Annotated in this window: 56 protein-coding genes and 1 tRNA gene (2 of these 57 cut by a window edge); 28 read left to right on the plus strand and 29 right to left on the minus strand. The window is 56.7% G+C overall.

Features of this window, described 5'->3' with window-relative positions; genetic code table 11:
* The 3 genes from ybaK to copA form a co-directional block, all read right to left on the minus strand.
* Positions 1 to 344, minus strand: partial view of a Cys-tRNA(Pro)/Cys-tRNA(Cys) deacylase YbaK gene (gene ybaK / locus BFV65_RS05060; RefSeq protein ID WP_010428207.1) — the 5' portion only. The gene continues 136 nt to the left of window position 1, outside the view; only the first 344 of its 480 coding nucleotides appear in the window; its start codon is at positions 342 to 344; its stop codon lies off the left edge, out of view.
* A 198-nt stretch (positions 345 to 542) separates the two neighbouring features.
* Entirely contained in the window at positions 543 to 1,337 is a 795-nt protein-coding gene (locus tag BFV65_RS05065) for a TraB/GumN family protein (protein WP_023299471.1), read from the minus strand.
* Positions 1,338 to 1,440: 103 nt separating this feature from the next.
* Positions 1,441 to 3,939, minus strand: a complete 2,499-nt coding sequence (gene copA, locus BFV65_RS05070; RefSeq protein WP_069596311.1) for a copper-exporting P-type ATPase CopA — start codon at positions 3,937 to 3,939, stop codon at positions 1,441 to 1,443.
* A 108-nt stretch (positions 3,940 to 4,047) separates the two neighbouring features.
* Between copA and cueR the strand changes: the two genes are divergently transcribed.
* Entirely contained in the window at positions 4,048 to 4,458 is a 411-nt protein-coding gene (gene cueR, locus BFV65_RS05075) for a Cu(I)-responsive transcriptional regulator (RefSeq protein WP_017383222.1), read from the plus strand.
* Here cueR and BFV65_RS05080 read toward each other — a convergent pair.
* The 3 genes from BFV65_RS05080 to BFV65_RS05090 form a co-directional block, all read right to left on the minus strand.
* Entirely contained in the window at positions 4,455 to 4,907 is a 453-nt protein-coding gene (locus BFV65_RS05080) for an NfeD family protein (RefSeq protein WP_023305604.1), read from the minus strand. The two genes, cueR and BFV65_RS05080, sit on opposite strands and share 4 nt — an antisense overlap.
* The gene (locus BFV65_RS05085) at positions 4,904 to 5,818 is read right to left on the minus strand and encodes an SPFH domain-containing protein (protein WP_003858941.1); all 915 of its coding nucleotides are present in this window, start codon (positions 5,816 to 5,818) and stop codon (positions 4,904 to 4,906) included. The genes BFV65_RS05080 and BFV65_RS05085 overlap by 4 nt, the downstream gene beginning before the upstream one ends.
* Before the next feature lie 154 nt (positions 5,819 to 5,972).
* Complete coding sequence (locus tag BFV65_RS05090; RefSeq protein ID WP_058646023.1) at positions 5,973 to 6,827, minus strand: hypothetical protein; 855 nt, start codon at positions 6,825 to 6,827, stop codon at positions 5,973 to 5,975.
* Positions 6,828 to 6,969: 142 nt separating this feature from the next.
* Between BFV65_RS05090 and fetA the strand changes: the two genes are divergently transcribed.
* Complete coding sequence (gene fetA, locus BFV65_RS05095) at positions 6,970 to 7,641, plus strand: iron efflux ABC transporter ATP-binding subunit FetA (protein WP_023305606.1); 672 nt, start codon at positions 6,970 to 6,972, stop codon at positions 7,639 to 7,641.
* Entirely contained in the window at positions 7,634 to 8,416 is a 783-nt protein-coding gene (gene fetB, locus BFV65_RS05100; protein ID WP_022647290.1) for an iron efflux ABC transporter permease subunit FetB, read from the plus strand. The genes fetA and fetB overlap by 8 nt, the downstream gene beginning before the upstream one ends.
* A gap of 49 nt (positions 8,417 to 8,465) precedes the next feature.
* Here fetB and BFV65_RS05105 read toward each other — a convergent pair whose 3' ends face one another.
* The 3 genes from BFV65_RS05105 to tesA are packed head-to-tail and all read right to left on the minus strand — an operon-like array spanning position 8,466 to position 10,801.
* Positions 8,466 to 9,320 (minus strand): co-chaperone YbbN, encoded by an 855-nt coding sequence (locus BFV65_RS05105; RefSeq protein ID WP_022647291.1) that lies wholly within the window; start codon positions 9,318 to 9,320, stop codon positions 8,466 to 8,468.
* 58 nt (positions 9,321 to 9,378) lie between these two features.
* On the minus strand, positions 9,379 to 10,188 hold the full coding sequence (locus tag BFV65_RS05110; RefSeq protein ID WP_087878403.1) for an SDR family oxidoreductase: 810 nt from the start codon (positions 10,186 to 10,188) through the stop codon (positions 9,379 to 9,381).
* Entirely contained in the window at positions 10,169 to 10,801 is a 633-nt protein-coding gene (tesA, locus tag BFV65_RS05115) for a multifunctional acyl-CoA thioesterase I/protease I/lysophospholipase L1 (RefSeq protein ID WP_003858933.1), read from the minus strand. Before tesA ends, BFV65_RS05110 begins: the two co-directional genes overlap by 20 nt.
* On the opposite strand from tesA, the gene ybbA reads away from it, so the two are divergent.
* The 3 genes from ybbA to BFV65_RS05130 all read left to right on the plus strand — a co-directional run bounded on the left by ybbA (position 10,772) and on the right by BFV65_RS05130 (position 15,197).
* On the plus strand, positions 10,772 to 11,458 hold the full coding sequence (ybbA, locus tag BFV65_RS05120) for a putative ABC transporter ATP-binding protein YbbA (protein WP_006809828.1): 687 nt from the start codon (positions 10,772 to 10,774) through the stop codon (positions 11,456 to 11,458). The genes tesA and ybbA overlap by 30 nt on opposite strands.
* Positions 11,455 to 13,869 carry a putative ABC transporter permease subunit YbbP gene (ybbP, locus tag BFV65_RS05125; protein ID WP_069596312.1) on the plus strand — a complete coding sequence of 805 codons (2,415 nt, stop codon included), beginning with the start codon at positions 11,455 to 11,457 and terminating at the stop codon, positions 13,867 to 13,869. Before ybbA ends, ybbP begins: the two co-directional genes overlap by 4 nt.
* A 182-nt stretch (positions 13,870 to 14,051) precedes the next feature.
* Positions 14,052 to 15,197 carry a porin gene (locus BFV65_RS05130; RefSeq protein WP_022647296.1) on the plus strand — a complete coding sequence of 382 codons (1,146 nt, stop codon included), beginning with the start codon at positions 14,052 to 14,054 and terminating at the stop codon, positions 15,195 to 15,197.
* A 125-nt stretch (positions 15,198 to 15,322) separates the two neighbouring features.
* Here the strand turns inward: BFV65_RS05130 and mnmH are convergent, their stop codons facing one another.
* From mnmH to ppiB, 5 genes are all read right to left on the minus strand, one after another.
* Positions 15,323 to 16,393 carry a tRNA 2-selenouridine(34) synthase MnmH gene (gene mnmH / locus BFV65_RS05135; protein ID WP_069596313.1) on the minus strand — a complete coding sequence of 357 codons (1,071 nt, stop codon included), beginning with the start codon at positions 16,391 to 16,393 and terminating at the stop codon, positions 15,323 to 15,325.
* A gap of 84 nt (positions 16,394 to 16,477) precedes the next feature.
* A complete protein-coding gene (gene purK / locus BFV65_RS05140; protein ID WP_063841917.1) occupies positions 16,478 to 17,545 on the minus strand; it encodes a 5-(carboxyamino)imidazole ribonucleotide synthase in 1,068 nt (355 codons plus the stop codon).
* Entirely contained in the window at positions 17,542 to 18,051 is a 510-nt protein-coding gene (gene purE / locus BFV65_RS05145) for a 5-(carboxyamino)imidazole ribonucleotide mutase (RefSeq protein ID WP_023299481.1), read from the minus strand. The genes purK and purE overlap by 4 nt, the downstream gene beginning before the upstream one ends.
* A gap of 119 nt (positions 18,052 to 18,170) precedes the next feature.
* The gene (lpxH, locus tag BFV65_RS05150) at positions 18,171 to 18,893 is read right to left on the minus strand and encodes a UDP-2,3-diacylglucosamine diphosphatase (RefSeq protein WP_022647299.1); all 723 of its coding nucleotides are present in this window, start codon (positions 18,891 to 18,893) and stop codon (positions 18,171 to 18,173) included.
* A gap of 3 nt (positions 18,894 to 18,896) precedes the next feature.
* Positions 18,897 to 19,391 (minus strand): peptidylprolyl isomerase B, encoded by a 495-nt coding sequence (ppiB, locus tag BFV65_RS05155; protein WP_000256009.1) that lies wholly within the window; start codon positions 19,389 to 19,391, stop codon positions 18,897 to 18,899.
* Positions 19,392 to 19,566: 175 nt separating this feature from the next.
* On the opposite strand from ppiB, the gene cysS reads away from it, so the two are divergent.
* Positions 19,567 to 20,952, plus strand: coding sequence for a cysteine--tRNA ligase (cysS, locus tag BFV65_RS05160; protein ID WP_058676938.1), 1,386 nt, complete (start codon positions 19,567 to 19,569; stop codon positions 20,950 to 20,952).
* Between the two features lie 85 nt (positions 20,953 to 21,037).
* On the opposite strand, the gene BFV65_RS05165 is transcribed toward cysS, so the two are convergent.
* From BFV65_RS05165 to folD, 5 genes are all read right to left on the minus strand, one after another.
* Positions 21,038 to 21,562 carry a metal-dependent hydrolase gene (locus BFV65_RS05165; RefSeq protein WP_069596314.1) on the minus strand — a complete coding sequence of 175 codons (525 nt, stop codon included), beginning with the start codon at positions 21,560 to 21,562 and terminating at the stop codon, positions 21,038 to 21,040.
* A gap of 73 nt (positions 21,563 to 21,635) precedes the next feature.
* Positions 21,636 to 22,652: a Mal regulon transcriptional regulator MalI gene (gene malI / locus BFV65_RS05170; RefSeq protein ID WP_023299483.1), complete on the minus strand. Its 1,017-nt coding sequence runs from the start codon at positions 22,650 to 22,652 to the stop codon at positions 21,636 to 21,638.
* 83 nt (positions 22,653 to 22,735) lie between these two features.
* On the minus strand, positions 22,736 to 24,235 hold the full coding sequence (locus BFV65_RS05175) for a PTS transporter subunit EIIC (RefSeq protein ID WP_003858916.1): 1,500 nt from the start codon (positions 24,233 to 24,235) through the stop codon (positions 22,736 to 22,738).
* Between the two features lie 283 nt (positions 24,236 to 24,518).
* Entirely contained in the window at positions 24,519 to 24,731 is a 213-nt protein-coding gene (gene ybcJ / locus BFV65_RS05180; protein WP_017694378.1) for a ribosome-associated protein YbcJ, read from the minus strand.
* A 2-nt stretch (positions 24,732 to 24,733) separates the two neighbouring features.
* The gene (gene folD, locus BFV65_RS05185) at positions 24,734 to 25,600 is read right to left on the minus strand and encodes a bifunctional methylenetetrahydrofolate dehydrogenase/methenyltetrahydrofolate cyclohydrolase FolD (RefSeq protein ID WP_022647304.1); all 867 of its coding nucleotides are present in this window, start codon (positions 25,598 to 25,600) and stop codon (positions 24,734 to 24,736) included.
* Positions 25,601 to 25,910: 310 nt separating this feature from the next.
* On the opposite strand from folD, the gene fimA reads away from it, so the two are divergent.
* The 6 genes from fimA (at position 25,911) to sfmF (ending at position 31,917) form a co-directional block, all read left to right on the plus strand.
* Positions 25,911 to 26,474, plus strand: coding sequence for a type 1 fimbrial major subunit FimA (fimA, locus tag BFV65_RS05190; protein WP_022647305.1), 564 nt, complete (start codon positions 25,911 to 25,913; stop codon positions 26,472 to 26,474).
* A gap of 69 nt (positions 26,475 to 26,543) precedes the next feature.
* Entirely contained in the window at positions 26,544 to 27,086 is a 543-nt protein-coding gene (gene fimI, locus BFV65_RS05195) for a type 1 fimbrial protein subunit FimI (RefSeq protein WP_023305613.1), read from the plus strand.
* A 34-nt stretch (positions 27,087 to 27,120) separates the two neighbouring features.
* Entirely contained in the window at positions 27,121 to 27,813 is a 693-nt protein-coding gene (gene fimC, locus BFV65_RS05200) for a type 1 fimbria chaperone FimC (protein ID WP_022647307.1), read from the plus strand.
* A 14-nt stretch (positions 27,814 to 27,827) separates the two neighbouring features.
* Complete coding sequence (locus BFV65_RS05205; RefSeq protein WP_069596315.1) at positions 27,828 to 30,386, plus strand: fimbrial biogenesis usher protein; 2,559 nt, start codon at positions 27,828 to 27,830, stop codon at positions 30,384 to 30,386.
* The gene (gene fimH / locus BFV65_RS05210) at positions 30,379 to 31,386 is read left to right on the plus strand and encodes a type 1 fimbria D-mannose specific adhesin FimH (protein ID WP_022647309.1); all 1,008 of its coding nucleotides are present in this window, start codon (positions 30,379 to 30,381) and stop codon (positions 31,384 to 31,386) included. Before BFV65_RS05205 ends, fimH begins: the two co-directional genes overlap by 8 nt.
* Before the next feature lie 9 nt (positions 31,387 to 31,395).
* Positions 31,396 to 31,917, plus strand: coding sequence for a fimbria assembly protein (gene sfmF, locus BFV65_RS05215; RefSeq protein WP_023299488.1), 522 nt, complete (start codon positions 31,396 to 31,398; stop codon positions 31,915 to 31,917).
* Positions 31,918 to 31,967: 50 nt separating this feature from the next.
* Here the strand turns inward: sfmF and fimZ are convergent, their stop codons facing one another.
* The 3 genes from fimZ to BFV65_RS05230 form a co-directional block, all read right to left on the minus strand.
* A complete protein-coding gene (fimZ, locus tag BFV65_RS05220) occupies positions 31,968 to 32,600 on the minus strand; it encodes a fimbria biosynthesis transcriptional regulator FimZ (RefSeq protein WP_022647311.1) in 633 nt (210 codons plus the stop codon).
* Positions 32,601 to 33,406: 806 nt separating this feature from the next.
* Entirely contained in the window at positions 33,407 to 34,123 is a 717-nt protein-coding gene (locus BFV65_RS05225) for a helix-turn-helix domain-containing protein (RefSeq protein WP_022647312.1), read from the minus strand.
* A gap of 24 nt (positions 34,124 to 34,147) precedes the next feature.
* Positions 34,148 to 34,810 (minus strand): EAL domain-containing protein, encoded by a 663-nt coding sequence (locus BFV65_RS05230; protein ID WP_063146568.1) that lies wholly within the window; start codon positions 34,808 to 34,810, stop codon positions 34,148 to 34,150.
* Between the two features lie 303 nt (positions 34,811 to 35,113).
* Between BFV65_RS05230 and BFV65_RS05235 the strand changes: the two genes are divergently transcribed.
* Positions 35,114 to 35,190: transfer RNA gene (locus tag BFV65_RS05235), tRNA-Arg, on the plus strand.
* 129 nt (positions 35,191 to 35,319) lie between these two features.
* Here the strand turns inward: BFV65_RS05235 and BFV65_RS05240 are convergent.
* Positions 35,320 to 35,610: a hypothetical protein gene (locus BFV65_RS05240; protein WP_022647314.1), complete on the minus strand. Its 291-nt coding sequence runs from the start codon at positions 35,608 to 35,610 to the stop codon at positions 35,320 to 35,322.
* Between the two features lie 308 nt (positions 35,611 to 35,918).
* Between BFV65_RS05240 and BFV65_RS05245 the strand changes: the two genes are divergently transcribed.
* The 10 genes from BFV65_RS05245 to BFV65_RS05290 all read left to right on the plus strand — a co-directional run bounded on the left by BFV65_RS05245 (position 35,919) and on the right by BFV65_RS05290 (position 48,249).
* Positions 35,919 to 36,347 (plus strand): glycine zipper 2TM domain-containing protein, encoded by a 429-nt coding sequence (locus BFV65_RS05245; RefSeq protein ID WP_022647316.1) that lies wholly within the window; start codon positions 35,919 to 35,921, stop codon positions 36,345 to 36,347.
* Positions 36,348 to 36,357: 10 nt separating this feature from the next.
* Positions 36,358 to 37,077, plus strand: a complete 720-nt coding sequence (locus BFV65_RS05250) for a lipopolysaccharide core heptose(II) kinase RfaY (RefSeq protein ID WP_063146567.1) — start codon at positions 36,358 to 36,360, stop codon at positions 37,075 to 37,077.
* A gap of 149 nt (positions 37,078 to 37,226) precedes the next feature.
* Positions 37,227 to 37,502 (plus strand): DUF1471 family periplasmic protein YahO, encoded by a 276-nt coding sequence (yahO, locus tag BFV65_RS05255; RefSeq protein ID WP_022647318.1) that lies wholly within the window; start codon positions 37,227 to 37,229, stop codon positions 37,500 to 37,502.
* Between the two features lie 199 nt (positions 37,503 to 37,701).
* Positions 37,702 to 39,885, plus strand: a complete 2,184-nt coding sequence (locus tag BFV65_RS05260; RefSeq protein ID WP_069596316.1) for a TonB-dependent receptor — start codon at positions 37,702 to 37,704, stop codon at positions 39,883 to 39,885.
* Positions 39,886 to 40,012: 127 nt separating this feature from the next.
* A complete protein-coding gene (locus tag BFV65_RS05265; protein ID WP_069596317.1) occupies positions 40,013 to 41,986 on the plus strand; it encodes a PhoX family protein in 1,974 nt (657 codons plus the stop codon).
* Between the two features lie 102 nt (positions 41,987 to 42,088).
* The gene (pheP, locus tag BFV65_RS05270; RefSeq protein ID WP_023305623.1) at positions 42,089 to 43,474 is read left to right on the plus strand and encodes a phenylalanine transporter; all 1,386 of its coding nucleotides are present in this window, start codon (positions 42,089 to 42,091) and stop codon (positions 43,472 to 43,474) included.
* A 316-nt stretch (positions 43,475 to 43,790) separates the two neighbouring features.
* The gene (locus BFV65_RS05275) at positions 43,791 to 45,026 is read left to right on the plus strand and encodes an MFS transporter (protein ID WP_023299501.1); all 1,236 of its coding nucleotides are present in this window, start codon (positions 43,791 to 43,793) and stop codon (positions 45,024 to 45,026) included.
* Between the two features lie 15 nt (positions 45,027 to 45,041).
* Positions 45,042 to 46,067 carry a sugar phosphate isomerase/epimerase family protein gene (locus BFV65_RS05280; protein ID WP_069596318.1) on the plus strand — a complete coding sequence of 342 codons (1,026 nt, stop codon included), beginning with the start codon at positions 45,042 to 45,044 and terminating at the stop codon, positions 46,065 to 46,067.
* Positions 46,060 to 47,202 carry a Gfo/Idh/MocA family protein gene (locus BFV65_RS05285; RefSeq protein ID WP_069596319.1) on the plus strand — a complete coding sequence of 381 codons (1,143 nt, stop codon included), beginning with the start codon at positions 46,060 to 46,062 and terminating at the stop codon, positions 47,200 to 47,202. Before BFV65_RS05280 ends, BFV65_RS05285 begins: the two co-directional genes overlap by 8 nt.
* 75 nt (positions 47,203 to 47,277) lie before the next feature.
* Entirely contained in the window at positions 47,278 to 48,249 is a 972-nt protein-coding gene (locus BFV65_RS05290; RefSeq protein ID WP_045621287.1) for a LacI family DNA-binding transcriptional regulator, read from the plus strand.
* On the opposite strand, the gene BFV65_RS05295 is transcribed toward BFV65_RS05290, so the two are convergent.
* Both BFV65_RS05295 and BFV65_RS05300 read right to left on the minus strand, forming a co-directional pair.
* Entirely contained in the window at positions 48,250 to 49,494 is a 1,245-nt protein-coding gene (locus tag BFV65_RS05295; protein WP_022647326.1) for a mechanosensitive ion channel family protein, read from the minus strand.
* A gap of 67 nt (positions 49,495 to 49,561) precedes the next feature.
* Positions 49,562 to 50,998 carry an MFS transporter gene (locus BFV65_RS05300; protein ID WP_069596320.1) on the minus strand — a complete coding sequence of 479 codons (1,437 nt, stop codon included), beginning with the start codon at positions 50,996 to 50,998 and terminating at the stop codon, positions 49,562 to 49,564.
* A gap of 107 nt (positions 50,999 to 51,105) precedes the next feature.
* Here BFV65_RS05300 and BFV65_RS05305 point away from each other — a divergent pair, with 107 nt between their 5' ends.
* The gene (locus tag BFV65_RS05305; RefSeq protein ID WP_023299507.1) at positions 51,106 to 51,975 is read left to right on the plus strand and encodes a helix-turn-helix transcriptional regulator; all 870 of its coding nucleotides are present in this window, start codon (positions 51,106 to 51,108) and stop codon (positions 51,973 to 51,975) included.
* 152 nt (positions 51,976 to 52,127) lie between these two features.
* A complete protein-coding gene (locus BFV65_RS05310; protein ID WP_023299508.1) occupies positions 52,128 to 52,730 on the plus strand; it encodes a hypothetical protein in 603 nt (200 codons plus the stop codon).
* Positions 52,731 to 52,757: 27 nt separating this feature from the next.
* On the opposite strand, the gene nfsB is transcribed toward BFV65_RS05310, so the two are convergent.
* The 3 genes from nfsB to BFV65_RS05325 form a co-directional block, all read right to left on the minus strand.
* Complete coding sequence (gene nfsB / locus BFV65_RS05315) at positions 52,758 to 53,411, minus strand: oxygen-insensitive NAD(P)H nitroreductase (protein WP_069596321.1); 654 nt, start codon at positions 53,409 to 53,411, stop codon at positions 52,758 to 52,760.
* 120 nt (positions 53,412 to 53,531) lie between these two features.
* Positions 53,532 to 53,900, minus strand: a complete 369-nt coding sequence (locus BFV65_RS05320) for an MmcQ/YjbR family DNA-binding protein (protein ID WP_022647330.1) — start codon at positions 53,898 to 53,900, stop codon at positions 53,532 to 53,534.
* Positions 53,890 to 54,480, minus strand: a complete 591-nt coding sequence (locus BFV65_RS05325; RefSeq protein WP_023299509.1) for a TetR/AcrR family transcriptional regulator — start codon at positions 54,478 to 54,480, stop codon at positions 53,890 to 53,892. Before BFV65_RS05325 ends, BFV65_RS05320 begins: the two co-directional genes overlap by 11 nt.
* A 192-nt stretch (positions 54,481 to 54,672) precedes the next feature.
* Between BFV65_RS05325 and BFV65_RS05330 the strand changes: the two genes are divergently transcribed.
* Both BFV65_RS05330 and BFV65_RS05335 read left to right on the plus strand, forming a co-directional pair.
* Positions 54,673 to 55,776, plus strand: a complete 1,104-nt coding sequence (locus tag BFV65_RS05330) for a RomA family MBL fold metallo-hydrolase (protein ID WP_058677234.1) — start codon at positions 54,673 to 54,675, stop codon at positions 55,774 to 55,776.
* A gap of 32 nt (positions 55,777 to 55,808) precedes the next feature.
* Complete coding sequence (locus tag BFV65_RS05335; protein WP_017694370.1) at positions 55,809 to 56,150, plus strand: RamA family antibiotic efflux transcriptional regulator; 342 nt, start codon at positions 55,809 to 55,811, stop codon at positions 56,148 to 56,150.
* Positions 56,151 to 56,256: 106 nt separating this feature from the next.
* On the opposite strand, the gene BFV65_RS05340 is transcribed toward BFV65_RS05335, so the two are convergent.
* Positions 56,257 to 56,637: the final stretch of a TonB-dependent siderophore receptor gene (locus BFV65_RS05340; protein WP_069596322.1), read on the minus strand. 1,764 nt of this gene lie beyond the right edge of the window; only the last 381 of its 2,145 coding nucleotides appear in the window; its start codon lies off the right edge, out of view; it ends in the stop codon at positions 56,257 to 56,259.

A 56,637-nucleotide genomic window follows, 5' to 3' on the forward strand; every position in this document is an offset into this window, starting at 1 on the left:
AGGGTCGGCAGACGCTTTTTCTGGCCGAGCGGGCTGATCCCGCCGACCAGATAACCCGTAGTGCGTTGCGCAACCATCGGGTCTGCCATATCGACCTTTTTCGCTCCCAGCGCTTTGGCCACTTTCTTCAGATCAAGCTGTCCGGCGACGGGCGTCACTGCCACGGCGAGGTGCTTCATATCGCCATTCACCGCGACCAGCAGCGTTTTGTATACCTGGTCCGCGTTCAGCCCCAGCTTGCGCACCACTTCATCACCAAAGTTGGTTTCGTTCGGATCGTGATCGTAGGTGTGGATCCGGAAAGAAATTTTGTTTTTTTCGAGTAATTTAACGGCGGGAGTCATGGCTATCCTTCTTACGACAGACGGTTCATGCCAGCAGCATACGCCTGACGTTTGTCTAAAAAATAGCACCATCTTGCGCAATAGTATTGGCAGTGATGGTTACTTTGAGCGACAATCGGCGTAGCCGAAGGTCACTTCGGTATAATAAAAACGATGAAATTCCTCTTTGACGGGCCAATAGAAATATTGGCCATTTTTTTATTTCAGCAGCGACGGCAAATTCCCTTCTCCGTACAAATGCAACGCGCCAACCGCGACAACATAACGACCGGCAGGCAGGGCATACAGCGTCTCCCGCCACGCCTGGTTGCGCGCGTTCATCAGCACATCATACAACGATTCACTGAACGTCGACGGTAACGCCAGCTTACCGTCTGCGGGCGGCGCATCCAGCCACCAGCCAATCATCGTTTGCAGCAGACGCGCGTTGGTGTGCCAGTGGGTCAGGGTATCATCCAGCAGCATCTTGCCGTCATCAGGAAGCTGGCGAAGAAGCGCAATCTGGCTGTCCGTGCCTTCCAGTTCAATGACGGACAGGTTGCACGCCCTTGCCGCATTCAGCAGTTGATAATCGATACCGTAATCGCCGCGCAGCCCCAGGCGCTGCGCCTGGGTTGCCTGTAGCACCATGGCAATTTGCCACAGGGGCAGGGTGTCGAGCATTGAGAGCGAGACGCCGGACTCATCCGCAAGACGGGTAAGCTCAGCCAGCTGCGTCTCGTTAAGACGTTCAGCCAGGGGGCGGTCGCTTTCCAGCCCGGCAAACGGCGATTCATGGCCGGAGATGTCGGCTTCGACGATCAGCGCGTCGGCGCGCTTCAGTAGTTTAATCAGGCCGGAGGGCAGGGGGGACATATCCTGCGTGCCCATATGAATGCTTCCCACCAGGTGCAGTTGCTGCCCACCCGGAAGCGAAATATCCATACCGGGCCAGGCATAACGGCGGGGAAAAAGGGCGCGAAACGATGTTTTTATACGATTAAACAGACCCATACGCGCTCCATAAACGGAAAGGTTCATGCTAGCGCGTGGGGAAGGGGGGCGCAATAGGCGAAAGCCGGGCGGCGCTGCGCTTACCCGGCCTGCTTCCGGGATTCTACGCTTTCGGTTTAAACCGCAGCAGACGGTTAGCGTTGCTCACCACGGTAATTGACGAGAGCGCCATCGCCGCACCCGCAACAACCGGGTTCAGCAGGGTGCCGGTCAGCGGCCACAAAATCCCGGCGGCAATCGGAATGCCGAGCGAGTTATAGACGAAGGCCCCCAGCAGGTTCTGCTTCATGTTGCGCAACGTGGCTTTCGAAATCGCCAGCGCATCCGCCACGCCCATCAGGCTGTGGCGCATCAGGGTGATTGCCGCGGTTTCAATGGCGACATCGCTCCCGCCGCCCATCGCAATACCTACGTCAGCCTGCGCCAGCGCCGGGGCGTCGTTGATGCCGTCGCCGACCATCGCCACCTGACGACCATCACGTTGCAATTTCCTGATGGCGTCCGCTTTGCCATCTGGCAGTACGCCGGCTATCACCTCATCAATCCCGGCTTCTCTGGCGATGGCGTTAGCGGTAGTCGGGTTATCACCGGTTAACATCACCAGGCGATAGCCCGCGTGGTGCAGGCGTTGCAAGGCATCCACGCTGTCCTGGCGTAACGGATCGCGTACGGCCAGCAGCGCCGCCACCTGACCATTCCTCGCCAGCAGAACCGGCGTCGCGCCCTGAGAGGCCTGCGCGTTCAGCTCAGCGTCCAGCACGGACGTATCAACACCGTGTTCAGTTAGCAGTGCCTGGTTACCCAGCAGCAGCGTATGGCCTTCTGCTTCACCGCTGACCCCTAAACCGCGCAGGGTGCGGAAGTTGCTTACCTGCGGCAGACGGGCATCACCGGCTTTCTCAAGGATGGCGCGCGCCAGCGGGTGACTGGAGCCTTGTTCCAGCGCGGCGGCCAGGCGCAGGGCATCCGTCTCCGTACAGCCAATGGTATTAACGGCCACTACCTGCGGTTTGCCCTCGGTGAGCGTGCCGGTTTTGTCAAAGACGAGGGTGTCCAGCGTGCTTGCCCGTTGCAGGGCGTCAGCATCACGGACCAGTACGCCAAATTCGGCGGCGCGTCCGACGCCAGAGATAATCGACATCGGCGTGGCCAGACCAAGGGCACAAGGACAGGCGATGATCAGTACCGTGGTGGCGATCACCAGGGTGTAGACAATCTGCGGCGCCGGGCCGAAGAAATACCAGATTGCCGCGCTCAGCAGGGCAATACCGACCACCACTGGCACAAAAATGGCGGAGATTTTATCGGCAAGCTGACCAATTTCCGGCTTACTGCTCTGCGCCTGGCGGACCATCCGAATGATGCGTGACAGTGTGGTATGACTGCCAACGGCGCTGGCGCGGAACAGCACGCTGCCGTCCTGTACCACCGTACCCGCATGCACCGCATCGCCCTGAGATTTCTGCTGGGGGATCGGCTCACCGGTCAGCATGGCTTCATCAAGCCAGGCATCGCCCTGGGTGACTTCACCGTCGACGGGCACGCGGTCACCGGTGGTGAGACGAAGCGTCATACCGGGTTGTACCTCTGAGAGAGGAACGCTTTTTTCCCCATCGTCGGTGACCACGCGGGCCGTCGGCGGGGTTAAATCGAGTAATCTCTCCAGCGCTTTCGACGAGCGCTGACGCGCGCGGGCTTCGAGCATATGGCCTAAGTTAATCAGACCAATAATCATCGCGCTCGCTTCATAATAGAGATGGCGCGCCTCCATCGGGAACCACTGTGGCCAGACGTTAACGCTCATCGAATACAGCCACGCCGCGCCCGTCCCGAGCGCGACCAGCGTGTCCATCGTCGCGGTGCGGTTTTTCAGGCTCTTCCAGGCGCTGGTATAGAAATGTCCGCCTGCAAACACCATCACCGCAAGGGTAATCAGACCAATCACCAGCCACAGGGTGCGGTTGTCTGCGGTGACCATCATGTTGTCACCCATCATGCCCCACACCATCACCGGAATACCGACCAGCAGGGCGACAATCGCCTGCCAACGGAAGCGCTTCATGGTGGCGACAGCCGTTTCCTGCTGGCGCTCGCGGCGCTCGGCATCATCTTCGATGGCCTCCGCCCCGTAGCCCGCTTTCTCCACGGCCTGCACTAAATCTGCGGCGGAGGCACTGCCCATCACCAGCGCAGTACGCTCCGCCAGGTTTACCCGTGCCTGTGCGACGCCCGGTACCGCCTGTAAGGCGTTTTGTACCCGGGAGACACAGCTGGCGCAGCTCATGCCGTTGATCAGCAGCTGTTGGCTGTCATCAATATCATCAGCTACCGGAAGCTCAGGAGTGGCCGCTGTCAGTGCTTCCGACGGGGATGATGACTCTGCCAGCGGTTTAGCCTTTGGGTGGCTTAACTCCGCCCCGTAACCGGCCTGTTTAATGGTATCAATCAGCGCGTCGGCGCTGGCGCTGCCGGTCACGGCGGCATGATCGATAGTCACCTCAGCGCTTTCCACATCAGGACGCTGCTCCAGGCTTTCTTTAACACGTTTGACACAGTGGCCGCAGGAGAGGCCGTCCAGTGTCAGGTCAATAGTGTGAGACATAACAAAACTCCCGTATAATGTTCTGGTCAATTGTTGACCTTCACTCTGCTTTTCGCTAACTGTTATGAAGGTTAAACCTTCCATCAAGGGGAAGGTCAAGGGGGAAATGTGAATATCAGCGATGTTGCGAAAAAAACCGGCTTAACCAGCAAAGCGATTCGCTTTTATGAGGAAAAAGGGCTGGTGACGCCACCGTTGCGCAGTGAGAACGGCTACCGCAGCTATACGCAGCTGCATCTTGATGAACTGACGTTACTGCGCCAGGCAAGACAGGTAGGATTTAACCTTGAAGAGTGCGGCGAGCTGGTTAACCTGTTTAACGATCCGAAACGCCACAGTGCCGACGTGAAAAAACGTACGCTGGAAAAAGTGGCGGAGATCGAACGCCATATCATCGAATTACAGGCGATGCGTGAGCAACTGCTACAGCTGGCAGAATCCTGCCCGGGAGATGACAGCGCCGAGTGCCCGATTATCGACAATCTTTCCGGCTGCTGCCACCGTAAAACCCACGCCTAACAGGCTTTAACCCGCAGGGTAATGCCTTCTACCGCAATGACCTCAACCCGCGTGCCGGCGCTGAGGTCATCATCGGCCACCACCGGCCATGAACTGTCCCCCACACGCATATGACCGCGTCCGTTGATCAGCGCGTTATCAAGCGTAAAACGTTTACCCACGATCTGCTGCCCACGCTGATTGAGATGCGCGTCGACCGGCTTCTGCGCCTTCACCCGTTTGTTCAGCCAGCGCCACCACAGCCAGGCGGCCAGCAGCGTCAGCACGGCAAACAGCGCGCCCTGCCACTCCCAGCCGACAGGCAGCAGCCAGACGACCAGCCCGGTAATCACAGCGGCAACACCGCTCCACAGCAGATAACCGTTGCCGCCAAGCATCTCGGCGGCCAGCAGCAAGCCGCCAAGGCTTAGCCAGAACGCATGAGGATGTGCAACGATGAGCTCAATCATTTTTTACGCTCGTTTCCGCCGTCTTTGATCAACTCGGCAATTCCGGCGATAGATCCCATCAGACTGCTGGCATCCAGCGGCATCATCACCACTTTGCTGTTGTTCGCAGAGCCGATCTCCTTCAGCGCATCGGTATATTTTTGCGCGACGAAGTAGTTCACAGCCTGGATATCCCCGGCGGCAATCGCCTCGGAAACCATTTGCGTCGCGCGGGCTTCCGCTTCTGCCGAACGTTCACGCGCTTCTGCCTGGAGGAAGGCAGACTGACGGTCGCCCTCGGCTTTCAGGATCTGCGACTGTTTTTCCCCTTCCGCTTTCAGGATCTCGGCCTGACGCACCCCTTCGGCTTCAAGAATATAGGCGCGTTTGGTACGCTCGGCCTTCATCTGCGCATTCATGGAAGCAATCAGCTCTGCCGGTGGGCGCACGTCGCGGATCTCAATGCGGGTCACTTTGATCCCCCACGGATTGGTGGCTTCATCAACAATGTGCAGCAGGCGGGTATTAATGCTGTCGCGCTGGGAGAGCATTTCGTCCAGCTCCATCGAGCCAAGCACGGTACGGATGTTGGTCATCGTCAGGTTGACGATCGCCAGCTCCAGGTTGCTCACCTCATAGGCCGCTTTCGGCGCATCAATCACCTGAATAAAGCACACCGCATCGATGGTGACGTTGGCGTTATCCTTAGAGATGACTTCCTGGGAAGGAATATCCAGCACCTGCTCCATCATGTTGATTTTACGCCCAATTCTGTCCATGAAGGGGACGATCAGGCTTAAACCCGGCTGAAGGGTATTGGTGTAGCGACCGAAACGTTCGACGGTCCACTGGTAACCCTGCGGGACAATTTTGACGCCTGCGCCCACGATAACCAGCGCAACGAAAATAAGGACAGGAACAACGATGAGCATAAAAACCTCCTGTTTTGCATGCCGTAACGAGAAAAATTGCGTATTTGTTGAACGTAAGTATATCGGTTAACGGGCGGGATTTCGCCCCTGTAAAGAGGTGGGAACCGGACTGGTAAAATTAAAACGCCCCGCCAGGAGAGCGGGGCGCATAGCGTTACTCTTCAGACCAGGAATAGCTGAAGTCGGTGATAAACCCATCCCCGGCGTCAGCGATGGCTTTCGATAAGCCCTGATAGTATTTTTCCAGGCCGATGGCCTCTATCTGCTGGATCTGCTCGCGAACGGGAGCGCAGAACAGTACTGCATTGCCCGCTCCGACACGTTTGTTGTTCGGCGGCAGATCGCCGGTAATCCCCTTAAACCAGGTTCTGATCCCTTGCTTTAAGCTGTGCGGCGCTTTTGCAAGATCCTTCTGGCCTGTCAGCACCTGTAAGGTGGGGAACTCATTTGCATTGACGGCGGTTTTCATGCGTGCAAAGAACGCGGTAAAAAGCTCAAAAGAGCCGAGATCCGTGACGCGAGGCTTGGTGGTTTTTCCGTTTTTATTGCCCATTTTTCCGGCAGGGGCTGTAGGCGCCGGAACCACATTGACCTTATGCAGATCCAGACCAAACAGCAGATTGCAGTGCGCCCGGCGCTCTTTAAGCGGGTAGGACATTAGCACGTCAATAAACGCTGTCGCCTTCACATCGGCCAGGTCATGGTTAATCAGCCATTGCGAGCGGGCAAATTCCGCGGGGGAAACGAACCAGTCCGGCACCTCAGTAAAGCGTCTGGATTTACCCTTGCCGTCAAACTCGAGAAAGTAAGCCCCATCATCGAAAGCAAAATAGCAGTTTTTAAAGCTTCCGATCGTGGTGTTAACGATGAGCGCCTTCTTAACAAAATCGACCACCTCTGCACCCATGACAAAACGCGTGAGTTCAGAAGAATTGATGACTTCCATTAATGTTTCCACATCTGGAACACCAGGCTTCAGGGAAGAGAACTCATAAAAGATATGTGTCATGTTGCTGACTTCCTGTAGTTATAGAGGTGACAATTACCGAACAAAAAGTTTAACACTTGCGATAGGTTAAGGCTATTCGCGCAGCGTAGCGGAAAGGATTATGCTAAAGGCTGTTCTTATCACAGCGGTTAACGGAATCGGAATGAATAATAAAAAAAATCTTCTGGATATCAGGGATGTTGGCTTTCGTGTGGGTGATAACACCATCCTTCAGCACGTCGATTTTTGTCTCTCTCCGGGCGAATTTAAACTCATAACCGGCCCCTCCGGCTGCGGCAAAAGCACCCTCCTGAAAATCGTGGCTTCGCTACTGAGTCCAACGGAGGGAACCATCCTGTTTGAAGGGAAAGATATCGCCACGCTTACACCGGAAAGCTATCGCCAGCAGGTGTCATACTGCGTGCAAACGCCGTCCCTGTTTGGCGACACGGTGTACGACAATCTGGTTTTCCCCTGGCACATCCGCAACCAAACGCCCGATCCGAAAAAGTTTGCGGACGATCTGACCCGTTTTGGGCTTCCGCCGGAGACGCTGACCAAATCGACTGCCGAACTGTCAGGCGGGGAAAAGCAGCGCGTCTCGCTGATCCGTAACCTGCAATTCCTGCCGAAGGTGCTTTTGCTGGATGAAATCACCAGCGCGCTGGATGACGCTAACAAGCGCAACGTCAATGAGATTATTCATCGCTACGTCCGTGAACAGGATATTGCCGTGCTGTGGGTGACGCACGATTCAAATGAAATTAGCCATGCGGATGATGTCATCACGCTCAGGCCGCAGGGCGGGAAAATGGAGGAGGCTCACCGTGGGTGAACATAACATAACCAACGAATCGCTGGCGCTGTCGATGGTCCTGGTGCTGGTGGCGATTGTGGTCAGCTACCGGGAGAAGCTGGGGCTGGAAAAAGATATTCTGTGGAGTATCGTTCGCGCGGTCATTCAGCTCATCATCGTCGGCTATGTGCTGAAATACATCTTCAACGTCAATCATGCCGTGCTGACCCTGTTGATGGTGCTGTTTATCTGCTTTAACGCGGCATGGAACGCGCAGAAACGCAGTAAATACATCGATAAAGCGTTCCTCTCGTCGTTTATTGCCATCACCACCGGGACCGCGTTAACGCTGGCGGTACTGGTGCTCTCCGGCTCGATAGAATTTACGCCGATGCAGGTGATCCCCATTTCCGGGATGATTGCGGGCAATGCGATGGTGGCGGTCGGGTTATGCTACAACAATCTGGGGCAACGCTTCAGCAGTGAACAGCAACAGCTTCAGGAGAAGCTAAGCCTGGGCGCGACACCGAAGGTGGCCTCGGCGCGGTTGATCCGCGACAGCATTCGTTCTTCGCTGATCCCAACGGTGGATTCCGCCAAAACCGTGGGTCTGGTGAGCCTGCCGGGCATGATGTCGGGGCTAATTTTTGCCGGTATCGATCCGGTAAAAGCGATTAAATACCAGATTATGGTGACGTTTATGCTGCTCTCTACGGCGAGCCTGTCGACGATTATTGCCTGCTATCTGACCTATCGGAAGTTTTACAACGCGCGCCACCAGCTGGTGGTGACGCAGTTGAAAAAGACGGGGTAATATCGGCTTCTGTAGGCCCGGCAAGCGTTAGCGCCACCGGGCATTTTTGTTAGTAAAGCAATGCGTACAGCTGACGACGATACTTAGACGCCAGCGCGTCACCGGTGCCGAGCGCGGCCAGGATCTCCTGGAACATCTTTCGCGCCTGACCGTCTGCGGCGCCCAGGTCCTTCTGAAGGTGACTAAACAGCAGCTCCAGCGCCTCTTCATTACGCCCCACCTGGTGAAGCTGAAGCGCCAGCTGGCTTGCCAGCGCGGCATCCGCCGGGTTGTCCGCAACCTGCTGCTGAAGTTGCTGAATTTCAGGGGTATCCGCCGCCTGTTTCAGCAGGTCAATCTGCGCCACCAGGCCCTGATAGCGGGTGTCCTGATCCTGCATCGGCACCGTTTTCAGCACGGCTTCCGCGTCTTCGGGGCGGTGCAGCGCAATCTGGGTCTCTGCCAGCAGCAGACCAATCTGGCTGTTCTGGTTCGACAGCTGCCACGCGTCTTTTAACAGCGGCAGCGCCTCGTCGTACTTGCCTTCCTGCATCAGCGCCATGGCTTCCTGCGCTTTCAGCTCTTCTTCGCGCGGCAGGACTTTATCCAGCAGGGCGCGGATCGCCTCTTCCGGCTGAGGCCCCTGGAAGCCATCCACCGGCTGACCGTTCTGGAACAGGTAGACGGTTGGGATCGCACGCAGGCCAAACTGGGAAGCCACCATCGGTTCGGCGTCACAATCCAGCTTCGCCAGAATGAATTGACCGTTGTACTGCGCGGCAAGGCTTTCCAGGACCGGCGTCAGCTGCAGGCAGTGTTGGCTGCGTTCAGACCAGAAGTAGAACAGCACCGGTGTAGTCATTGACTGTTCGAGTGTCTGTTGCAGGTTAGCTTCAGTTATGTTGACGATATTCTGTACGGACATGCGGCATTCTCTTTTATCGGTTTACTCTTTACATGGGGGTAAGCGTCGTCGCTTCAACTCAACCCTGCAAAATTTTGTCCATCATCCGCCCCGGCAGCAGGCGTTTTAACCAGCCGACGGCATGGGTCACCAGCGTCACCGGATAGCGCATTTTAGGGGTATCGCTCTCAAATGCGTGGCGCACTTTGGCAACCACGGCTTCTGGCCCAAGCGTAAAACGCGCCGCGATACCGGGATTTTCGACCGGTTGGTCCGCCTGCGTCTGGTTAACGTTTTCCGTAAAGCGGGTGCGGATGGGGCCCGGTTCAATCAGGCTGACCTTAATGCCGCTGTGGCGCAGCTCCATGCGCAACGCATCGGACCAGGCTTCAAGCGCATATTTACTGGCAGCGTAAGCCCCGCGTCCCGGCGTGGAGATCAGGCCCATCACCGAGGAGGTCATGACAATCCGCCCTTCGCCGTGCGGCAGCATGGCGGGGAGAAGGCGCATGGTGAGCTGATGCGCCCCAAAAAAGTTTGCGGAGAACTGCTGCTCCAGCTGTTCCCGTGAGAGGGTCTGTAGCGGGCCGTATACGCCATAGCCCGCATTGTTGAACAGGCCGTAAAGCCGGTTGTTGGTCAGGGCGATAACCTCATCGGCGGCCTGCTCCACGCTCTCTGGCGAATCGAGATCCAGCAGAATGCCGGTAAATCCCAGCCCTCGCATGCGTTCGACATCTTCGGGTTTGCGGCAGGCCGCCAGCACCCAAAACCCCTGACGTTTCAGTTCAAGGGCGCTTTCAAGGCCAATTCCGCTGGAACATCCTGTTATTAAGACCGATTTTTGCATAACTTTACCTGTCAGGTTCTCAGCTGTTTGACGAGTCATGTTTTACTAAAGGAGCCAGCCGGGTTGCCATCCAGTCGGCAATGAACGGCTGGGCATCGCGATTGGGGTGAATGCCATCATCCTGCATCCACTGGGGTTTCAGATAGACCTCTTCCATGAAAAATGGCAGCAGCGGAATATCAAACTCTTTGGCAAGCTTAGGATAGATCGCGCTAAACGCCTCATTATACCGACGGCCGTAGTTAGCGGGCAGGCGAATTTGCATCAGCAGCGGCTGGGCGTTAGCGGCCTTAATGGTCTGCAAAATAGTCCGCAGCGTTTGCTCCGTTTGCTGTGGCTGGAAGCCGCGCAAACCATCATTACCGCCCAGTTCGACCAGCACCCAACGCGGTTGATGCTGCTTAAGCAGGGCAGGCAGGCGCGATAAGCCTTGCTGCGACGTATCGCCGCTGATGCTGCCGTTAACGACAGACGCCCGGGACTGCCATTTATCATTGAGCAGGGCGGGCCAGGCCGCACTGGCCGCCATACGATAGCCCGCGCTCAGGCTATCGCCCAGAATCAATAACGTGTCCGCAGCCGCCGCGCGGAAGGTCATCAGCATCAAAAACAGGAAGGGCAAATGCCAGCGGAAAACATTGTTGAAGTTCATCGTCTTAAGAAGTCCGTCGGTCAGGGAGAACACGAGCTTTCCATCCTCACCGGAGTTGAACTCGTTGTCAAACGTGCCGAAACCATCGCCCTGATTGGCGAATCCGGTTCCGGTAAGTCCACGCTGCTGGCCATTCTCGCCGGGCTGGACGATGGCAGCAGCGGGGAAGTGAACCTGGTCGGCCAGCCCCTCCACGCGCTTGATGAAGAGGCGCGCGCCGCGCTGCGTGCCCGGCATATCGGGTTTGTCTTTCAGTCATTCATGCTGATCCCAACCCTCAACGCGCTGGAAAACGTTGAGCTGCCCGGCCTGCTGCGCGGTGAAAATACCCGCGAAAGCCGCGATCACGCCAAAGCGTTGCTGGAACAGTTGGGGCTGGGAAAACGTCTCGACCACCTTCCGGCACAGCTTTCCGGCGGTGAGCAGCAGCGCGTGGCGCTGGCCCGGGCGTTTAACGGGCGCCCGGAAGTGCTGTTTGCCGATGAGCCCACGGGCAATCTCGACCGTAAAACCGGGGACAAAATTGCCGATCTGCTGTTTTCACTCAACCGCGAACACGGCACCACGCTGATTCTGGTTACCCACGACCCGCAGCTGGCCGCCCGCTGCGACCGCCGCCTGCGGCTGGTGAACGGTGTTCTTCAGGAGGAAGCATGATTGCCCGCTGGTTCTGGCGCGAATGGCGCTCGCCCTCGCTGCTGATTGTCTGGCTGGCGTTGAGTCTGGCGGTGGCCTGCGTGCTGGCGCTCGGCAGCGTCAGCGATCGTATGGAGAAAGGGCTTAGCCAGCAGAGTCGGGAATTCATGGCGGGGGACCGGGCTCTGCAAAGTTCTCGCCCCGTGCCGCCGGGCTGGATTGAGGAAGCGCGCAAAGAGGGGCTGAAGGTGGGAGAGCAAATCACCTTTCAGACCATGACCTTTGCGGGCGACACGCCACAGCTTGCCAGCGTAAAAGCCGTGGATGACATCTACCCGATGTATGGTGACTTACAAACCAGTCCGCCGGGGCTAAAACCGACGGCCGGTACGGTACTGCTGGCATCGCGTCTGATGGCGCTGCTGAACCTGAAACCCGGCGACAGTATCGACGTCGGCGACGCGACCCTCAAAATTGCCGGGGAAGTGGTGCAGGAACCCGACTCCGGATTTAATCCGTTCCAGCTCGCGCCGCGCCTGCTGATGAACACCGCTGATGTGGCGAAAACCAACGCCGTCCAGCCGGGTAGCCGCGTCACATGGCGCTATAAGTTTGGCGGGACGCCTGCTCAACTGGAGGCGTATGAAAAATGGCTCCTGCCTCAGCTCAAGCCGGAACATCGCTGGTACGGGCTGGAGCAGGATGACGGGGCGCTCGGCAAATCCCTCGAGCGTTCTCAGCAGTTTCTGTTGCTGTCGGCGCTGTTAACCCTGCTGCTGGCCATTGCGGCCGTTGCCGTGGCAATGGGGCACTACTGCCGCAGCCGTTACGATCTGGTGGCGATCCTCAAAACTCTCGGCGCGGGCCGGGCACAGCTGCGCAAGCTGATTGTCGGCCAGTGGTTGATGGTGCTGGCGCTGTCGGCTCTGACCGGCGGGGCGATAGGGCTGCTGTTTGAAAAGCTGCTGATGGTGCTGCTCAAACCGGTACTGCCCGCTGCGCTGCCGCCTGCCAGCCTCTGGCCGTGGCTGTGGGCCATCGGCGCGATGACGACGATCTCCCTGCTGGTGGGGTTACGCCCCTACCGGCTGCTGCTCGCCACCCAGCCGCTGCGCGTGCTGCGCCGGGATGTGGTGGCCAGCGTCTGGCCGCTGAAGTTCTATCTGCCGGTGATTATTGCGGTGGCAGTCGGGCTGTTGGCCTGGCTGATGGGCGGCAGTACGCTGCTGTGGGCGGTGCTGGCGGGCGCGGTGGTGCTGGCGCTGCTGTGCGGCGTGGTGGGCTGGCTATTGCTCAATCTTCTCAAAAAGCTGACGGTGAGATCGCTGCCGGTTCGGCTGGCGGTTAACCGACTGCTGCATCAGCCGTGGTCCACGCTCAGCCAGCTCTCGGCATTTTCGCTGTCGTTTATGCTGCTGGCGCTTCTGCTGGTGCTGCGCGGGGATCTGCTGGATCGCTGGCAGCAGCAGCTTCCGCCGGAAAGCCCGAACTATTTCCTGATCAACATTGCTCCCGAACAGGTGACGCCGCTGAAGGGGTTCCTGTCTGAGCATCACATTATTCCGGAATCGTTCTATCCGATCGTGCGCGCCCGCCTGACGCAGATCAACGGCCAGTCCACGGAGGGAAATAAGGATGAATCGCTCAACCGCGAGCTCAACCTGACCTGGCAGGCGAAACGTCCGGACCATAACCCGATCGTTGCCGGCACCTGGCCGCCGAAAGCGGGGGAAGTGTCGATGGAGGAGGGGCTGGCGACACGCCTGAACGTGAAGCTCGGCGATAGCGTGACCTTTACCGGTGATACCCAGGATTTCACCGCCAAAGTCACCAGCCTGCGCAAAGTGGACTGGGAAAGCCTGCGGCCAAATTTCTTCTTCATCTTCCCGCCGGGCGCGCTGGACGGACAGCCCCAGAGCTGGCTGACCAGCTTCCGCTGGGAAAACGGCAACGGCATGCTGACGCAACTGAACCGGGAATTTCCGACGGTGAGCCTGCTGGATATCGGCGCGATCCTCAAACAGGTCGGGCAGGTGCTGGAACAGGTGAGCCGCGCCCTGGAGGTGATGGTGGTGCTGGTGACCGTCTGCGGCCTATTGTTGCTGCTGGCGCAGGTACAGGTGGGCATGCGCCAGCGTCATCAGGAGCTGGTGGTCTACCGCACGCTGGGGGCCAGTAAAAGGCTGCTGCGCGCCACGCTGTGGAGCGAATTTGCCCTGCTCGGGCTGGTGGCGGGCCTGGTGGCGGTCATCGGGGCGGAAACCGCACTGGCGGTGCTTCAGACGAAAGTCTTTGATTTTCCATGGGAGCCTGACTGGCGGCTGTGGCTCACGCTGCCCGTCTGCGGCGCGGTGCTGCTGTCCCTGTGCGGTGGCTGGCTCGGGACGCGGCTGTTGAAAGGTAAAGCGCTGTTCCGCCAGTTTGTCAGCTAGTTTACTTGCGTGATGATGACGCACCGGCATTTCTGCTGGTGTGTCATCACTTAATAGCACAAATCGTTAATGCTCATGCATTTAGTAGCACAAAACATTAAAAACCCGCCCACACAGCCCGAATTTTTCCGGTTAATATTCACCAGCTAAATATTTAGCAGCGTGTCTATCAAGGAAAAAGAATGACTATAAGAAAAACAGCGCTGGCGACAACGATCGGCGCAGCAGTGGCATTGGCTTCTTTCGCATCTCAGGCGGAAATCACCCTTCTGAAACAGGATCCGCAGGCGGGTAACCCGCTGAGCCGTCTGAACTTCACCGTTGGCGGCAGCATCCGTCCTCAGTTCCAGAACATGACCGGTGATGACGGCAAAAACGGCTACAAGCGTAACGGTTTTGACGGCGGTACCCGTTTCCGTTTCGCGGCAGACTACTACCTGTTCGATGACATCAGCTGGATCACCTACTACGAGCTGGGTGTGAACATTCCGGCGCAGTTTAACTGGGATAACCACTACGCCGACGGCGCGCACGACACCTCACGCCGTATGCTCTACACCGGTCTGAAGAGCGACACCTGGGGTACGCTTACCTTCGGCCAGCAGAACAGCGTGTACTATGACGTGGTGGGCGCGAAAACCGATATCTGGGACTACGACATGATTGGTCAGGCGTCGGGTAACGGGATCAACGGCGACTACGACGGCTCTTACCGTTCACGCCAGATGCTGAAGTACAAGAAAACCGTGGGCGATGCTGACATCTACGCCTCTTACCTGTTTGAAGACAGCGAATACCTGCCGGGCAACGGCCTGCGCTACAAGCGCAAAGGCGGCGGTTCACTGGGTATCGATTACCACCTGACCACCGATCTGACCTGGGGCGCAGCGTGGAACTACACCCGCGCGGACATGCGTAATCCGGACAACGGCGACAGCAAATCCTACGACCAGAACATTCTCGGCACCGCACTGAGCTGGACGCCGGATAACTGGACCTTCTCCGCAGGCGGCGGCTGGTATCAGAACTTCATGACCACCAAAAAAGTGTCCGTTAACGACTACTTCGCCGGTGATGCATGGGGTATTGAATACTTCGCAGGATACAAATTCCCGGTCGGTCAGTATGCGGTGAAATCCATTCAGCCGTACTTCATGGGCGACCGCATTGAGTACGTGAACGGCCGTAACTACCAGCGCATCGACAACGGCGTAGGTATCAGCGTCCAGCTGGACTACGGTTTCCGCGTGGATTACGAACACGTGTTCACCTCCAGCACCGACAACCTGGGCGACATGAACCTGGTGCGTCTGCGTTACGACTTCTGAGTTGTCATGTAGGGTGCGGCCTGATGCCCTCACCCTGACCCTCTCCCACGGGGAGAGGGAAAAAACATTAAAAACGGCAACCCAGGTTGCCGTTTTGCTTTTACCTCGCCACCCGGCTTTATTTTTCAGCGATCAAGCCATTCGGCAATTTCTTCGTACGTCCCGCGAAAAACAATCTTCTCCGCTTTCTTCTCCAGCTGATAGCCGTACATCGGGTCGTAATAGTCCTTCAGCAACGGCACAAGCCAGCTGAAGTGCTCGTCAGTGCTTCCAGAGCGCTGTTGTTCCAGCAGCGCGGAATCTAATAGCGCGGTAAATTCCGCGAATCGTTGCAGCCCCAGACGACGGCGGATGGCGAACAGGCCGTGATGCAGGTATTCGCTGTAGGCTTTCCAGCCCGCTTCTTCACCGTAGGCGGCAAAAAAATCGGCCCACATGTGGTCGAAATACTCTTCGCGCAGGCGCTCAAGACGGATCTCAAACGGATCTTCGACCACCACGACAGGCGCTTCCGCCATGCGGTCGCGCAGGCACTCCGGCAGGTGGTTAGAGCCAATCATCCGGCCCTCATCCTCCAGCACCCAGCGCGCGGCATCTTTTTTTAGCAGCTCGACGGCAAGGTGATTCTCGAAGCTCGCCTGAGAAAGTTGCGGGGTGAGCGTGCGGCCAAATGACGAGCCGCGATGGTGCGCCAGCCCTTCCAGATCGATGCCCTGCGCATGCTGCTTCACCAGCAGCGTTTTGCCGTTTCCGGTACAGCCACCGATAAGCACCATCGGTTTTTGTGACTGCTCAATCGTCACCTGAATTGCCGTCTGGCGCAGGGCCTTATAGCCGCCGCGGATCAGCGGATAAGCGATTCCCGCCTCTTTAAGCCAGGCCTGGGAGATATGTGAGCGCTGGCCACCGCGCGCGCAGCAAAGGTAGCCCTCAGGATGGGCCAGGCTGGCTTCGCGCCAGGCGTTGATGCGCGCCTCTCGCGTCTCGCCGTTGACCAGGCTATGGCCGAGCGTCAGTGCGGCGTCCGGACCCTGGCGTTTATAGCAGGTGCCGACGGCGGCACGCTCGTCGTCGTTCATTAAGGGCAGGTTGAGTGCGGCGGGCATCGCACCCTGGACAAATTCGATCGGCGCGCGAACGTCGATTAAAGGGGTATCGGACGCGAGGATCGCGCGATAGTCCGTTCCATCGTTCATGGTGGTTCCAGAAGAAAGCTAAGCAGCAATGGGCGGGAATTGTACGCCGGGGAAGGGGAAGGTCAACTCCCCGGCGGGGGTTACTTACTTCAGTTTTGACTGCGCCCAGACAATCCCGCTCGCGTATTCTGGCGGCAGCAGGGGAACAATCGCTTCCAGCGTGGCGCTCAGGCGATCCGTGTCGGTATCGTTCAGGTTCAGGTGGCCGACCTTACGACCCGGGCGCACCGCTTTGTCGTACCAGTGCAGGTGCACCAGCGGCAGCTTCAGCCAGTCGTAGTTCAGATCGGTGCCGATCAGGTTGATCATCACCGACGGGCTGGTCACCACCGGCTGCGGCAGCGGCAGGTCAGTGATGGCGCGCAGGTGCAGCTCGAACTGGCTGATGGAGGCACCGTTTTGCGTCCAGTGGCCGCTGTTGTGCACGCGCGGCGCAAGTTCGTTGATCAGCAGACCCGATGGCGTGACGAAACACTCCATCGCCATTACGCCCACATAGCCCAGCTCATGCATGATGGCAGAGAGCATCTCTTCCGCCTGCGCCTGCTGGTCAGCATTGGCCTGCGGGAAGGCGACGCTGGTGCGCAGAATCCCGTCCTGATGCAGGTTATGCGTTAGCGGGTAAAAAACGGTGTGCCCGTCATGCCCGCGCGCGCCCACCAGCGACACTTCACCGCTGAAGTTTATGCCCTGCTCAACGATGCACTCGCCGTAGCAGTCGTCCGGCAGCTCGGCGGCGTCGTTCGCGCGCAGGCGCCACTGCCCGCGACCGTCGTAGCCGCCGACACGACGCTTCACGATCGCCAGATCGCCCAGCATGGCGAAGACGTCATTCCACTCGCTTTTGTCGGACAACAGCTGCCACGGCGCGGTCGCAAGGCCGAGCTTGTCGAACAGCTGCTTTTGCGTCAGACGGTCGGCGATGATCGGGAAGACGTCGCGGTTCACAAAGGCGTTATGGCGCGCCAGCTCGCGGGTCAGGGCGGTTTCCGGCCAGCGTTCAATTTCGGCGGTGATCACGCTCTGATGGAACGGCACGGCTTCCGGCTCGGCGTCCAGCCCGACGGGCCAGACGGCAATACCCAGCGGCTCACCGGCCTGACGCAGCATCCGGCCAAGCTGACCATTACCAAGAACGCAAACCTGCTTCATGCTGCACCCCGCGGATCCGGGTTATCCAGCACCTCGTCGGTCTGGGCTTTACGCCACTCCGCCAGGCGTTGATGTAAGTCATTATCATGCGTCGCGAGGATCTGCGCGGCCAGCAGGGCGGCATTTGCGGCACCCGCCTTACCAATCGCCAGCGTACCGACAGGGATACCGCGCGGCATCTGGACGATAGAGTACAGGCTATCAACCCCGCTTAACGCGGCGCTTTGCACGGGAACACCCAGTACCGGCACCAGGGTTTTGGCGGCAATCATGCCCGGCAGATGTGCTGCGCCGCCCGCACCGGCAATGATCACCTCGTAACCGTTCTCTTCGGCGCTTTCGGCGAAGCTGAACAGTTTATCCGGCGTACGGTGCGCGGAAACCACTTCGACGTGGTGCGGAACATTCAGGATTTCAAAGATTTCGGCGGCGAACTGCATGGTAGCCCAGTCGCTTTTGGACCCCATCACGATGGCGACACGCGCCGGATTATTGCGGGAAGACATGCGTCTTAAAACTCCTGTGGTGCGGAACACACTGCTTTCGAGGGCACAGAGAATAGCATGTAATACCGGCAAGGAAAACGGTTGCGTGGTCGGGAAATGGGCGAAAAGACGGGGAGGCGTTAAAACGGGAAGGCGATCAGTTCAACACCTTCCGGCGTGACTTTGACCATCGATCCTTCGCTGTGCCAGGCGCCTAAAACCACGCGATGGGCGGGCTCGCCGTTGGCGATAAGGGAATGCACATCGGGACGATGGGTATGGCCGTGGATCAGCCACTGAACGCGATGCTTCTCCATCACGTTCACCACCGCCTGCGGGTTGACGTCCATGATGGTCATCGATTTGCTGCTGTTGGCGGCCTTGCTGCCCGCGCGCATTCTGGCGGCGATGCGGTTGCGGATAAACAGCGGCAGGGCGAGGAACACTTTCTGGATCCACGGGGTGTGAACTTTGGCGCGAAACGCCAGGTAGCCGGTATCGTCAGTGCATAGCGTGTCGCCGTGCATGATCAGAATATTGCGGCCATAGAGGTCAAGCACCTGCTCTTCCGGGAGCAGCGTCATTCCGCTCTCGCGGGCGTAGCGCTGGCCGATCAGGAAATCACGGTTGCCGTGAATGAAATAGCAGGGGACGCCGGAATCCACCAGGGCTTTAATGGCAGCAGCCATCTCACGGTGCAGCGGGTTCGGATCGTCGTCGCCTATCCAGGCCTCAAACAGGTCACCCAGAATGTACAGCGCATCGGCGCTTTTCGCTTCACCGCGTAAAAAACGCAGAAAACCGGCGGTTATCGCCGGTTCTTCTGTTTGCAGATGCAGATCCGCAATAAAGAGTGTCGCCACGAATTACTCGCTGACGGTCACGCTTGTGATCACAACGTCTTCTTTAGGAACGTCCTGGTGCATACCGCTGCGGCCAGTAGAAACGGCTTTGATCTTGTCGACCACGTCCATGCCTTCAACCACTTCTGCGAATACGCAGTAGCCCCAGCCTTGCAGGCTTTCGCCAGAGAAGTTCAGGAAGTCGTTGTCCGCCACGTTAATGAAGAACTGTGCGGTAGCAGAGTGCGGGGCCTGAGTACGGGCCATTGCCAGCGTACCGCGGGTGTTTTTCAGGCCGTTGTTCGCTTCGTTTTTGATCGCTTCTTTCGTCTCTTTCTGGCGCATGCCAGGCTCGAAACCGCCGCCCTGGATCATAAAGCCGTTGATCACACGGTGGAAAATAGTGTTGTTGTAGAAACCTTCGCGGCAGTAGTCCAGGAAGTTTTTAACTGTTTCAGGCGCTTTGTCATCAAAGGTTTTGATTACGATATCGCCATGATTAGTGTGGAAAGTAACCATTTTTGCATCCTGTTCCGTTATTGTGGTGCGTCGACCCGTGCTCGGGTCACATATAGGGGCTTGTTATAGCATAACCACAGGACACGATCACCTTGCATTGTGTGCTGACCGTGCTCCGAATTATGGGTATTATAAGGAACAAACAATCCACACACGTGTTTACATGGAATCTTCGATGTTAAAAATCTTTAATACAATGACGCGCCAAAAAGAGGAATTTAAACCTATCCATGCCGGGGAAGTCGGCATGTACGTGTGTGGTATTACGGTTTACGATCTCTGTCATATCGGCCATGGCCGTACCTTTGTCGCGTTCGACGTGGTGTCCCGCTACCTGCGCTTCCTGGGCTATAACCTGAAGTATGTGCGCAACATCACCGACATCGACGACAAAATCATTAAACGTGCTAATGAAAATGGCGAAAGCTTTGTCGCGCTGGTGGATCGCATGATCGCCGAAATGCACAAGGATTTTGATGCCTTGAATATTCTGCGCCCGGATAGCGAGCCGCGTGCGACCCACCATATTCATGAAATCATTGAGATCACCCAAAAGCTGATCGAGCGCGGTCACGCCTATGTGGCGGACAACGGCGACGTGATGTTCTCGGTGCCGACGGACCCAACCTACGGTGCGCTTTCCCGCCAGGATCTGGACCAGCTCCAGGCCGGTGCACGCGTGGACGTGGTTGACGTGAAGCGTAATCCGATGGACTTCGTGCTGTGGAAGATGTCCAAAGCGGGCGAACCGAGCTGGCCATCCCCGTGGGGCGAAGGGCGTCCGGGCTGGCACATTGAATGTTCCGCGATGAACTGCAAACAGCTGGGCAACCATTTCGACATTCACGGCGGCGGTTCGGATCTGATGTTCCCGCACCACGAAAACGAAATCGCGCAGTCCACCTGTGCTCACGGCGGCGAGTACGTGAACTACTGGATGCACTCCGGGATGGTGATGGTTGACCGCGAGAAGATGTCGAAATCGCTGGGTAACTTTTTCACCGTGCGCGACGTGCTGAAGTATTACGACGCGGAAACCGTGCGCTACTTCCTGATGTCCGGCCACTATCGCAGCCAGCTGAACTACAGCGAAGAGAACCTGAAGCAGGCGCGCGCTGCGCTGGAGCGTCTGTATACCGCACTGCGCGGCACCGACAGGTCTGTTCCGGCCGCTGGCGGCGAGGCGTTCGAAGCCCGCTTCGTTGAGGTCATGAACGACGACTTCAACACCCCGGAAGCCTACTCCGTGCTGTTCGACATGGCGCGTGAGGTGAATCGCCTGAAGTCAGAAGATATGGCGGCGGCGAATGCGCTGGCGTCTCATCTGCGTAAGCTCTCTTCCGTGCTCGGCCTGCTGGAGCAGGAGCCGGACATGTTCCTGCAAAGCGGCGCGCAGGCGGACGACGGTGAAGTAGCGGAAATTGAAGCACTGATTAAAGCGCGTCTGGAAGCGCGTCAGGCGAAAGACTGGGCGGCGGCGGATGCGGCGCGTAACCGTCTGACCGAGATGGGTATTATTCTGGAAGACGGCCCGCAGGGCACCACCTGGCGTCGTAAGTAAGTCCGTAATGCCCGGTGGCGCTTACGCTTACCGGGCCTACAGGTGAAAGCAGGCCGGGTAAGGCGTAGCCGCCACCCGGCTTTTTTTACCTTCTCTTCTTCCACCATAATACTCCCATCAGCACGATTCCCGGCAGCCACACCCACAGCAGTTCCGAGATAATCACCTGATGCCCGTACGGCGTGGTATAGCGCGACAGTGCAAACGGCGCGACCTTAATCACCTGCCACGGCGCAAAGAAGCGCTCATCTGACCAGGGCCACAGCCAGCCGACGCCTTTCCCGCCGGTGGTAATCGAATCCAGCAGGCTGTGCGACAGCAGCGACACGGTTAAAAACAGCCAGCAGCGCGACAGGCTGGCCCGGAACCATCGACGCCCAGCCAGCACGCAAAGTATGGGCACTACAAAGGCAAACAGCAGCGAATGAGTGAAACCGCGGTGGCCGAAAATATTCCCGTAGGCGACACCGAATTTAAACGCCAGTATGTCAGCGTCAGGCAGCATGGCGAGGACGATCCCGGCAAACAGCAGGCGGGGTGGGATGACTTTGGTTCCGAGCCCTAAGCCCAGACACAAAGGTACGGCAGCGTGGGTGATAACGGTAGGCATTGCATTTATCCATGGCAAATCATGGAAATATAGCAGTCATCTCGCGCTATAAGACCCATGCTAAATTCTGAATTTACGCCGATTCCCGCGCGATAAGCTGGCCGGAGAGGGTAATACGCTGCGTTTGCAGATCCGGCTCCTTCAGCCTGCGGATCATCAGCCCTGCCGCCTGGCGGCCTGTCTCTTCGCTGGCAGACGAAACGTAAGTCAGTGACGGCGACGTGAGGTTTACGTGAAGCATATCTTCAAAGCCGATCAGCGCCACCTGCTGAGTCAGGAAAACATCTTTGCCCACCGTGCGCCCCACCTGGTGAATGCCGGAGATCGAACCGATCATCGCGTCCGGCGAATGGCAGAGCAGGGCGGTAATCGTGTTGTTCTTCTCCAGCAGCTGGCGAGTCGCCATGGCCGCCGCCTGCGTATCATCGGTGCAGGCGGGAGAATATTCCTCACGCCAGACCAGGCCGTTCTGCGTCATCGCGCTGCGAAAACCGAGCAGGCGCTGCTCGCGAATACGGCACCCGTCGCGCCCGCCAATGTAGGCGATGGTGCGGTGCCCGCGCTCGATAAGATAACGCGCGGCCAGGTTCGCCGCCTGGCGGTTATCGCGCATCACCAGGTTGCATTTCTCTTCCAGCAACGACTGCGAAACCGCCACAAGCGGCAGCGGGCATTGGCGAATGTGTTCCGGGAGAGAGGCGGCGCGGGTGTCCGACGCCAGATAGATGACGCCCGCCACGCCCTGCTGCTTAAATGAGAGCAGGGTACGCTCAAGATGTTCGTCGTCGTTCAGCGGCTGACCGAGAAAAACCATATAACCCTGTTTCTCCAGCTCCTGAACGATGCTCGCCATCACTTTGATGGAAAAGCTGTCGCTGAAGTCCCGCAGGATCAGGCCGATTAAATTGGAGGTGTTGGCGCGAAGGTTGGCAGCGGCGACGTTATGAACATAGCCCAGCGTTGTGATGGCGGCATTGACCTTCCCGATCGTCGCCTCTGAGATTTTCCCTTTCTGGCGCAGCACCAGCGACACGGTAGAAACCGACACGCCCGCATGCTTTGCAACATCAATAATGCTGACTTTCTTCAAAACCGCTCCCTGAAATTTACCGATTATCAGCCAGATAAGAGGCGTACCCCAGCGTACAGGAGACGCCTCCTTCAGGCATCTTATTATTTGCCAATCATCGTTGACATGGTCTGGGCGATAAACTGTGCTCTGGCCCCGAAAATCACCTGTATCCCGTTATCGCCAACAAACACCACGCCGCGCGCGCCCAGCCCGTTCAGCCCGTCCCGGTCCACCGCTTCGCTCTTCGCCACTTCCAGACGCAAACGCGTGATGCAGGAGCCGACAGAATCAATGTTCTGCGCACCGCCCAGCAGGCCGATGATTTCGGTGGCAAGTTCGGAATCGGACTTGTCATTCGCGCTGGCGGTCACTTCGGTGCGGCCCGGCGTTTTCACGTCGAAACGGCGGATCACGAAGCGGAACGTGAAGTAGTAAATCAGGGCCATAGGGATACCGATGATAATGGCGCTCAGGAAGTTGGTCTGATAGCCGTTAAACGACGGCAGGATCCCGAACGACAGGTAGTCGATAAAGCCCGCCGAGAACGACTTGGCGATGTGCGCATGCAGCAGGTACATGGTCATGTACGCCAGGCCCGCCATGATGGCGTTGAAGACGTAAAGGATTGGCGCCACGAAGATAAAGGTGAACTCTACCGGCTCGGTGATGCCCGTCAGGAAGCAGGTGAGGGCGGCGGAGAAGAGAATACCGGCCGCAATTTTCTTATTCTTCGTATGCGCTTCATGGTACATCGCAAGGCACGCCGCAGGCAGCGCGAACAGCATCAGCGGGAACTCGCCCTGCATGAATTTCCCGGCGTTCTGGTAGGTATCGCTGCTGAAGGATTTCACCCCTTCTTCGAGCATCTTGAACCAGATGGTCTGGTCGCCGTGGATCACCTGACCCGCCTGGGTGGTGTAATCCCCGAACGAATACCAGAAGGAGGGATACCAGATGTGGTGCAGGCCGAGCGGGATCAACGCGCGCTCCACCAGCCCGAAGATAAAGGTCGAGGCCGCCTGGTTATCGCCGTTCACCACCACGGACAGGGCGTCGATCCCGGACTGAATATGCTGCCACACGTACGGCAGCAGCAGGCCGAGCAGGAACGACAGAAATGCCGTCGCAATCGCCACAAAACGCTTCCCGGAGAAGAAACCGAGGAATTCCGGCAGCTGCATGGTGTGGAAGCGGTTGTAGCACCAGGCCGCGAGAATACCGCAGATCAGGCCGCCAAAGACGCCCATTTGCAACGTCGGAATGCCGACGACCATGGCGTATTTCCCGCCCTGGGAGGCCATTTCCGGCGTAATGCTCAGCACGGTGCTGATGGTTATGTTGGTGACAAACACCGAGACCGCCGCAGAGAGTGCCGCAATGCCGGATTCCGAAGCCAGACCGACGGCAGAGCCGATGGCGAACAGCATCGGCAGGTTATCAAAGATAACCCCGCCGGCGTTCATCATCAGCGGCAGGTGGAACTTATCGCCGAAGGCCAGCAGCAGGCCCGCAGCGGGAAGCAGTGAAATTGGCAGCATTAAGGCGCGACCAATCATCGATAACTTAGACAGCGATTTAACAAACCCTGATATCAGACTCATGCTGATTTCCCCCCGAGTAGCGCTATTTTCGCGCTGTTATTGTAAGTATAACGTTTTAGTAGAACGTTCTACTTATCGTGGGGAAAGTCTGAAAATCGCGCAACATAATTTTCACGTTTCGCCAGAGGGAATAGTGATTATTTGAAGTTGATCGATAATTAACCGTGATGGGTGTGAGGGGATTGTGAGAGAAATTGCCGGGTGGCGGCTTCGCCTTACCCGGCCTACAAACGGAGACAGTACGTAGGCCCGGTAAGCGCAGCGCCACCGGGCATCAGACAGCTCAGGCCGTCACGGTCACGCTCTGACCTGCAAAGCTCACGGTCTGGCCCGCGACAATTTTGCAGCGCTTGCGGGTTTCCACCGCGCCGTCTACTTTTACCTGCCCGTCGGCGATGACGATTTTCGCCTGCGCACCGCTTTCGCTCCAGCCTTCCAGCTTCAGCAGATCGCACAGCTCAACGTGCGGATGTTTACCTAAAGAAAAAGTTGCCATGATTACGCGTCCTCTACGTCGTGATACTCCTCGCACGCCTGCAAGGTATTCTGAATCAGTGTTGCGACCGTCATCGGGCCTACGCCGCCCGGGACCGGAGTAATATAGGAGGCTCGCGCTGCGGCATCTTCATACACCACGTCGCCAACCACTTTGCCGTTTTCCAGACGGTTAATACCCACGTCCACGACGATTGCGCCCTCTTTGATCCACTCGCCCGGAATAAAGCCCGGCTTGCCGACCGCAACGATCAGCAGATCGGCGTTTTCGACGTGATGACGCAGGTTTTTGGTGAAGCGGTGGGTGACGGTGGTGGTGCAGCCCGCCAGCAGCAGCTCCATGCTCATCGGGCGGCCCACGATGTTGGAGGCGCCAATCACCACGGCGTTCAGGCCATAGGTGTCGATGTTATAACGCTCCAGCAGCGTCACGATGCCGCGCGGGGTGCACGGACGCAGGCGCGGCGCGCGCTGGCACAGGCGGCCCACGTTATACGGATGGAAACCGTCAACGTCTTTGTCCGGCGCGATACGCTCCAGCACCTTCACGTTGTCGATGCCCGCAGGCAGCGGCAGCTGAACCAGAATGCCGTCGATCTCTTTATCGGCATTCAGGGTGTCAATCAGTTCCAGCAGTTCTGCTTCGCTGGTGGTTTCCGGCAGATCGTAAGAGCGGGAGACGAACCCCACCTCTTCACACGCTTTGCGTTTGCTGCCGACATAAATTTGCGAAGCCGGGTTGCTGCCAACCAGCACAACGGCCAGCCCTGGGGCGCGTTTTCCGGCGGCTATACGCGCCTTCACTTTTTCCGCAACCTCAGAGCGCACCTGCTGCGCAATCGTTTTACCGTCAATAATCTTTGCTGCCATCAGAGAGAAGATTCCGTCTGTAACGTTAGAAAGGGGGGATTACCTGTATTTTGTCAGAAGCGAGCGCCGCTGTCAGTCACCCTTTACGAGATTTCATCGATGGCCCGCAAAACCCCTTCTCAGGGCATGGTCAATTTCTTAGAGGCGATTAGGATGTGACCTGGCAAAATGGCAGCGTTTTGACATATTACAAAATAGATTCCTGAGCTACTTTGTCCTCTCCGAAATAAGCCTTCAATTTTTTAATTGAACGTATTTCTTATTCCCGAATATGCGCGGGAAGGGTTATTTACATTTTAAAGGAATAGACATGAAACTCAGCAACATTGCTTCTACTGTTATTGCAACTCTGGCCCTGGTCGCGGGTGCCGCTCACGCAGAAGATCCGGTAGCACCTGTATCTGTAAACGGTGGTACGGTGCATTTTAAAGGTGAATTAGTGAATGCCGCGTGTTCAGTGAATACTGACTCTTCAGAGCAGACGGTTAATCTCGGCCAGTACCGTACCGCGAAATTCACTAAAGTGGGTGACACCACCTCCAATATTCCCTTCACCATCGAACTGAACGACTGCGATCCTGCGGTAGCGAAAACCGCTGCTGTCGCGTTTACCGGCCAGATCGACGCCACCGACAAAACGCTGCTGGCGGTAAGCTCCGGTAACAACGACAACTCCGCGAAGGGCGTAGGCATTGAGATCCTCGACAGCAAATCCTCCACGCTGACCCCGGACGGCGCCACCTTCTCTGCGGCGCAGAACCTGATTGAAGGGACTAACACCCTGAACTTCACCGCGCGCTATAAAGCCACGGCGGCGACCACCGCGCCAGGCCAGGCAAACGCGGACGCAACATTCGTAATGAAATACGAGTAATGCCTGAGTACAGGGATGTGGCTGGCCTCAGGGAAGAGGTCTTTTGATCGCCTATACCGGGAGCGAAGGATGACAAGGACTGGGATACTGCTGTGTGCCCTTGCGATTGCCTCAGCAGTAAACGCACATACCGTTGTCATAGACGGCGGCAAAGTACACCTCAGGGGAGAGCTGGTTAACGGCGGCTGCGCCGTGGCCCCGGACAGCCAGAATATGCGCGTGGATATGGGGCAATACCGCACAAACGCCTTTTCCGGCGTCGGCAGCTTTTCCACGGTTAATGTGCCTTTCACCGTACGTCTGCTGGATTGCAGCGTGGACGTCTCCCGCACCGTGGGGATCCAGTTCCAGGGAGTGACACCGGCAGAAGACCCGCAGGTTTTCCTGGCGACATCGCGGCCGGGGGAAAATGCGGTCAGCAGCGGTGTCGGACTGGCGCTTTTTGACGAACAGCAACGTCAGATCATCCCGAACGCGACGGCAGTGAGCTGGTTACCCATTAACACCCGCGAGCTGGTATTTCATTTCAGCGCCCGCTACCGGGCTATTTCCGAACACCTTGTACCAGGCACTATTCAGTCGAATGTCTGGTTTACGTTGATTTATCCCTGACGCCTGCGAACTAATTATTAAAGGTACGGTTGTGATGAACACCCTGATTAAACCTGGACTGTTTTTAACTTTTATTTTGATGATGGTTTCTGCCAGCGCGAATGCATCCGGCGGAATTGCGCTGGGCGCGACGCGCGTTATTTATCCGGCCGATGCAAAACAAACGTCGCTGGCGATCACCAACAGCAATAAACAAGAGCGCTATTTAATTAACGCGTGGATAGAAAATGCCAACGGGCAAAAGGAAAAAACCTTTGCCGTCACGCCGCCGCTGTTTGTCAGCGAGCCGGCCAGCGAAAACACCCTGCGCATTATCTACGCAGGCCCGGCGCTGCCTGCCGATCGCGAATCACTCTTTTACATGAACGTCAAAGCGATTCCCTCCGTCAGCAAAAAACATCAGGACGGCAACAACGTCCTGCAACTGGCCATTCTGTCACGCATCAAGCTGTTTGTTCGCCCGGCTAACCTGGCGATGCCGCCGGAAGAGGCGCTCTCACAGCTGCGTTTTGAGCGCGTCGGCAACCATCTTAAGGTGAGCAATGCCTCGCCGTATTACGTCACGCTGGTCAATCTGAAGCTCGGCGGTCAGACGCTGGAGAACCTGATGGTTGCTCCGAAAAGCTCGGCGCAGCAGGTGCTGCCTGCCGCAGCGAGCGGCACGCTCTCCTGGCAGAGTGTGAATGACTACGGTGCCATTACGCCGGCGCGTAGCGTCAGCCTGTGAGCAGAGACAGGGCGATGAACACTCAATGGCGTTACTGCCCGGTTGCGCTGGCACTGATGGCAACGCTCTGGCCACACGCTGGCTGGGGTGAAAGCTACTTTAACCCGGCGTTTCTCTCCGATGACGCGGCGAACGTGGCGGATTTGTCGCGTTTTGAGAAAGGCCACCAGCAGGCACCGGGCGTCTATCGCGTCGATATCTGGCGTAACGATGAGTTTATCGGCACCCAGGACGTGCGGTTTGAGCAAGCCGACAACACGCCGCCGGTCGCGGGCGGTTTGTCGCCGTGCATTACGCGCGCGATGCTCGATCGCTTTGGCGTCAATATCGCCGCCTTCCCGGAACTGAGCAACGTGCAGGGCGAGACCTGCGTTCCGCTCACCACGGCTATTCCGGGCAGCGAAACGGCGTTCAACTTCGCCTCGTTGCGCCTTAACGTCAGTCTGCCTCAGGTGGCGATGCAAAACAGCGCCCGCGGGTATATTCCGCCTGAACAGTGGGATGAAGGCATCCCCGCCGCGCTGCTGAACTACAGCTTCACCGGCAACCGGGGCAGCGACGACGACAGCTACTATCTGAACCTGCAAAGCGGGTTGAACTATGGCGCCTGGCGATTACGCAATAACGGCGCGTGGCGTTATACCGAAAGCAACGGCCAGCGGCACAGCAGCTGGCAAAATATTGGCACCTGGGCGCAGCGTACGGTCATTCCGCTAAAAAGCGAGCTGGTGCTCGGCGACAGCAACACCGGTAACGATGTCTTCGACAGCGTCGGTTTTCGCGGTGGTCGGCTCTATTCGTCCGACAGCATGTATCCGGACAGCCTGCAAGGCTACGCGCCTACCGTACGCGGAATCGCCCGCACCCCTGCCAAAGTGGTGATCCGCCAGAACGGATACGTGATTTACCAGAGCTATGTGCAGCCGGGGGCTTTTGCGATAACTGACCTTAACCCGACCTCCTCAAGCGGTGACCTGGAGGTGACGGTGGAAGAGAAGGACGGCAGCCAGCAGCGCTACACCGTCCCGTATTCCACCGTTCCGTTGCTTCAGCGTGAAGGACGCTGGAAATACGATCTGGTGGCAGGGGACTATCGCAGCGGCAACAGCGAGCAGGCCACGCCGTTCTTTACTCAGGGTACGATGATTGCGGGTCTTGCCGACGGCTACACGCTGTACGGCGGAACGCAACTGGCCTCGCGCTATACCGCCATCGCCATTGGCGCGGGAAAAAACCTCGGTGACTGGGGGGCGGTGTCACTTGACCTCACCCATGCCCGCAGCCAGCTTGCCGATGACAGCCGCCATGAAGGGCAGTCCCTGCGGTTCCTGTACGCAAAATCTCTTAACGGATTCGGCACCAACTTCCAGCTGCTGGGCTATCGCTACTCGACCAAAGGCTTCTACACCCTCGACGATGTGGCCTGGCGCACAATGGAAGGCTACCAGTATGGCGACGATCAGGACGATGACGGCGTGCCGGACGTGCAGAGCTATCACAACCTGACGCTGAATAAAAAAGGACGTTTCCAGCTCAATATCTCCCAGTCTCTTGGCGATTACGGCTCGGTGTACGTGTCGGGCAGCCAGCAAAGTTACTGGGGCACCAGCGAGTCCAACGTCTGGTATCAGCTCGGCTACGCCGGCGGGGTGAACGGGATCAGCTACGCCTTATCCTGGTCATGGAACAAGGCCGTCGGCATTGAAGGAACTGACCGGATCGCCTCGTTTAACGTCTCCGTCCCGTTCAGCCTGTTCACCCGTCACGGCTACCGTCGCGATAACGCGATCGACCGGGCCTATGCCACGGCCTCAGCCAGCCGCAACAGCGACGGTGATACCAGCTGGCAGACCGGGATCAGCGGAACGCTGCTCCAGGATCGTAACCTGAACTACAGCGTCACGCAGGGTCACACCAGCAATAACGGTGCCAGCGGCAGCGCCAGCGCTAACTGGCAGGCAACGTACGGTACGCTGGGTGTGGGCTACAACTACACGCGGGATCAGCACGACCTCAACTGGCAGCTCTCCGGCGGCGTGGTAGGGCATTCAGACGGCATCACTTTCAGTCAGCCGCTGGGCGATACCAACGTCTTGATCAAAGCGCCGGGCGCGTCAGGCGTGAGCGTCGAAAACCAGACCGGCGTCAAAACAGACTGGCGTGGCTATGCGGTGATGCCGTACGCCACGGTGTACCGTTACAACCGCGTGGCGCTCGACACTAACACCATGAGCAACAACACCGACATTGAAAATAACGTTTCCAGCGTCGTGCCGACGAACGGTGCGCTGGTGCGCGCCAGTTTTGACACCCGCATCGGCGTGCGTGCGTTGCTCACCGTGAAGCGTGATAACCAGCCTGTGCCGTTTGGGGCGGTGGTGCGTGAGACGCAGAGCGGCGTAACCAGCATGGTGGGCGATGACGGGCAGATTTACCTGAGCGGGCTGCCGCTGAGCGGGGAAATGCTGATTCAGTGGGGAGACGGGAAGCAGTCCCAGTGTCGTGCGCCCTACAGCCTGCCAGAACAGAGCCTGCAACAGGCGATCACACTTAAGGGGATCCGCTGTGAATAAAATCCATTATCTGGGGCTATCCCTTCTGGCATTTTTGCCGCTATCTGAGGCGTTCGCCACCGTCTGCGTCAATGAAAATGGCGTGCCGACGGAGGTGTATTACGACCTGACGGATAAATTCAACAGCTCCAATAACCAGGTGGGGCAGATTGTTACACTCAGCGAGAAGTCCCAGTGGGTGGGCGTCAACGCCGTCTGCCCTAAGGGAACGTCCGGGAACACCACCAAGCGTAGCTATGTGACCGAATTCCCGGTCACAGGCACCAGCGATGGCTACCAGTATCTGAAGCTAAACGACTATCTGGACGGGGCGATGAAAATCACCGACAGCTACGCTGGCACGTTCTATCCACCCAGAAAGTACATTCAGATGGGGAGCCATCCGAACGTGTCTAAAAACAAACCGTTTGGTGTACAGGATTCCAGCCTCGTCTTTCGGCTTAAGGTGACCCGACGCTTTATCAATATGGTGGTGATCCCCCGGGCAATCATGTTCCGGGTTTACGTCACCACGACCTCCACGGATCCGCTCACCACGCCGGTTTATACCATCAGCTACAGCGGGACCATTCAGGTGCCTCAGAGCTGTGAGATTAATGCCGGGAATGTGGTGGAGTTCGATTTCGGAGACATCGGCGCCTCTCTGTTCAGTAAAGCGGGCATCGGAAATAAGCCGGAGGGGATCTCAGCGCAAAGCAAAACCATCGGCATAAAATGCACCAACGTCGAGGCGAACGCCATGCTCACAATGCGTGTTGAAGCGGAGAAGGTTTCAGGCAGTACGCTGGTCTCTGATAACGCGGATGTGGGTTTTGTGATTGCCAACAGTAATGGCGTGCCGCTGACGCCGAACAACCTGACCAGCAAAATCCCGTTCCGTCTGGACGACAGCGCACAGGCACAGGTGGGGATCCGCGCGTGGCCCGTCAGCGTGACCGGTAAAAAACCTGCCGAGGGGCGTTTTACCTCTCGCGGCTATTTACGCGTCGACTATGACTAAGGAGCAGGTATGCGAAACGGAATGCGGTATTTAGCCGTCGCGCTCTTTGCGCTTTGCTCCCCTGCGCACGCAGAGACGGCGCTTGGGGAAATTAACATTCAGCTTTACGGCAATATAGTGGACTTTACCTGCGTGGCGGAGGGGGACGACAGCAATAAAACCGTCACGCTCGGCACCTGGCCCACGAAACAGCTCCGCACAACGGGAAGCCGGACGCAGCCTGTACCGTTCACCCTGAAGCTGACCGGATGCCCGCCGGGGGCGGCTTCGATCACATTTACGGGGAAGATGGACGGGCATGATAACAGCCTGCTGGCGCTGAATGATGCCAGCGCGGCCAGTAACGTGGCCGTGGAGATCCTCGACCGGGATAAAACGCGCCTCGCGTTGCAGCAGGCCAGCCAGACGGTGTCCGTGGATGCGCAGGGAAATGCCGAACTGTCGTTTTATGCCAATTATATCGCCACGGCGGATAACCCGCAGCCGGGCCGGGCTGATGCCGATGCAACTTTCATGATTAATTATAATTAATCGTATCCCCTCTCCCTGTAACGGTTATATGTTGCAGGGAGAGGGAAGGATTACAGTAATTCGTGCGCTTTCGCGTAATCAATTAATTCAACGATACTTTGTACGCCCAGCTTGGAAAAGATATTAGACTTATGAGCGCTAATTGTTTTGTTGCTAAGTAATAATTGATCCGCAATCTCCTTATTAGATAATCCGTTCGCCAGATATCGCAGAACCGTCACTTCACGATTCGATAATGGCATATCCACAGCGGCGCCTGTCCGGGAGCCTATATGGTTTATAAAACTCAATGTTTCTGACGGGAAAAAAGAATAGCCCGTCAGTATCATTTCCACCGCGTTATAAATTTCCCCCAGATCTTTCCGCTTACTGACAAAACCATTTGCCCCGGCGCGGATGGCGCGCCCTGCGTAGAAGGCTTCAGATTTCGAAGAGAGGAAGAGAATCTTAATATCTTTATTTAAGTTTCTGATTCTTTTCAATAATACGAAGCCGTCCGTGCCTGTCATTTCGATATCGAGAATGACCAGGTCGATGGGGTGGTTGCGTATACAGTCAAGCACTTCGTGGCTGTCGCCTGACTTCAGTTTGACCTGGATGTTTTTATTTTTCTGTAGCAGGACTTCTATCGACATTCTGACGATAGGGTGTTCGTCCATAATGATAACGGATGCCGGTTTCATTTTTTATGCCTCAGATTGTTAAAAGCGTTATGCTGAGTTTTGTTAAAACTCTCGAAAAGCCGGAAGGATAATTACGCAGATCCTTGTACGGTAGATCCCTGGGAAGAGCGAAAGCATCCTTGTTTACGTAGTGGTGATATCAATGCCTGAGCGCAGTTATCTCATAAGGCTGTTATGGCAAAATGATTTTTCTTATTCGCGTGTCAAACACGTCTTATTATACCGTTTAAGTATTGTCCGAAAAGCCTGTAAATTAATGTCCATATATTGATGATTATTATCTTCTGTATCTGAATCGCTAACTTTTTAAAATTAGCAAAAATGTCCTGATATTGCATTTACCACACAGTTTCATCTTTATGTAATAACAAAAAATAAACGATCTTACTGTATGTTGATCAAATGTTAACAATACGCAGGTCGTGACAAAGTGCTTTTCGCCTGTCCGCTACCTCTGATGTCCGCTCTTTAGCGCGTCATTGCCTCATTTCTAACACCTCAGGCCAGGAGGATGATCCCTTCGTCAAAACAGCACTATCTGCTGTTTTCTTCACCTCTCATCGCTTTTATTTACAGATAAATCGCTTGTTTTTACACCATTATCATCCTGTTAACGGAAACGTCAGAAACTTAACGCATGGATAAAATGACTCTCGTTTAGCGTACAGGCAGCATTTCGCATGGTTTAAGGTGAAGAATTAGGAATAGTTATAAAATCGAAAGTTTTGTTAAAAAACACAAAAAATTAACATATGTCCTAAGTATTTTCTTAAAGGTCTCTAGGAATTAAGGGGTTACTGAATACGTTAATACGTGAAATCTGAAAGGTTGTTGAGAAGATGTAGCAACTCATGACGATGATTCAGCCCAAGTTTCGCCAGGATGCAGCTGAGACGGTAAATAATGCGGCTATAGGGGCGGTTCTGTAACTGAGCAATCTGTCGCAGGGTGCTACCCTGCGACAGCGCCTGCAGGATCGGCCATTCATCACGTGAAAACCACTCTTTCCGGTGGCCGGCGGGTGACGGCGCTTCCAGCAAGGTTTGTTGCAAAGCCCGCGGCGTAAGTTGCCGTTCAAGCACATGAAAAGGGCCAGCCGCTTTGCAAAACAGGCGTGTATCGTAATCATCGGCGCGAATGAGCAGGTAGGGTGTCAGGTAGGGGGCGAACAGGCTGTGGCGTCGTAATCGGTCCAGCAGGTCAATAAGCGGCGAGGCGCGGCTTTCTACATCTACCACCAGACGTGATGAAGGCCACTGATTCAGATCGCTGAGGGCGGCTTCCAGGGTGGAATAGTCACAGCAATTGCTCAGGGGAGAGTGCCCGCTCAGAAAACCGGAACGGAAAAAGTTATCCTGTGTGACCAGAACGATAAAGGGAGCATCGGTTTTGCGGGTCTGGTTGATTGACTGGCTCAAATATTCGAGACGATCAAAAAATGGGAGAGCAAAAGGCGAGTGCGTTGAACCCGGTGAATCACTTCCTGTCCGACGACGCCGGTAACGGCGTACTGTCATTCGCATAGCTTCCCTCTTGGCGATGACCGTTCAGTCCTCCTGCCATCTCCAGGATGGCCAATAATATCCCTGACCGAAGCGCGCGCCAGCCTGAATCGCAAACTTACGGTCCGTTTCTGTTTCAATGCCTTCTATGAGTACATTTTCAGCAATTTTTGAACAAAGCGTGACCAGGTTTGCCAGCGCTGGCGTTGCACGTAAACGCCAGAAAGCGATCTTATCGATTTTTATTCCGCTTAACGGCATGCGGCAGGACAAAAACGCGCGCCCTGACGCTTCATCAATGTCATCCAACCAGATCCGATGTCCTTGCGCCGTCAACTGCTGAAGCGCACAACTCACCCTCAGACGTGCCGGGTCTGAGAGAGAAAAGAAGGAAGCAGGTTCCACGAGTTCAATGTTCAGCGGTGGGCTGTTAAGTTGCAGTAAACGCTGGAACATTTCCGGTATGGTCAGAACGGTTATCGGCAAATTTATGAAAAGGTTGTCGCAGGGAAAGGGTTTTTTTAACGCAGCGATCTGAGCTTCCAGCAGCATAAGCGCCCGAGCAGCGGACCAGTCGTGAAAAAAGCCTTCGCTTTGCTGATGCGGTGACAGCACGCTGAGCACTTCAGCCCCTACCGTGCGCGAAGAGGAGAGGGCGACAATGGGTTCAAGCTTGATGCCTGTAATGTCGTGTGAGATGTGCTGCACGCACGAGGGGAAACCTGTCTGGTCTGGCGCTGTCACTCCGTCGTCCTGTTCATTTCCAGCCTCCAGGCGGCCGGGATACCGCAGGACAGTGTGAAGGGGAAGTAAACAGGAAAACAGCAGGCGTTACTTAAAAGCGGCTAAGCCTTTTCGCAGCCCGTAAAAGAGGGATAAATGTTGAAAAAACAGCCGTATTTACAATCAGCTAGTCATTAACGGCAGAGAAGGTGGAAAAGGCATTGACTCACTACGCATTGACCGTATAATTCCAGGCGTTTCACCACCGCGAAGTACACTCTTCTCCGTGCGCCCTTAGCTCAGTTGGATAGAGCAACGGCCTTCTAAGCCGTAGGTCGTAGGTTCGAATCCTACAGGGCGTGCCATTAACCCTCCGGCACTCAGCCGTTCCTGACCAGCCTGAATCGTGTTTTCATTACCTTTAATAACTGGCCTTCCAGGGTCATACGACACATTGACTTTTCCCCCAGCTTACTTGCCGGGGGAGAGCGCCATCAGTGCCCTGTAACGGCCGCGGCGGCGACCGGATGGTCAGCGTTAGCGACCACGGTTGCACGGGCGACGGGATGATAACTACCGTCTGTTGCGGCTGCGACGGCGACAGGGTGATCGGCAGATACCACCGCCGTGGTGCGGGCGACAGGATGGTTACCTTCACCGGTGGCCGCCGCAACGGCAACAGGATGATCGGCGGAGGCGACGGCAGTGGCACGGGCTACCGGATGATTTGCAAATGCAGAAAATGATGCCGCAGTGAAAGCCAGAGCGAGAATGACTTTTTTCATACTATAACTCCTGATGTTTTCCCTGTATGGACAGGGACCATTATTTTAATAACGATGATTGGTAATTATTGAGAATTGTGCAATGGATATTGCTTCGTCTGAATCAAATACTCTGACAATGTATCTGGAAAACACGTTATTGATAATTGAAGCCAATATACCTTTCCAGTTTTAAATTGTTTATTTTTAAATTTATGGTCGTTTTGTGTAAAAATAAATTATTTGCCTGGTAAAGCATATTTAGCTAAAGGAGATGATTTTTCGCCGGGCAGAATAGTGTCACCTTCAATGTATAAGAAAGGCTTAAAATGAAAAAATATTTACTCATCGCGTTGAGCTTTCTGGCTATCACCAGTCCGGCGAGTTACGCTGGCATCCGATCGCTGGTGGAGGATGGCACGGTTCTGCAGAGCCAAATTATTACGCATACCCGAGAAGGGTATCACCCGCTGCGTACCTTAACCGCGGGCACGATTGGTGGCGTAGTGGGTCACCAGTTCGGTAACGGCAAAGGGAAAACCGCCATGACGGTAGCCGGTGCAACAGCCGGGGCTGCGGCTTCTCATAACCGGCAGTCTAACGAACTGGCAGCACAGGAAGTGAAGTTACTTATCAAGACTCAATCCGGGCAGACTATTCAGGTGGTGCAGCACAATAATGGTTTGACATTTAACCCTGGCGACAAAGTTCGTATCATCACAACGGGTTCTAATACCACCGTGGAAAAATCATACTAAGCACATTATTATGATTACAAAAATGAAATACCGTGGTTTTCACGTCTGTTATAAAAATAACGATACACGATACCTGGAAATACTGGGCGATATATTGTCCTGTAATGTAAAACGACTCAGCGTTCAGATGGTATTTAAAAGCCTTCCGCATACCCACGTCTCTTTACTGAATACCCCCTACGGACAGTTTGTATTAAAGATTTACTCCCCCAGGAAAAAAAGGATAGAAAAATTTTTCAAATCGTTTTTTACGCCCAACCCCAACGAAAATTTGATTGAGCGGATCGACTATGCTGGCAGGCAAGGTCATACCTTCCCGAATGATTTTTATCTCCTGGCTGAACGCCGGATTTTCAGATTCGCAAAAATCTCGCTCATGTTGTTTGAGTATGTCCCCGGTCCGGAGTTACGCGTTCTTCCCACGATCACGCCGGACATAAAGCGTGAAATCCGACACAGTATGCAGAAAATGCACAATCTGAAAATCATTTCCGGCGATGCGCACGGCGGGAACTTCATCCTGAGTGAAAAAGGAATAAGGATCATCGATCTGTCCGGGAAGCATTGTAACGCGAAAAGGATTGTTGAAGACAACGTGACGGCCAGCCTGCGCATTGGTATTCCCATTGAATCCCACCGGCGTTGGGAAAAACGCCTGATCGCAAAAAAGATCAGACGACACCATAAAATCGTCCAGAGGAAGTATCTGGCGCGTTCAAATACCGCTTAAACCCTTTATTCATGCAGGACAACAGCCTGTTATAAAAGAATTTTCCCTGGTATATGGCATTTTCGCCAATCCTCTACCATGCTCATTACACCTCACCGTTTCGCGTGGGGGCTTTTCGTAGTTGCTCATTAATCTTAAGGAAAAAGTTTATGAAAAAAACGACTGCTATTTTGTTGGGCACCGCGTTTCTGTTTACCACCAACGCCTTTGCGGCTGAAATGATGACAAAAAACGAATTCGAAAAAGTTGAGTCTCAGTACGAAAAAATCGGTACCGTGAGCACGGCTAACGAAGTCTCTGTCGACGATGCGAAAAAAGAGCTGGTCGAAAAGGCCGATAAAGAAGGTGCTGATGTACTGGTGCTGACTTCCGGTAATACAAACAACAAAATTCACGGCACCGCCGATATTTACAAGAAAAAATAATGCTTTAGCAACCACCCCTTTCTGGGGTGGTTGTGCGCCATACTTCTCCCCCACATCGTTTTTAGCCTCTTCTCGCGCAGTGCTCCTCGTTGACGCTTGATTATGTAAGCATAATGCGTATAGTTCTCATTTGCATTTCATTTGATAAATACTAAGGCCCGACAACGGGCCATTTTTGCGCGCACGTTAAGAGCTCATTATGAACAACACCACAATGCACAAAACGCTGCTGGCGATTGCCATCGGCGCGGTTACACACTCCGCCTTTGCGGCGGAAGAGAAAAAAGAGGACACCATCGTGGTCCAGTCCACGGCGGGGAGTGATTTCAAACCCGGCGGTGACCAGCTGCTTCCGGCCTTCCTCGACGGCCAGGTGGCTAACGGCGGACGTATGGGGATGCTCGGGCAGCAGAACGCCATGGACGTGCCGTTCAACATCATTAGCTACACCTCGAAGCTGGTGGAAGATCAGCAGGCGAAAACCATTGCTGACGTGGTCGCTAACGACGCGGGCGTGCAGTTCGTTCAGGGGTACGGCAACAGCGCGGAAACCTTCCGTATCCGCGGCCTGAAGTTTGACGGCGACGATATGACCTTTGGCGGATTGTCTGGCGTACTGCCGCGTCAGGTGGTGGATGCCCAGATGGTTGACCGCATCGAGATCTTCAAAGGGGCCAACTCCCTGATGAACGGCGCGGCCAGCTCGGGCGTGGGCGGGATGATCAACCTTGAGCCAAAACACGCGGGCGACATCCCGCAGGCGAAAGTGGGCGTCGACTACACCTCGGATTCCCAGATTGGCACCACGCTGGATGCGGGGCGTCGCTTTGGCGATAACGACCAGTTCGGCGCGCGGGTGAACCTTGTGCATCGTGAAGGCGAAACCGGCGTGCCGAACGACCGCCGCCGCACCACGCTGCTCTCCACCGGTCTGGATTACAAAGGTGACCGTTTCCGCACCTCGCTGGACCTGGGCTATCAGAAAAAAACCTTCCACGGCAGCCCGACCAGCGTCAACATCTCGGCGGTGGACTTCGTGCCTGAACCACCGAAGAACGATCGCAACTTCTCGCAGAAGTGGGCCTACAGCGATATCGAAAACGAATTCGGCATGTGGCGCAGCGAGTACGACATCACCGATAGCTGGACGGCCTATACCGGCCTCGGCGCACAGCACGCGCACGAAGAGGGGATCTACAGCGCCCCGAAGTTGATGGATAAAAGCGGTAATGCGACGGTCAGCCGCCTTGATACCAACCGCATCAGTGATTCCGTCAGCGGCATGGCGGGCATTCGCGGTAACTTCATGACCGGCTTCGTCTCGCACAAGGTGAATGTCGGGTATTCGGCGATGACCAAAAACGAAAAAATCGCGTGGAAAATGTCTGCCGCGGCGGATAACCCGACCACCAACATCTACCACAACACCGGCGTTGCTATGCCGGACAGCAGCAACTTCAGCGGCTCAGGCGGCAAATACAGCGATCCGCTGACCAGTGGGCGCACCCGCACGCAGGGCTGGCTGTTGAGCGATACCCTGGGCGTGCTGGACGACAAACTGCTGTTTACCGCAGGCGCACGCCATCAGAAAGTGGTGATTCGCGGGTACAACAAAATTACCGGTGCGGAAAACGACGCGGACGGTTTTGACGGTAGCCGCTGGATGCCAACCTACGGCGTGGTCTATAAGCCGTGGGAGGAAATTTCCCTCTACGCCAACCACACCGAGGCGTTACAGCCCGGTGAAACTGCGCCTCGCTCAGCAAACAACTACGGCCAGAGCACCGGTATCGTGCACTCTAAGCAGAACGAAGTGGGTGTAAAGGCGGACTTTGGCCGCGTGGGCGGCTCCCTGGCACTGTTTGAGATCAAAATGCCGTCGGCTATCCTCGACGACAGCGGCCACTACGGCCTGGACGCTGAACAGCGTAACCGTGGCGTGGAGCTGAACGTTTTCGGCGAGCCAACGCTCGGGATGCGTCTGAACGCCAGCGCCACCTGGCTTCAGGCCGAGCTGACCAAAACTAAAAACGGCGTGAACCAGGGGAACGACGCGATCGGTATTCCGAGCTTCTACGCCGTGCTGGGGGCAGAATACGATATCAAGCCGATTGAGGGCCTGACGGCGACCGCGCGCGTTAACCACTCCGGCACGCAGTATGCTGACCTGGCGAATACCAAAAAGCTGGACAGCTACACCACGCTGGATCTGGGCATGCGCTATCGCTTCGCGGTGAACCACAATGAAAACCAGATGACCGTGCGCGCAGGCATCGACAACGTGACCAACGAGAACTACTGGTCAAGCGTGGATGATTCCGGTACTTACATCACTCAGGGCGAGCCGCGTACCTTTAAGGTCTCGGTTGGCTACGAGTTCTAAGCGTTCCACCTCGTTATCCGGGGCAGGGACGCCCCAATCCCTTCGTTGTCGTGTTATAAAATTGTAATAAAAGCTTCTTACACTGGTCGCCACATCCTTACCTCTTGGCCAATGACAGGAAGCCGCTATGGGCAGACCCCTCAAATCCGTATTTAAAAAAGAACATCGCGACGATATCAGTAACCGCAGCGCTAACCCGGTATTCTCCGAGGTGGCAGAGGTGTTCCTCTCCCGCCGCCGTTTTCTCCAGATGGGGGCCGTAGCGGGGGCAGCCGTATCATTCCCGTATCTGATCACACCCGAGAATGCCATTGCCGCGGTCTCAAAACCGTCCGCGCTGGCAAAAGCGGTTTCCCTGGGCTTTACCAGCATCGACGTCTCCACGGAAGATACGGTCAGGGTGCCGGAAGGCTATATTGCCCGTCCGTTCTATCGCTGGGGCGATCCGACAGGCATCAAAAACAACATGCCGGCGTTTAAACCGGACGCCAGCAATACCACAGACGAACAGGCCGTGCAGGCGGGCATGCACCACGACGGCATGGCGTGGTTTAGCCTGCCGCAGGGGGGGCAAAGCCCGGAGCATGGCCTGCTGGCGCTGAACCATGAATACATCGACAACGGAATGCTGTTTACGGACGGTACGGCGAACTGGAGCCTCGACAAAGCCCGCAAGGGGCAGAACGCGATGGGCGTGTCGGTGGTGGAAGTGAAAAAAACGGGCAACGGCTGGGAGGTGGTGCGTCCGTCTTCGTTCGCCCGCCGTATTACCGTCAATACGCCGATGCAGCTTACCGGCCCGGCGCGGCATCAGGACTTAATGAAAACCGCCGCCGATCCGCAGGGGGAACGCGTTCTGGGCACCATGCAGAACTGCGCCAACGGCCACACGCCGTGGGGGACCTATCTCACCTGCGAGGAGAACTGGTCGGACATATTTGTGAAAAAAGCCGATCTCAACCCGCTGGAAAAACGCTACGGCATTAGCGACAGCGATGAATCATACCGCTGGAACGAGGTGGATGAGCGGTTCAGCGTCGATAAAACCCCTAACGAACCCAACCGTTTCGGCTGGGTGGTGGAGATCGATCCCTACAACCCGACCTCCACGCCGCGCAAGCACACCGCGCTGGGCCGCTTCAAGCATGAGGGGGCAGCCGTCACGCTCGCCGCCGATAATCGCGTGGTGGTTTATATGGGTGACGACCAAAAGTTTGAGTACATCTATAAATTTGTTTCGGATAAAAAATACGATCCCGCGAACCGCGAAGCCAATATGCAGCTGCTGACGTCCGGCACGCTGTACGTCGCCAGGTTCAACGAAAACGGCAGCGGCGACTGGCTGCCGCTTGTCTTCGGGCAAAATGGCCTGGATAAAAGCAACGGTTTTGCAAGCCAGGGCGATCTGCTGATTAAAACCCGTCTGGCGGCCGACGTGGTGGGGGCAACGAAGATGGATCGCCCCGAGTGGATAGCCGTCGATCCGCACGCCAGCGGCAGCGTCTACTGTACGCTCACCAACAACAGCGATTGCGGGAAAGAGGGCAAGGCACCGGTCGATGCTGCTAACCCGCGCGCCAACAACGTGTACGGGCATATTATGCACTGGCTCGAAGAGGGGGCCGATCCTGCCGCCTCACGCTTTAAGTGGGATATTCTGGTCATGGCCGGGCGCACCGACGGCGACGATCCGAAGGCCAAAGGCTCGATGCAGGGCGCGGAATTTGGCAGCCCGGACGGCCTGTCGTTTGACCACCAGGGCGTCCTGTGGATCCAGACCGATGTCTCCTCCAGCACCATCAATAAGAAAGCGTACGAGGGGATGGGCAATAACCAGATGGTGGCTACCATTCCAGGCACCAACGAGTATCGCCGATTCCTGACCGGGCCGCGCGGGTGCGAAATCACCGGCATTGCATTTACGCCAGACAACCGGACGCTGTTTATCAACATTCAGCATCCGGGGGAGGGTGGGGATGATATTACCGACCCGGCCAACCCTCGCGCTGTTTCCAGCTGGCCAGACGCGAGCCCGAACGGGCGTCCGCGATCGTCAACGGTGGTGATCGTCAAAGCAGACGGCGGGATCATCGGGTCGTGACGTTTATCAGCCGGGCGCATGCGCTGGCCCGGCGTTAAGCTTGCTACCACCAGCATGAAGTGTTAAAACGTGCCCCTTCTAAAAAAGAGACAGGGGTAGGGCGTGAAAGACGCGTCATCCGCTTCAGGCCATGGTAGCGCTGAAGCTTCGTCGGATCAGAGTCCGACGCTGCAACGTGGTTTGCAAAATCGACATATTCAGTTAATTGCCCTTGGCGGCGCGATCGGTACCGGGCTGTTTCTCGGCATCGGCCCCGCCATTCAAATGGCTGGCCCGGCGGTTCTGCTGGGTTACGCTCTCGCAGGGATTATCGCCTTCCTGATCATGCGCCAGCTCGGCGAGATGGTTGTTGAAGAGCCGGTGTCCGGCTCCTTCGCGCATTTTGCCTATAAATACTGGGGTCCGTTCGCAGGCTTCCTCTCCGGCTGGAACTACTGGGTGATGTTCGTGCTGGTGGGTATGGCGGAGCTGACCGCCGCAGGCATCTATATGCAGTACTGGCTGCCGGATGTCCCGACGTGGATCTGGGCGGCGGCCTTCTTCATCATTATTAACGCCGTTAACCTTGTGAACGTGCGCCTGTATGGCGAGACCGAGTTCTGGTTTGCGCTGATCAAGGTGCTGGCGATTATCGGCATGATCGGCTTTGGCCTGTGGCTGCTGTTCTCCGGCCACGGCGGCGAGCGTGCATCGATCGACAACCTGTGGCAGCACGGCGGCTTCCTGGCGACTGGCTGGAAAGGGCTGATCCTCTCGCTGGCGGTCATTATGTTCTCCTTTGGCGGTCTGGAGCTGATAGGTATTACCGCTGCCGAAGCGCGCGATCCGCACAAAAGCATTCCGAAAGCGGTCAACCAGGTGGTGTACCGTATCCTGCTGTTCTATATCGGCTCGCTGGTGGTGCTGCTGGCGCTCTATCCGTGGGTGGAAGTAAAATCTGACAGCAGCCCGTTCGTGATGATCTTCCATGACCTGAACAGCAACGTGGTGGCTTCCGCGCTGAACTTCGTCATTCTGGTGGCGTCTTTGTCGGTGTACAACAGCGGGGTTTACTCCAACAGCCGCATGCTGTTTGGCCTCTCCGTACAGGGCAACGCGCCGAAGTTCCTCACCCGCGTCAGCCGTCGCGGCGTGCCGATCAATTCGCTGTTCCTTTCCGGCGCTATCACCTCGCTGGTGGTGCTGATCAACTATCTGCTGCCGAAAGAGGCGTTTGGCCTGCTGATGGCGCTGGTTGTCGCCACGCTGCTGCTGAACTGGATCATGATCTGCCTGGCGCACCTGCGCTTTCGCGCGGCGATGCGCCGCAAGGGGCGCGAGACGCAGTTCAAGGCGCTGCTCTATCCGGCGGGGAACTACATCTGTATCGCCTTCCTCGGCCTGATTCTGGTGCTGATGTGCACCATGGATGAGATGCGCCTGTCAGCGATGCTGCTGCCGGTGTGGGTGGTGTTCCTGTTTGTTGCCTTTAAACTCTCTCGAAGGTAAAAGCAAAACGGCAACCAGGTTGCCGTTTTTAGTGTTTGCACCCTCTCCCTGTGGGAGAGGGCCGGGGTGAGGGCACCAGACCGCACCACACTGCCCGCCTTCACGCCCGGCACCGCTGCGCTTACCGGATCTACATGTTCGGGGACGTTATTTAGTAGGCCGGGTAAGGCGAAGCCGCCACCCGGCACCTCCGCTTCACCATTATCGTGACCCCTCTCCCAATTCTGTTTCGATCCACAGGATCTTTGTTTTGTAATCGATTACTTTTCATTTGAACGAATTTGTAATCGATTACTTTTTCCGGGTGAGGCTTATCATGGTGTCAACTGAGAGTAGTGAAAAGGCGATAACGCAGCACCGGCTGCTGGTGCCGCGTCTGTCGCTGATGATGTTTCTGCAATTTTTTATCTGGGGTAGCTGGTCGGTCACGCTTGGCCTGGTGATGACCCGGCACAACATGTCACTGCTGATTGGCGACGCGTTCTCAGCCGGGCCCATCGCCTCCATTCTTTCGCCGTTCGTGCTCGGGATGCTGGTGGACCGCTTCTTCGCTTCACAGAAGGTGATGGCGGTGATGCACCTCGCGGGCGCGGCGATCCTCTGGTTCGTGCCGGGGGCGCTGATTGCTGAGAACGGCGCGCTGCTGATTGGCCTTCTGTTTGGCTACACGCTCTGCTACATGCCAACGCTGGCGCTCACCAACAACATCGCGTTCCACAGCCTGGCAAACGTGGATAAAACCTTCCCGGTGGTGCGCGTGTTTGGCACCATCGGCTGGATCGTGGCGGGCATTTTTATCGGCGTCACCGGCGTGGCGTCCAGCGTGACCATCTTCCAGGTGGCGGCGGTCAGCTCCGTGCTGCTGGCGCTCTATAGCCTGACGCTGCCGCACACGCCAGCACCGGCGAAAGGCCTGCCTGTGAAGGTGCGCGATCTCTTCTGCGCGGACGCCTTCGCGCTGCTCAAAACCCGCCACTTCTTCGTCTTCTCCGTCTGCGCAATGCTGATCTCCGTCCCGCTCGGCACCTATTACGCCTACACCGCCTCGTATCTGGCGGATGCCGGCATTGCCGACGTCAGCACCGCCATGTCCTTCGGGCAGATGTCTGAGATCGTCTTCATGCTGGTTATTCCGCTGCTGTTCCGCCGCCTGGGCGTGAAATATATGCTGCTGATCGGCATGCTGGCGTGGTTCGTACGTTATGCCATGTTCGCGCTGGGTGTCAGCGAGGAGGGGCGCATTCTGCTGTATCTGGGCATTCTGCTGCACGGCGTCTGCTACGATTTCTTCTTTGTCGTCGGCTTTATCTACACCGACCGCGTGGCGGGAGAAAAGGTCAAAGGCCAGGCGCAGAGCATGATCGTGATGTTCACCTACGGCATCGGCATGCTGCTCGGCTCGCAGATTTCAGGGGCGCTTTACAACCGCCTGGTGGCAGGGCAGACCGTGCCGCAGGCGTGGGTTACATTCTGGTGGATCCCGGCGGTGGCTGCCGCGGCGATCGCGCTGATTTTCCTTCTCACGTTTAAGTATGACGATGACAAGGCGTAATGTTCTGGAGGTGGTATGAGGACAATGAAAGGACCGGGCATTTTTCTGTCGCAGTTTATTGGCGGGGAAGCGCCCTTCAACACGCTCGACGGGCTGGCAGGATGGGCGGCGTCGAAGGGTTACAAAGCGGTGCAGATCCCCTGCAACCATCCGCATATCTTTGATGTGGAGAAAGCCGCAGAGAGTCAGGCCTACTGCGACGACATCACCGCTAAGCTGGCCGCGCACGGGCTGGTCATCAGCGAGCTGTCGACCCATCTGGAAGGGCAGCTTGTGGCGGTGAACCCGGTTTACAGCGAGGCGTTTGACCACTTCGCACCCGCATCCGTGCGCGATAACGATGCGGCGCGTCAGACGTGGGCAACGGAAAAACTGAAGCAGGCGGCGGTCGCCTCGGCCCGATTAGGCCTGAAAGCGCACGCTACCTTCTCCGGCTCGCTGGCCTGGCCGTTTTTCTATCCGTGGCCGCCGCACAACGAGCAGCGTTTTCAGGAGGCGTTCGAGGCGCTGGCAACCCGCTGGCGGCCGATACTGGATACCTTCGACGAGCAGGGCGTGGACGTCTGCTTTGAGCTGCATCCGGGGGAAGATCTGCACGACGGCGTAACCTTCGAGCGTTTTCTGGCGCTGGTGGATAACCATCCGCGCTGCAACATTCTCTACGACCCGAGCCACATGCTGCTTCAGCAGATGGATTACCTGACCTTTATTGATCTCTACCATGCGCGCATTAAAGCGTTCCATGTCAAGGATGCGGAGTTCCGCCCCAGCGGGCGCAGCGGCGTCTACGGCGGCTACCAGCCGTGGATCAACCGCGCCGGACGCTTTCGCTCGCTGGGCGACGGGCAGATTGACTTTAAGGGCATCTTCAGCAAGCTGACCCAGTACGACTACGACGGCTGGGCGGTGCTGGAGTGGGAGTGCTGTCTGAAGGATGGCGATACTGGCGCGAGTGAAGGCAGCGAATTTATCCGCCGCCACATTATTCCCGTTTCCGGACGGGCGTTTGATGATTTCGCCGCAGGGGGGAGCCATGATTAACGTCGGGATTATCGGCAGCGGGTTTATTGGCCCGGCACACATCGAGGCGCTCAGGCGTCTCGGGTTTGTGCAGGTGGTCGCGCTCTGCGACGGTTCGCTCGTTAAGGCGCAGGAAAAGGCGCGCCAGCTAAATGTGCCGCATGCTTACGCCAGCGTGGAAGAACTGCTCGCGCACTCCAATCTGCATGCGGTGCACAACTGCACGCCGAACCACCTGCACGCGGAGATTAACCGCCAGATCCTGCGCGCGGGCAAGCACGTGTTTTCCGAAAAGCCGCTGTGCATGACGCCGGACGAGGCGCGCGAGCTGGTGGCGCTGGCAGAGCAGGCGGGCGTGGTGCATGGCGTGAGCTTTGTCTATCGTCAGTTTGCGATGGTGCGCCAGGCGGCGAGCATGATGCGCGCGGGCACCCTCGGGCGGCTGTTCGCCTCGCACGGCAGCTATTTGCAGGACTGGATGCTGCTGGAAACCGACTACAACTGGCGGGTGGATGCCGCGCTCGGCGGCGCATCGCGGGCGGTGGCGGATATCGGCTCCCACTGGTGCGATACGGTGCAGTATGTCACCGGCAGGCGCATTACTGGGGTGATGGCTGATTTATCCATCGTCTGGCCGACGCGCAAGGCTAACGTGGCGGGCAGTCAGACGTTTACGCACGACGAACATGCTCACTATGAAGATAAACTGGTCACTACCGAAGACTTCGGCTCGGTGCTGTTGCGTTTTGACGACGGCAGCAAGGGCAGCTTTAGCGTCTCGCAGGTGAGCGCGGGGCGAAAAAACCGCCTGACCTTTGAAATTAACGGCAGCGAGCAGTCGGTGGCGTGGGATCAGGAAACCCCGCAGCAGCTGTGGATCGGCCATCGCACCCGGGCAAACCAGACGCTCAGCGACGATCCGGGTCTGATGAACCGTGATGTGGCCGACAGCGCCCATTTCCCCGGCGGACACATTGAAGGCTGGCCGGATGCTTTTAAAAATATGATGGCGCAATTTTACCGTGCCGTGCAGGCGGGAGCGATGCCGGATAATCCGCAGTTTGCCACCTTCCACGATGGCGCCAGTGTGATGTATATCCTTGATGCGATTGTGAAAAGCCATCAGCAGCAGCGCTGGGTGCGTGTGGAATACTGACGCATTGCCCGGTTCGCCGGGCAACCAATTTATGGTAGCCTGCACAAAACGCTAACCGCAGGATGTATCGTCGCTATGTCAATTCAGAAAATCGCTCAACTGGCCGGGGTATCCGTGGCAACGGTCTCTCGCGTACTGAATAACAGCGATACCGTGAAGGCGAAAAACCGCGAGCGCGTTTTGCAGGCGATCCAGGAGAGTAACTACCAGCCCAATCTGCTGGCGCGTCAGCTGCGCACCGCCCGCAGCTATATGATCCTGGTGATGGTCTCGAACATCGCCAACCCGTTCTGCGCCGAAGTGGTGAAGGGCATCGAAGCCGAGGCGGAAAAGAACGGCTACCGCATCCTGCTGTGCAACTCCGGCTCGGATATTGAGCGCTCCCGCTCGGGCTTAAGCCTGCTCTCCGGCAAAATCGTCGACGGCATTATCACCATGGATGCGTTCTCGAAGCTGCCGGAGCTGGCCGCGCTGATTGGCAACGCGCCGTGGGTGCAGTGCGCCGAATACGCCGATGCGGGCGCGGTCTCCTGCGTGGGGATTAATGATGTTGATGCCTCTCAGCATGTTGTCAGCCAGCTTGCCGACGGGGGCCGCAAACGCATTGCGCTCATCAACCACGACCTCAGCTACAAATATTCCCGTTTGCGCGAACGCGGCTATAAGAGCGTCATACACCTGCGGGATCTGGACTATCAGGCGGTGGAGTACGCCAGTGAGCTCAGCTCCAGTGCGGGCATGGCGGCGATGCAAAATCTGTTAAAGGCAAACCCGCCGGATGCGGTGTTTGCCGTTTCTGATACGCTGGCGGCGGGGGCGCTGCGCGCCATTCAGCAGGCAGGGCTGCGGGTGCCAGAAGATATCGCGGTGGTGGGTTTTGACGGCACCGAGCTGGCGGAGATGATTTCTCTCACCACCATTGAACAACCGTCGCGGGATATCGGGCGCAAGGCGGTCAATCTGCTGTTAAATAAGATCGACAACCCGGATGCGCCCACGGAAAGGGTCATGATGGACTGGCGCTTTATTTCCCGCGCCAGCACCTGATTATCTGGCGATGACGCCAGCCAGCGAGCGAATATCGTTTCCGGTTGGCGACTGGTGAATACGCAGGCCAAATTCATCCACCACCGCGAAAATATGATCGAAGATGTCGGCCTGAATATCTTCGTATTCTGCCCAAATCACCGTGTTGGTAAAGGCATATATTTCAATCGGCAGCCCGTTGGCATCGGGCGCGAGCTGGCGCACCATCAGCGTCATATCTTTACGAATACGCGGGTGGTTACGCAGATATTCATTCAGATAGGCACGGAAGGTGCCGATATTGGTCATCTTGCGCAGGTTTAATACCGATTCCCCTTCGCCGTTCTGCTGATTCCACAGGTTAATTTCCTCATGACGCGCGGCCAGATACGGCTTCAGCAGTTTCGCCTGAATCAGTTTCTGCTGCTCCTGCTCATCGAGGAAATGAATGCTGGTGGTATCGATATTCAGGCTACGCTTGATGCGGCGACCACCGGAGGCTGACATGCCGCTCCAGTTGATGAACGCGTCGGACACCAGCGCCCAGGTCGGGATGGTGGTGATGGTGTTATCGAAGTTGCGCACTTTAACGGTGGTCAGGCCGATGTCGGTCACCGTGCCGTTGGCCCCGTATTTCGGCATCTCCAGCCAGTCCCCGAGCTTCAGCATGTCGTTGGCGGAGAGCTGAATACCGGCCACTAAGCCCAGTATCGGGTCTTTAAAGACCAGCATCAGAACGGCAGCCATCGCACCCAGGCCGCTTATCAGAATGGCGGGTGACTGACCGATCAGAAGGGAGATAATTAATATTCCCACCAGAATGGCGCTCACCAGCTTGATGCCCTGGAATATCCCCTTCAGCGGCAGCTGTGATGCGGTGGCCATTTTCTGCGACAGATTAAAAATCACATCCAGCAGCGAGAAGAAGGAGAGCAGGGCATAGACCATCACCCACAATTTTGCGCAGGTGGTGAGCATTTCCGCCGCTTCGCTGCCTTTTTGCAGCCACAGAACCGCCTGAACGTTGACGATTATCCCCTGGAGGGTAAACGCCAGACGGTGAAATAACTTGTTCTGCGTAATGATCTGCAACCATAAATGGCTGCTGGCCTGCGCGCGTTTTTCGAAGGCGCGCAGCACCACTTTGTGCAGAATAAAATGAACGATAATGGCTGTAAGAAAAATAATACCAAAGATAATCACTAAAGAGGTGGTGTGATTAATTTCAATCCCTAACTCTTCAACCTGAGCAATTAATTCCTGCATAACGTCTCCTGTATTGATGCAGCCCCATAATGGCGGCTGCGGATCTATTATGCAAATTCAGGCAGTTTTATTTTGTCGCCGGACAGGCCTTGACGACCGGCAAACACAGACGATGGCGCATACGCAGCGTGGCCACTGCCAGCACTACCATCATGGCCGTTTCCACCATCAGGAAGACGTTGACTGCCTGGGTGTAATCTCCGTGATGATTTTGCAGCCCGTGCAGCAAAATCGCGCCGAAAATGGCCGGGCCAAGCCCCAGCGCAGCCTGTTGCAGCGTGCTTAAAATCGCGCTCGCGGCCCCCGCGTCGTCAGGCTGGATATCGCGCATCCCGATACGGTAGAAGCTGTTTACAATCAGCGCCTGCCCGTATCCCACCAGCCCGGTGGCCGGGGCCAACGTCAGCGCGGTATTCTGCATCCCCCAGTGACGGAACGTGGCGATCAGCGCCACCAGGCCAACAAGCTGAATCGCAAGCCCGGTCAGCAGGATGGCGCTGGTGCTGTAGCGGGCAATCAGGCGTGGGGCGAACCAGGCGGAAATAAAATAGGTGACGCCGAGCGCGATAAAGCTGTTCCCGGACTGCCACGGCGCCATCCCCAGACCGCTTTGCATGGTCAGCGCCATACAGAACATAAACCCGGACCAGACGCTGAAAAAGAGTATCCCGATCAGCACGCCAAAACGGATGCTGCGCAGCTGCAACAGGCGCGGCGCGATGAGCGGGTGGGCATCTTCTCGCTCTTTCTTACGCGCGTTTAACACCATCAAAAAGACCAGCGGCACAATCGCCAGCAGCGCGGCCTTCAGCGGCCACGACCAGTGCCACTGCGGGCCGAGCGCCATCGGGAACAGCAGACAGCACAGTATCGCCGTCAGCAGGACAGTACCGGTCCAGTCAATGCGCGACGGCGTGTCGCGGCGAGTTTCCGGCACGTAGCGACGGCTCAACGCCAGCACCACCAGACAAATCGGCACGTTGATAAAGAAGGCGTTACGCCAGCCAAGCCCGGCGATGTCCGCCGACACCAGCCAGCCGCCACCCATCTGGCCGACGATAAACGCAATACCGCCGATACCGCCGAACAGACTGATCGCTTTGGCGTGTGCCGTTCCTTTTAACGTCACGTGCAACGTCGCGAGAATTTGCGGCATGATCAGCGCGGCGCCCGCGCCCTGAATAATGCGCGCGGCAAGCAACTGTTCGATATTGCCCGCCATGCCGCACAGCAGCGAGGCCAGGCCAAAACTCGCCACGCCCCACATAAACAAGCGACGGCGGCCAAGGTTATCGCCCAGCTTGCTGCCGGGGGCCAGACAGACGGCAAAGGCCACGCCGTAGAGGGCGACGATCAGCTCCAGTTCGGTGGCGGTGGCGTGTAACGAATGGGTGATGGAATCCAGCGCCACGTTGGTGATCGAGGTATCAATCAGCGGCAGCATCTGGCCGGTTAACAGCAATATCAGGCCCGCACGACCCGGTGAAACAACTGACGTATTCATGGTGACTCCATTGCGTCAAACAGCGTAGAGTCGTAGCATCAACCATCTGATAAACGGGTACCAGTTCTTACTTATACTGGTACTGGCACTACCATGCAGGAGATGTTATGGCGCTGATGTCTGAACCTGTCACCTCTCTCCAGGATGACACCCGCAAGCAGCTGGGCGCGTTTTTGCGTGCCCGGCGCGAAAGCCTCGATCCGCAGCGGCTCGGCTTACCGCGCAGCGGCCGTCGCCGCACGCCGGGCCTGCGCCGGGAGGAGGTAGCGATGCTCGCGGATGTCGGTGTGACCTGGTACACCTGGCTGGAACAGGGCCGGGACGTCAATCCGTCCAGCGCGGTGATGGCCGCCATTGCAAAAGCGCTGCAATGCACCCCGACCGAAGCCCGGCATCTTTTTGTGCTTGCCGGTTTGCCGCCGGGCGAAGCCCCGCAGGCGGTGTGCTGTGAGGGGATCAGCGAAGGCACGCGTCGCCTGCTGGATACCCTGATGCCGAAGCCTGCCAGTATTCAGAAACCGAATTTCGATATCGTGGCGTGGAACGACAGCTTCGGATACCTGATGGGCGTCGATTTCAACGCTATCCCGCCGGAAGATCGCAACTGTATTTACCTGTTCCTCACCCATCCGGCGTGGCGCGCGCGGCTCGGCAAACGTGACGACGTGCTGCCGATTTTCGTCTCCTACTTCCGCGCGGCAATGGCTGAGCACCGTGGCGACCCGCTCTGGGAAGCGAAGCTGGCGCGTTTTTTTGCGGTGTCTGAGGAGTTCAAAACCCTGTGGCACCAGCGTAACGACGTGCGCGGCGTGGAGAACCAGCTCAAGCTGTTCACCCATCCCGAGCTGGGGGATTTTCATCTCCAGCAGATGTACTGGTACTCTGCGCCGCGAAACGGATCGCGGCTGCTGGTCTATTTACCGGTGGACGAGGCGGGTGAGAGGGCGATGGCATGGCTGGAGGCGCAGGGGAAATAATTTTTTGCGAGGGGCTTTCAGGGAATAAGAGCTGGCTCTGCTAAGCGGATGAGACAGGTATAAGGTGGCGTTTAACTTAAACCAACCGACTGAATCGACATCATTTCGATGAGGGATTAAGTCGACTATACTCACGCCATGAGAAACAACAAATGTCGCCACTGATGATTGATTCCGCAGACTTCAGCCAAAAACTCGGCCTTATCTCCCGAAACGTCGAACACACCGAAGCGTTCCTGGCACGAGGTACGGCGGATTTTCATCTGCCGGGGTTTCTGCTGCCTGTGGGATACCGGCTCCTGAAATCGCGTTATGGTGATGAATATCGTCTCGTGACCACCGATGACGGCAAACCTTATACGGCGTATGCCGTAAAGCTTAAATTTCATAAAGAAATTACCTTTCCCCACGGTGCCGCCACGCAGGTGATGGTGTGGCGTACTCCGCGTGCCGTTCATCAACGCGTGATAAGCGGGTTGCCACAACTCTTTTTTCAGTGGGTGCTAAGCGAATACGACATCGTTGTCTCTGACAGCGAACAAACGGGAGACGGGCAACGGTTCTGGCTGCGCATGATCGACTGGGCGTTTACCATGAACTATCGCATTAGTGTGGCGGACGGTACGGTGGGAGAAGAGTGGACGTTAACGCCCGTAAATTCCTACGCTGAGCTGGAAGAGCGCTGGATTGCTTTTGCCTGGGGAAACGATCGTGAGGTCCATCCGCATCGCAGGCTTGTCATCAGTAAAGCGTAACGGGCCGCATGCAGCGGCCCATTTTCATTAGCATTCAGTCACAATCGTGCTCAGCGGCAGGCGAGACTTCGGCAGCGTGGCATTGAAATCCTCAACGCTGTGATGCCCAACCGGCACCACCACCAGGCTGGTGAAGCCTTTCTCTTTCAGGCCGAACTCTTCGTCGAGGATTGCGGCATCGAAGCCTTCAATCGGCACTGCGTCCAGGCCCATCGCGGCCACGCCCAGCAGGAAGTTGCCGACGTTCAGGTAAACCTGCTTCGCCATCCACTGGTCGTCATCTTTCAGATCCACGCGGTGCATGTCGGCAAAATAGCACCGGCCTTTGTGGTTCGCGGCTTTTGCTTCTGGCGTGGCGAAACGGCCGTCAGCCTCTTCCTGATCGACGACGCGCTCAAGCCAGGCATCGTCCATCGCGGTTTTCGCACAGAACACCACCACGTGAGAGGCATCCAGCATTTTGTGTTCGTTAAACACATAGGTGCCCGCCGCGGATTTTGCCACGCGCGCTTTACCCTCTTCAGTGCTGGCAACAATAAAGTGCCACGGCTGGGAGTTGGTGCTGGACGGGCTGTATTGCAGCAGCGTTTTGATTTTTTCCGCTTCTTCAGCGGTCAGTTTTTTGGCTGGGTCGAACGCCTTGGTAGAGTGGCGTTTCAGGGCGACAGAAATAATATCCATAACAACTCCTGGTGATGAAATTCGCCCTCGGGCGGGCGTGAAAGGAAAGCAGATTACCGCGCGAAGCGGGAAATGATAAGTGCGATTCGAGCGCTTATTCTGTTCGTCTCAGACGAACAATCAGGCTGGCCGAATCCACTTCTGATCTTTTTTCGGCAGTTTATCAACGACCAGATTCCACGAATCCGTAATCAGGTCGGTGACCAGTTCAGGCGTGATGTCGTCCGTGCCATAAAGGGAGATCCAGTGTTTTTTATTCAGATGGTAGCCAGGCTCCACGCCACGGTAGATCTGCTGATTGAGCAGCGATTTTTCCGGATCGGATTTCAGGCTGACGTGGGCCCGACCGTGAGCGGTCGCCATCAGCATAAAAATTTTCCCGCCCACCTTAAACACGTCATACTCCGGGCCAAACGGCCAGCAATGTTCGGTAAAAGGCATCTCCAGCGCGACGCGTCTGGCATGTTCCTGCAAGGCTTTACTGTCCATGGCTCTCTTCCTCAGCAAGCCCGCGCCACATGGCTTCAAAGCCCAGCGCTTTAAAATCGACGGCACGGGACGGATCGCGCGCGGCAAACTCCATGGTGGTTTCAGCCAGCGATAAGAATATTGCATCACCGAAGGTCTTAAACTCGTCAGACATAAACACCGGGCGCACCGAGCGGTGACACAGTTCGTGTATTTCCGGGAACATGTCTTTCACCGCCTGCTCGGTTTCAATGTTCAGCTTTTCACTGACGCCAATCTGGCGGATAGCCGCATGCGCCAGGGGGTTACGAATGCCCCAGTCCACATAGCTATTCCAGATATTACGGGTATGCTCTTTTGGCTGGGTGATGGTGCGATCGAGGTTCGCCAGCATGGTCTGGCAAAGATCCTGCTTCAGATGCAGATAGAGGGCATTCAGCAGATCGTCTTTGGTAGCAAAGTAGCGAAACAGTGTCCCTTCAGCGACGCCCGCATTACGGGCAATTAACGCCGTTGAGGCGGCAATACCTGACTGCGCAAACGCAGCCGTTGCTGCTTCCAGTAAGGCCTGTTTTTTATCTTCACTCTTCGGACGTGCCACTAAATTTTTCCTCCCGTCAATTGTAAAAACCCTGATTGAAACACGTGCTTTGCCACGCTGCAACGCGGAATGTCAAAGATCGAAAACCTTCTTGACGGCGTAATCATCCTATCTATAATGAGTGCTTACTCACTCATAATCAAGTTCAACCCGCGCAAACTATCGGACAGGGCGCGTTGGCGGGTCAGGATAATGAAAAAGCCTCTATTCATCTGCGTGGTGTTAGTTATGATTATTGCTTCAGCTGCCAGTTTACCGTTTGTACTGAATGCCGGATTTGGCCAGCCACCGCAGGGTGCGCAGCTCTCTGAAGTGGAGGCCTCTCCGCACTATCGCGACGGGCAATTCCATAACACGCTCCCTACCCCGGGCTTTACCGGGCAACAAAATATGCTGGTGGCGTGGTGGCAGTTCCTTACCCGTAAAACCGAAAACGCCCGTCCTGCGCAGCCGCTGCCGCTGGTGAAAACCGATCTGGCGAGCCTGCCGCCTGAGCAGGACACGCTGGTGTGGCTCGGCCACTCCTCCTGGTATATGCAGCTGGCGGGGCAACGAATCCTGATCGATCCGGTTCTGAGTAACTACGCCGCACCGTTCTCCTTCCTCAATAAAGCCTTTGCGGGGGAGTACCCGTGGCGTGCGGAGAGCATGCCGGAGATCGACCTGCTGATTATCTCCCACGATCACTATGACCATCTGGATTACGCCACCATCAAGGCGCTGCTGCCGAAGGTTAAGCGCGTGGTCACCCCGCTGGGCGTGGGTTCGCATCTGCGCTACTGGGGGATGAACCCTGAGATTATCGACGAGCGGGACTGGAACCAGTCGGTACGTATCAGCGATGCGCTGAAGGTTCACGTGTTGCCGGCGCGCCATTTTTCCGGGCGCGGCATTAAGCGTAACCAGACCCTGTGGGGCAGCTTTATGTTTGTCTCTCCGGAGCAGAAGGTCTACTACAGCGGAGACTCCGGTTATGGCCCGCACTTCAAAGCGATTGGCGAGCAGTTTGGCGGAGTTGACTTAGCCATTATGGAAAACGGCCAGTACGACCAGGACTGGAAGTACATCCATATGCATCCGGCGGAAACGGCGCAGGCCTCGGCAGATCTCAATGCCAGAGCGGTCGTACCGGGACATAACGGGCGTTTTGTGCTGGCGAAACATACCTGGAACGATCCACTGATCCAGCTGGCGAAAGCCAGTAAGGATAAAAACTACCGGCTGCTGACACCGGAGCTGGGCGAGCCCGTGCGGGTGAGTGATACCACGCAACAATTTCGCGAGTGGTGGGAATAATGTTTAAGCGAGAAGCAGAGGGGGAGAGCAGTATGACGATTTCCGCTCAGGTCATTGATACGATTGTCGAATGGATTGATGACAACCTACACCAGCCGTTACGCATCGAAGAGATTGCCCGCCACGCGGGTTACTCAAAATGGCATTTACAGCGGCTGTTTATGCAGTACAAAGGCGAAAGTCTGGGGCGCTACATCCGCGAACGCAAGCTGCTGATGGCGGCGCGCGATCTGCGTGAGTCAGACGAGCGCGTGTACGATATCTGCCTGCGCTACGGGTTTGACTCGCAGCAGACGTTTACCCGCATCTTTACCCGCACCTTCAACCAGCCGCCCGGGGCGTACCGCAAAGAGAACCATAGCCAGACACATTAACATGTCGCGTGTAGGCCGGGTAAGGCGTAGCCGCCACCCGGCTTTTTTGTGGGCTCGGTGCCCGTAATTGCCCGGTGGCGCTGCGCTTACCGGGCCTACAAATCCCTTACCACCGATAATTCACCGTCGCCGTCACCGTCCGGCCAATCCCGTAGAAGCACGCCGTATCGCTTGCGCATGACGCCACATACTTCGTGTCCGCCACGTTATTGACGTTGAACTGCACGCTTGCCCCTTTCAGGCTACGGTTCATCTCGCCCAGATCATAGCGCAGCATCGCGTCATACAGATCCACCGATGGCACCTTAAAGGTGTTCTTCGCATCGCCGTAGCTGGTGCCGATGTAGCGCATCCCCACGCCAGCGGTCAGGCTCTTCAGCGCCCCGCCCGGAACGGTATAGCTGGCAAACGCAGACGCCATATGCGTCGGGATACGCGCCGGGGTCTTGCCCTCGGTGCCCGCCACCGTGGTGCTTTCGGTTTTTGC

This window comes from Enterobacter hormaechei subsp. hoffmannii, from assembly GCF_001729745.1.
GTDB lineage: Bacteria > Pseudomonadota > Gammaproteobacteria > Enterobacterales > Enterobacteriaceae > Enterobacter > Enterobacter intestinihominis.

Bases quoted from the DNA above. Each gene is read 5' to 3' on its own strand.
- BFV65_RS05065 (WP_023299471.1), bottom strand. From the start codon at position 1,337: ATGGGTCTGTTTAATCGTATAAAAACATCGTTTCGCGCCCTTTTTCCC.
- copA (WP_069596311.1), bottom strand. From the start codon at position 3,939: ATGTCTCACACTATTGACCTGACACTGGACGGCCTCTCCTGCGGCCAC.
- BFV65_RS05080 (WP_023305604.1), bottom strand. From the start codon at position 4,907: ATGATTGAGCTCATCGTTGCACATCCTCATGCGTTCTGGCTAAGCCTT.
- BFV65_RS05085 (WP_003858941.1), bottom strand. From the start codon at position 5,818: ATGCTCATCGTTGTTCCTGTCCTTATTTTCGTTGCGCTGGTTATCGTG.
- BFV65_RS05090 (WP_058646023.1), bottom strand. From the start codon at position 6,827: ATGACACATATCTTTTATGAGTTCTCTTCCCTGAAGCCTGGTGTTCCA.
- fetA (WP_023305606.1), top strand. From the start codon at position 6,970: ATGAATAATAAAAAAAATCTTCTGGATATCAGGGATGTTGGCTTTCGT.
- BFV65_RS05105 (WP_022647291.1), bottom strand. From the start codon at position 9,320: ATGTCCGTACAGAATATCGTCAACATAACTGAAGCTAACCTGCAACAG.
- BFV65_RS05110 (WP_087878403.1), bottom strand. From the start codon at position 10,188: ATGACTCGTCAAACAGCTGAGAACCTGACAGGTAAAGTTATGCAAAAA.
- ybbA (WP_006809828.1), top strand. From the start codon at position 10,772: ATGCCAGCGGAAAACATTGTTGAAGTTCATCGTCTTAAGAAGTCCGTC.
- tesA (WP_003858933.1), bottom strand. From the start codon at position 10,801: ATGAACTTCAACAATGTTTTCCGCTGGCATTTGCCCTTCCTGTTTTTG.
- ybbP (WP_069596312.1), top strand. From the start codon at position 11,455: ATGATTGCCCGCTGGTTCTGGCGCGAATGGCGCTCGCCCTCGCTGCTG.
- BFV65_RS05130 (WP_022647296.1), top strand. From the start codon at position 14,052: ATGACTATAAGAAAAACAGCGCTGGCGACAACGATCGGCGCAGCAGTG.
- mnmH (WP_069596313.1), bottom strand. From the start codon at position 16,393: ATGAACGATGGAACGGACTATCGCGCGATCCTCGCGTCCGATACCCCT.
- purK (WP_063841917.1), bottom strand. From the start codon at position 17,545: ATGAAGCAGGTTTGCGTTCTTGGTAATGGTCAGCTTGGCCGGATGCTG.
- purE (WP_023299481.1), bottom strand. From the start codon at position 18,051: ATGTCTTCCCGCAATAATCCGGCGCGTGTCGCCATCGTGATGGGGTCC.
- ppiB (WP_000256009.1), bottom strand. From the start codon at position 19,391: ATGGTTACTTTCCACACTAATCATGGCGATATCGTAATCAAAACCTTT.
- cysS (WP_058676938.1), top strand. From the start codon at position 19,567: ATGTTAAAAATCTTTAATACAATGACGCGCCAAAAAGAGGAATTTAAA.
- BFV65_RS05165 (WP_069596314.1), bottom strand. From the start codon at position 21,562: ATGCCTACCGTTATCACCCACGCTGCCGTACCTTTGTGTCTGGGCTTA.
- BFV65_RS05175 (WP_003858916.1), bottom strand. From the start codon at position 24,235: ATGAGTCTGATATCAGGGTTTGTTAAATCGCTGTCTAAGTTATCGATG.
- ybcJ (WP_017694378.1), bottom strand. From the start codon at position 24,731: ATGGCAACTTTTTCTTTAGGTAAACATCCGCACGTTGAGCTGTGCGAT.
- folD (WP_022647304.1), bottom strand. From the start codon at position 25,600: ATGGCAGCAAAGATTATTGACGGTAAAACGATTGCGCAGCAGGTGCGC.
- fimA (WP_022647305.1), top strand. From the start codon at position 25,911: ATGAAACTCAGCAACATTGCTTCTACTGTTATTGCAACTCTGGCCCTG.
- fimI (WP_023305613.1), top strand. From the start codon at position 26,544: ATGACAAGGACTGGGATACTGCTGTGTGCCCTTGCGATTGCCTCAGCA.
- fimC (WP_022647307.1), top strand. From the start codon at position 27,121: ATGAACACCCTGATTAAACCTGGACTGTTTTTAACTTTTATTTTGATG.
- BFV65_RS05205 (WP_069596315.1), top strand. From the start codon at position 27,828: ATGAACACTCAATGGCGTTACTGCCCGGTTGCGCTGGCACTGATGGCA.
- sfmF (WP_023299488.1), top strand. From the start codon at position 31,396: ATGCGAAACGGAATGCGGTATTTAGCCGTCGCGCTCTTTGCGCTTTGC.
- fimZ (WP_022647311.1), bottom strand. From the start codon at position 32,600: ATGAAACCGGCATCCGTTATCATTATGGACGAACACCCTATCGTCAGA.
- BFV65_RS05225 (WP_022647312.1), bottom strand. From the start codon at position 34,123: ATGCGAATGACAGTACGCCGTTACCGGCGTCGTCGGACAGGAAGTGAT.
- BFV65_RS05240 (WP_022647314.1), bottom strand. From the start codon at position 35,610: ATGAAAAAAGTCATTCTCGCTCTGGCTTTCACTGCGGCATCATTTTCT.
- BFV65_RS05245 (WP_022647316.1), top strand. From the start codon at position 35,919: ATGAAAAAATATTTACTCATCGCGTTGAGCTTTCTGGCTATCACCAGT.
- BFV65_RS05250 (WP_063146567.1), top strand. From the start codon at position 36,358: ATGATTACAAAAATGAAATACCGTGGTTTTCACGTCTGTTATAAAAAT.
- yahO (WP_022647318.1), top strand. From the start codon at position 37,227: ATGAAAAAAACGACTGCTATTTTGTTGGGCACCGCGTTTCTGTTTACC.
- BFV65_RS05260 (WP_069596316.1), top strand. From the start codon at position 37,702: ATGAACAACACCACAATGCACAAAACGCTGCTGGCGATTGCCATCGGC.
- BFV65_RS05265 (WP_069596317.1), top strand. From the start codon at position 40,013: ATGGGCAGACCCCTCAAATCCGTATTTAAAAAAGAACATCGCGACGAT.
- BFV65_RS05275 (WP_023299501.1), top strand. From the start codon at position 43,791: ATGGTGTCAACTGAGAGTAGTGAAAAGGCGATAACGCAGCACCGGCTG.
- BFV65_RS05280 (WP_069596318.1), top strand. From the start codon at position 45,042: ATGAGGACAATGAAAGGACCGGGCATTTTTCTGTCGCAGTTTATTGGC.
- BFV65_RS05285 (WP_069596319.1), top strand. From the start codon at position 46,060: ATGATTAACGTCGGGATTATCGGCAGCGGGTTTATTGGCCCGGCACAC.
- BFV65_RS05290 (WP_045621287.1), top strand. From the start codon at position 47,278: ATGTCAATTCAGAAAATCGCTCAACTGGCCGGGGTATCCGTGGCAACG.
- BFV65_RS05295 (WP_022647326.1), bottom strand. From the start codon at position 49,494: ATGCAGGAATTAATTGCTCAGGTTGAAGAGTTAGGGATTGAAATTAAT.
- BFV65_RS05300 (WP_069596320.1), bottom strand. From the start codon at position 50,998: ATGAATACGTCAGTTGTTTCACCGGGTCGTGCGGGCCTGATATTGCTG.
- BFV65_RS05305 (WP_023299507.1), top strand. From the start codon at position 51,106: ATGGCGCTGATGTCTGAACCTGTCACCTCTCTCCAGGATGACACCCGC.
- BFV65_RS05310 (WP_023299508.1), top strand. From the start codon at position 52,128: ATGTCGCCACTGATGATTGATTCCGCAGACTTCAGCCAAAAACTCGGC.
- nfsB (WP_069596321.1), bottom strand. From the start codon at position 53,411: ATGGATATTATTTCTGTCGCCCTGAAACGCCACTCTACCAAGGCGTTC.
- BFV65_RS05320 (WP_022647330.1), bottom strand. From the start codon at position 53,900: ATGGACAGTAAAGCCTTGCAGGAACATGCCAGACGCGTCGCGCTGGAG.
- BFV65_RS05330 (WP_058677234.1), top strand. From the start codon at position 54,673: ATGAAAAAGCCTCTATTCATCTGCGTGGTGTTAGTTATGATTATTGCT.
- BFV65_RS05335 (WP_017694370.1), top strand. From the start codon at position 55,809: ATGACGATTTCCGCTCAGGTCATTGATACGATTGTCGAATGGATTGAT.